The following is a 55,061-nucleotide window of genomic DNA, read 5'->3' as shown; positions in this document are numbered from 1 at the left end:
GGTCCTTCAGCATCAGCGTCGAGACAGGATGCACGAAGAACGGCAGGTACAGAAACGTCAGCACGACCGGAATCAAAGCCAGCACCGCGGCCACGACGATGCCGCGCCGGACCCAGCGCTTGAGACCACGGCGGTTTACGCCCCGCGATCTCGTCGCCATGTCCAGCTTTTCGGTTTCATGATCGACGATCGGTTCCGCCAAGCCGCCCAACCCGTGCCAGAGAGCTCGTTTTGAAACGCGCTCCTGTGAGTCATGTGACGGTGTTTTCGAGAACCGGAGCGGAGCGTACATTAGAGTACGCAAGCACCGGAAGCGCAGAAAACGCCCTCAGATGACCGCAGGAGTAGAGTTTCCGAACGGGCTCATACTGCTCCGGCATAATGGCGCTTGCCTTCTTGCGCAACGTCTGAGTGTCGGCTACCGGTCCCGGCCATGACGAATGACGACCAAATGGCGTTCGAAATGGCGCTGATCAGGCGGGCAGCCGCCGTCGAGGTGCTGCTGCGGCGACTGCTCGACGACCGCGCGCTTTCGGGCGAGATCGCCCGGCCGGACCGGCTGATGGCGGCGATGCGCCATGGCGTGCTGAACGGCGGCAAGCGCCTGCGGCCCTTCCTGGTCATGGAAAGTGCCGCCCTTTTTTCCGCCGACGGCGAGGCGGCACTGCGTGTCGCCGCCGCACTTGAATGCGTGCATTGCTATTCGCTGATCCACGACGATCTGCCCGCCATGGACGACGACGACCTGCGTCGCGGCCAGCCGACCGTGCACAAGGCCTTCGACGAGGCAACCGCGATCCTGGCCGGCGACGCCCTGCTGACGCTGGCCTTCGACATCATTGCCGGCGAGTCGACTGCGCTGCCGGCGGAGCGGCGGGCAGCCCTGGTGCTGGCGCTTGCCCGCGCCGCCGGAGCAGGCGGCATGGTCGGCGGCCAGAAGCTCGATCTCGAAGCCGAACAGACGCCGCCGGACGAGGCCGGCATCATCCGGCTGCAGGCGATGAAGACCGGCGCGCTGATCCGTTTCGCCTGCGAGGCAGGCGCCCTCATCGCCGGCGCCCCGGCCGATGACCGCGAGCGGCTGGCCGAATTCGGCTCGGCGATCGGTCTTGCCTTCCAGCTTGCCGACGACCTGCTCGATTTGACCGCCGACGCCAGCCAGATGGGCAAGGCGACCGGCAAGGACGCCGCCGCCGGCAAGGCGACGCTGGTGGCCTTGCATGGTGCGAATTGGGCACGTGGCCAGCTTCACGGCCTCGTCCAACAGGCGCATGCGCTGCTTGAGCCCTATGGTGACGATGCCCAGTTGCTGAAAGAAGCGGCGACATTCGTGGCGGCGCGTAACAGCTAAGGTTGGTGCCAGCCGGAACATCGAGCTGATTGCACGCACGTCCCGCCGGCCGGTTCTGAAATAGAACTTGAGCGGAAGCCTGCCGAGGCAGAGGATTGACATCCGCACGGCAAGCACGCGGTGCGGATAAGAGTTGGAGGATGCCATGTCGACCACCGACAAGCTGTTCAGCGGTTCCATTCCCGAGATCTACGACCGGGCGATGGTGCCGCTGATCTTCGAGCCATATGCGCGGGATCTGGCGGAGCGGGTGTCGAAGCTCGGGCCGCAATCGGTGCTCGAAGTGGCGGCGGGCACCGGTGTGGTGACACGTGCGCTCGCAGCAAAGCTGCCGGCGCAAGCGCGCATCGTGGTCACCGACCTCAACCAGCCCATGCTCGACCACGCACGCACGCGGATGGTGGACGATCCTCGCATCACCTGGCAGCAGGCCGATGCTCAGGCGCTGCCCTTCGAGGACGCACAGTTCGACGCCGTGGCCTGCCAGTTTGGCGCGATGTTCTTCCCCGATCGGGTGGGCGCCTACGGGCAAGTTCGGCGCGTGATGCGGCTGGGCGGACACTTCCTGTTCAACGTCTGGGGTGCCATCGAAGAGAACGAGTTTGCCGATGAGGTGACGCGGGCGCTCGGCCATTTTTTCCCGGCCGATCCGCCTCGCTTCATGGCAAGGACACCGCATGGCTATCACGATGCGGACGTCATCCGCGCCGACCTGCATGCCGCCGGCTTCCGTAACATTACCATAGAGCCGCTGGATGCCGTCAGCGCCGCTTCCTCGCCATATGAGGCGGCCACGGCCTATTGCCAGGGCACGCCCCTGCGGGCCGAGATCGAGGCGCGCGGTGGCTCGCTGGAGGAGGTGACGCGATACGTGGCGAATGCCCTTGGGAAACGGTTCGGGGAAGGCCCGGTGAGTGGCCGCATCCGCGCCCTCGTCGTGGACGCGGCCTAGGCGCGCTGTCCATCCGGCGGCTCGCACGGCTCGCCTGCCCGAACGAACGAAATTTTAATGTAAATGAAGCGTAATCCCGGCCATTAAAATGGTGCGTATGTGTTGGGGTTGCGCATGCCTGAATATTCGTCCTTCATCCGGTCGGTCCGGATCCGCTATATTTCAGGGTTGCTGATCTTCGCGCTGGCTTCCGCCGGCATCGTGATTGCGCTTGATCGCGTCAATTCCTTTCGCCGCGACATCGATGCGCTGAGCAGCAATCTCGTCATCTTCACCCGAGACCTGCGCAACGCGACCAGCTTTGCCGAGACGACCGGCACCGCCTGGCGGGCGGAGACACGCGAGGCCCTGACCACATCGGCGCGCGGCCATTCGGAGCGCCTGACCGGCGAGATCGAGACGCTGACCGCCCAGCTTGCGGCGATCAAGCCGCGGCTGTCGATCAAGACCGTCGACGAACTCCAATCCGCTTCAGTTAACGGCGATCTGTTCTGGTCGCCGCGCGACATGGTGCGCAATTTCAACCTGATGTCGGTGGCGCAGAAGGTCGACGAGTGGAGCTATCGCGAAATCCGCAACCAGAATGACCTGTTCGCCCAACCCATGCTGGTTCACGTCCGCACCGCCATGGATGATGAGCGCCATCTGGCCGATGCCTCCAGCGACAGGCTGTTGTTGTGGGCCAGCGGCATTCTGTTCGCGGCCCTTGCCATCGTCGCCTTCTGGATCTTCCGCCCGATGGAAGTGGCGATCCGCCGCGCCTTTGCCGAATCCGCCGAATCCCTGTTCAAGGCCGAGGCCGCCGACCGCGCCAAATCGGAATTCCTGGCCAATATGAGCCACGAGATCCGCACGCCGATGAACGGTGTGCTCGGTATGGCCGAACTGCTGGCCAAGACCGATCTGACCCCACGCCAAAAGACCTTCACCGACGTTATCGTGAAGTCCGGCAACGCGCTGCTCACCATCATCAATGACATCCTCGATTTCTCCAAGATCAATGCTGGCCAGCTCACCCTCGACCCTGCTCCCTTCCGCCTTTCCGAGGCGGTCGAGGACGTGGCGACGCTGGTCTCTGCTCGCGTCGCCGAAAAGAACCTCGAACTGATCGTGCGCGTCGATCCGCGCCTGCCGGCCCATGTCGTCGGCGACGCCGGCCGGTTCCGGCAGATCATCACCAACCTGCTCGGCAACGCAGTGAAGTTCACCGAGAAGGGTCACGTGCTGATCGATGTCGGCGGCGAGATCGTCAACGACGTGGTCCAGCTCAAGATCCGCGTCGAGGACACCGGCATCGGCATACCGGCCGAGAAACTGCAGAACGTGTTCGAAAAATTCGCGCAGGTCGACGGCTCGTCCACCCGCCGTCACGAGGGCACGGGGCTGGGCTTGGCCATCGCAGCACGCCTCGTCGACCTGATGGCAGGCAAGATCGGCGTCGAGAGCGAGATCGGCCGCGGCTCGGTGTTCTGGTTCGCGGTGCCGCTGCCCGCGCATCAGGCCGCGGCGCGCGACGAGATCGTGCCGGTCGACGTCACCGGCGCGCGCGTGCTGGTCATCGATGACAATCCGGTCAACCGCGAAATCCTGCTCGAGCAGCTCAGAAGCTGGAGCTTCGACTGTGCCGCCGCCGAAAGCGGCGCCGTCGGCCTGGCCTTCCTCGACCGCGCCTTTCAGTTGGGCGCCGCCGTCGACTGCATCATCCTCGACTACCAGATGCCCGGCATGAACGGCGCCGACGTTGCCAGGGCCATTGCTTCCGACAGCCGGCTGTCCTCCATCCCGGTGGTGTTGCTGACCTCGGTCGACCAGGTCGATTTCGGCAAGATGATCATCGACTTCGGCATTGCCGCGCATTTGACGAAGCCGGCGCGCTCCGCGGTCCTGCTCGGCACCGTTATCTCGGTCGTGCAGAAGGCCCGTTCGCAGGTCGGCAAGGCGCAGTTTGTCCGCGAACCGATCGTCCAGGCTCCCCCGGCAGCGCCGCCCGCCTTTACCGTCATCCGCGGCCCGGCGCTGCCAGTCGCGGCAGCACCGGAATCGACAACCACGCCGAACGGACCGATCGACATCCTGATTGCCGAGGACAACGACGTGAACCAGCTGGTCTTCGGCCAGATCCTCAATGGCTTGGGCTTGAGCTACCGCATCGCCGGCAACGGCCGCACGGCGGTCGAGATGTACCGGGCGCTGCGCCCCAAGCTGATCCTGATGGACGTCTCGATGCCGGAGATGAATGGCTACGAAGCGACCCGCGCGATCCGGGCCATGGAGACCTCGACGGGCACCCACATTCCGATCATCGGCGTCACCGCGCATGCGCTGAAGGGCGATCGCGACAAGTGCATCGAAGCCGGCATGGACGACTATCTGCCGAAGCCCGTTTCGCCCGACCGACTGGGCACCAAGATCGGCACCTGGCTCAGCGAGACCGTGGTGGCCAAGACGGCGTAAAAGCCGGCCCTATTGGTCAGGCCGGATCAGCGCAACCGGCCGATCGGGATGATTTCCGGCGAGGTCACACCATAAGGTGTGCCCTGCCAGTCACCCAGCCACTGCTCGACCAACAGGCCAGTCTCGTCCAGCATCCCCGCAAGATCTTCCTTCTTGGGGAACGCGATCTTGGATTCGGCGCCCAGAACAGGTCTACCGCCCGGAATGTCATAGAAGGTCGAGTAGGTGACGATGCCGGTAGCGGCATCGTGTTCGGCATCATACCAGGCTTTGACCGTGCCGAGGCCGGGATGCGTAACTGCCCGTTCGGAGCGCTGCGGTGTCCATTCCAGCCATTCCTCCTCGGCGGGATTTCGTGTGTCGAAAATGAAGAGCCCGCCGGGAGCGAGATGCTCGGCGATGGTGCCCAGCACCGCCATCTGATCCTCGCCTGTCAGGAAAACCTGGAACGCATGCCCGGTGAGCAGGACCAGGTCGAAACGCCGCCCGAGCCGAACAGTTCGCGCGTCGGCCTCGACCCAGTCGACCCTGTCGCCGCCGGCCCTGCGCCGCGCCACGTCGAGCATCGCCGATGCCGGATCAACGCCAGTGACATTATGCCCCTCGGCAAGTTCGGCAGCCAGTTGGCCAGTGCCACAGCCGAGATCGAGGACCGAGCCGCGATTTACGGCAAGACCGATACAGTAATCAAAATCGGCACGGCCGCTTTGATTCTCGATATCATAGAACTGGACGAAGTCGGGATCGCTGTAGATAGGGTCGGTCATAGTCGCTGCCCATACTCCAAATTTCCAGCTGCAGCCCATCAATGCATCAGGCGGCTGCGTCGAGGCGATAGCGGCGCATCCAGTCGAGGCTCGTGTCGTCGGAGAGCTTTGCAACGCCGGGCCTCACGTCATCGGCATTCGGCGCTTGAACGCCCAAGACTTCGCAGATGCCTAGCAATGTCGCCGCCGGATTGCTCGAAAGGCGCTCGTAGCCAACCCGAAGCGGAGTTATGCCTTGCTCAGCGAACCAGATGTTCCATGCCGCATCATAGGTCTCGAGTACCTCGACCTCACGCCTGATCCGCTCGAAATCATATTGGGGCTCTTTCGGCGGTGCGACCCTTTCGATCTCGGTGCCGTCGGGAGCGATATGCCAAAGACCGGTCTGCTCTGCCTTGATCAGGGAGACAGCCTGCGCAAGCTTGTCTTCCCGCGAGAGGTGTATGTAGAGAACATTGCCGAATGCTCTTTCGAACCGTGCTCTGTCGGATGGCAGTTTTGGGAAAATCCGGTCGAGGATCGCCGAAAGCTCATCCAGATTTTCGCGCATCAAGCGGAGGCCGAAGAGGCCGGTCCCACCCTTGCCGGCGGCGATCGCGGCATCGAGATACGCGGCATCGAATTCGAGCTCGCTCATCGCGGCGCGATCGGGCAACTTCCACTCTTCGGCCCACTCCACCACGTCCTGGCGCCGATAGAATGAGTGCGGATCACCGGCCGTCTTCGTGGACGCCAGAAGCTTGCACAGCAAAGTGCTCCCCGTCCTCGGCGTACCGCAGATAATGTATCCATCGAACATGTTGTGCCCACGCGGCTTGTCAAAGGCAGGGGCTGTCGCTCCTGGTAACATGGCCGCCGCCATAGCTGAAATCCTTGCTGGATGCGACGCCACGGCTGTCGCTTTTTAAATGCCTCTCTCAGACAAAATACCCTGCAGGCAGGGGTCAAATTACCGGTTGCGCACCACCACGCATGCCCCACCGATGCTTTGCAATTTCTGGCAGATGACGTTTGCATCGGCGCGGTGGTCGACACCGATCCTGACCGCATAGATACCCCGCCGGCCGATCGGCGTGCGCACCCGGCTGACCACTGGATCGTGCCCATTGAGCAGGGCCGGGAACCGGCTCCTTACCCTGAGCCACTGGTTGATCGCGGCACTGCGGCGGAAATTGCCGGCCACCTGGATGCCCCACGGCTTTACGTTGATCGAGGCCATCGCCACGGTCCGCGACATGATCACCGGCAGTTTTCGGCAAGCGACGGCAAAATCCGCCTTAGCGTCGAGCGGTTCGACCCTTCCGGCATAGGCTCGGTCGGTGAACTTGTCGGCTGGTTCGCCCATGATGTCGAAGACATAGCTTTCGGTTTCCATCGGCAGGAAACCGCCGGAACTGAGCCAGCGCGACACCCGGCTCTCGCCGGCATTGTAGGCGGCGGCCGCCAGGCCGAGATTGCCGTAGCCGGTTTTCATTTCGGCGAGATATTTCGCCGAAGCCGGGATCGCCTGATTGATGTCGAAGGAATTGGCAAGCCCGCGCATCTTGGCGGTTCCCGGCATGAACTGGGCAATGCCTTCGGCGCCGACGGGACTGACGGCGTTGGGATCGAAACGGCTCTCCTTCCAGATCAGCCGGGCGAAGAAATCCCTGGGCAAACCATTCTGGTCGGCATGCGCCTGGATCAGGTTGCAGACCTTGTCGATAAGCCGTTGCTTGGCGGATTGCGGCGGATCGGCCTGAGCCAGTGTCGACCAGACTAGCCCACACAGCAGGACCAGCGTCGCCCACAGGAAACGCTGCATTTGACCTACTCTGCCGCGGCCTTGCCGCCGCGACCGAACCGCTGTTCGATATAGTCGGCGACCATTTTCTCGAAATCCGCCGCGATCGACGGTCCGCGCAGCGTCGCCGCCTTCTTGCCGTCGACGAAGACAGGCGCCGTCGGCGTCTCGCCGGTGCCGGGCAGCGAAATGCCGATATCGGCATGCTTGGACTCGCCCGGGCCGTTGACGATGCAACCCATCACCGCGACCTTGAGGTTCTCGACGCCGGGATATTTGTCGCGCCACACCGGCATGTTCTTCCTGAGATCTGCCTGGATGTTCTGAGCGAGCTCCTGGAACACGGTCGAGGTCGTGCGGCCGCAGCCGGGACACGCGGCGACGATCGGCACGAACTGCCTGAACCCCATCGTCTGCAGCAATTCCTGCGAAACCTGCACCTCGCGCGTGCGGTCGCCATTCGGCTCCGGCGTCAGCGAGATGCGGATGGTGTCGCCGATGCCTTGCTGCAGCAGGATGCCCATGGCGGCCGACGAAGCGACGATGCCTTTCGAGCCCATGCCGGCTTCGGTCAGGCCGAGATGCAGCGCATGGTTGGAGCGGGTGGCGAGCTCGGCATAGACGGCAATCAGGTCCTGCACGCCGCTGACCTTGGCCGACAGGATGATTTTCTCGCGGCCAAGGCCGATCTCTTCCGCCATCTCGGCCGAGAGAATGGCCGACTGCACGATCGCCTCGCGCATCACCTCTTGCGCCGTCAGCGGAAAACCCTTGTCCTGGTTGTCGTCCATCAGCCGGGTCAAAAGCTCCTGGTCGAGCGAGCCCCAGTTGACACCGATGCGCACCGGCTTGTCATGCCTGATCGCCATCTCGACGATGTCGGCGAACTGCCGGTCCTTCTTGTCCTTGAAGCCGACATTGCCGGGGTTGATCCGATATTTGGCCAGCGCCTCGGCGCAGGCCGGGTGATCGGCCAAGAGCTTGTGGCCGATATAGTGGAAGTCGCCGACCAGCGGCACGTTGATGCCAAGCCGCTGAAGCCGCTCATGAATGCGCGGTACGGCGGCGGCACTCTCGTCGCGATCGACGGTGATGCGCACGATCTCGGAGCCGGCCCGGTGCAGTGCTGCGACCTGCGCGACGGTCTGGTCGATATCGGCCGTGTCGGTGTTGGTCATCGATTGGACGACAACGGGCGCGCCGCCGCCGACGACCACGCCGCCCACATCGACGCCGACCGAGGTGCGGCGGGGGAAAGGAGAGGAAAAATATCCGGTCATGCCGGCAGCCTTTTGTCTCTGGAGCATCTTGTGTCCTGCATGGGCGCACAACGACGCCCCGGGCCGATGCGCTGAGGTCCGGGCATGAGGTGGAGGAGCAAAGATGGCTTGTCAATGGCGACAGGTCGCCACTGGCCGGAATCGGCACGCCGCCAACGACCAAAAACAATCGAGGATCTGGCGAAACGGGCGACGGCCGAAGCGGATATTAAGCCGGTGCAAGTCCAGCTTCGGCTGACAGACCGGTGCTGGGAAATCAAACCCCTCCACGCCGGCGGCGGGGAGCCGCCGGGAAAAGAGGCCGCGGATACCGGGCGGCTATGTCAGGAGGGCATCAATGCGTGGTCGGTTTTCCTCTTAGTTTTTCAATCTCGTCCTTGAGTGCCAGCTTGCGTCGCTTAAGATTCACGATTTCGAGGTCGTCGACCGATGGATGATTCATCGCGTCATCGATTTCACGTTCGATGTCGCCGTGTTTCCGCTGCAACTCATCAAGATGGGATGCAAGAGACATGATTGGTTCTCCCTTTCATGGTTTTCCTCGATTGCAACCGTCACGGCGCGTCCACCGCAGGTTCGCTTCTGTGACGGCACGGTGACAGTGTGTCACCTTCCGCGGGCGATGTCGAATGATCCGTGGTAGCATTCCACGACACTGTGAAATGTGATATGGGCTGCACGCCGGTGACAAAACACCCGGCCCCGCCCAATCAGGCCCAGCTTTGGGCGCCGCAGACGTGCAGACGGTAGAGAATGTCCGATCAGGAACAGGCCGATATTCGCCTCGAATTTTCCCGCCTGAAGCAGGAACACGCCGATTTCGATGCAGCCATCAACGCGATGATCGCCATGGCCTGCGATCCGCTGCAGATCCAGCGCATGAAGAAGAAGAAGCTGTTCCTCAAGGACCGGCTGATGGCGCTGGAAGACAAGATCATTCCCGACATCATTGCTTGAACGATGTGAAGTGCTGACGCTGATCGAGCGCCAGGCAGCGGCGATCTGCATCTCCCTGCGCGGTCGTGTGACGGTGCCTTTGGCCGGTCAATCGTTGGGCTCTTTTTCGCCGGTGCACTAGCCGCGACGGCGCGTCCTGCCGGGCGATCTCGCACATGGAGCACCTCGAACTCGACGGCTTCGTCGCACGCTCTCGGTCAGTGATCCCACCGTTCTGACGGATTGTCCGGCGACGCCGCTGGGAAACCTGCGCCTTCGCGCGGCTCAGCCCCGGCCGTCGACACAGATCACCGCCCGCCCCTCAAAACAATAACTTTACAAATATTTGTATTTATGTGAAGTCATGACGATTGAAGGATCGACCATGACAGCCACTCGTTTCGCCACGCGCCTAAATTCCTTTGCCTCGCGGCCGCAGGCCGAATGGCCTGATCTTACCGGCAAGCCGTCGCTGCTGCAGATGGCGGCGCGCGCCGCCAAGGTCGGCGGGCTTACCGATCTCGACCTCAACTTTCCCGACCATGTCACTGAAAAGCCTGCGGAAATCGCCCTCAAACTGAGCGATCTCGGGCTTTCTATCAATGGCTTTGCCATGCGCTACTACTCCAACCCCGCCTTCAAGCTCGGCGCCTTCACCAATCCGGATCCGGCGGTGCGCCGCGAGGCCATCGACCTGACCAAAGCCGGCATCGATGCCGTGCGTGAGGCCGGCGCCAGCCTGATGACGCTGTGGCTCGGCCAGGATGGCTTCGACTACGCCTTCCAGGCCGACTATGTGACGCTTTGGCAACACGAAATCGAGGGGATTCGTGAAGTAGCCGCGCATGATCCCGACTGTCAGATCAGCCTTGAGTACAAACCGAACGAACCACGCTCCTACAGCCTGATGCCGGATGCGGCGACGACCTTGCTGGCGATCCGCGATGTCGGCCTGCCCAATCTGGGCGTCACCCTCGATTTCGCCCATGTGCTCTATGCTGACGAACAGCCGGCCTTTGCCGCGGCCCTGGTGGCGCGCCACAGCAAGCTGCTCGGCGTGCATCTGAACGACGGCTACGCCAAGCGCGACGACGGCCTGATGGTCGGCGCGGTGCACACGCTGCAGACCATCGAGCTGCTCAGGCAGATTCGCCGCGACGGTTACGCCGGCGCCATCTATTTCGACACGTTCCCCGACATGACCGGGCTCGATCCGGTGCGCGAGTGCGAAGTCAACATCGCCACCGTCAAGCGCATGCTGCGCGTCGTCGACCGGCTGGAGCAGGACAATCGCCTGTCCGCCGCCATGGACAGCCAGGATGCGGTGACGTCGCAGGCCATCATCCAGGAAATCATGCTCGGGCCGGATAGCTGAGGCATCCGCACCATTATCGTTTTCAACAAGGGAGGAATACAATGAAACTTCTGCTTGCCACTGCTACCGCCGCACTGATGGCGCTGTCGATCGGCTCTGCCTTTTCGGCCGACCTCGCGCCGCTCAATTCCGACACGGAAAAGGACCGCATCGACTGGTCGCAGGTCGAGGCCAAATTCGGCGCGTTCCCCAAGCTGCCCGAAGGCACCAAGGCAGGCGCCGTCTCCAAGACGCTGACCAATGAATACTGGCGCTCGCTGGGCGAGGGCTACACGGCATTCGGCGCCAAGGTCGGCGTTCCCGTCGTCTATCAGGCAGCGCAAAGCGAGGGCGACCAGCTCGGCCAGCTCACCATTGCCGAAGGCCTGGTGACCCAGGGCTACAACGTGCTGCTCGTCTCGCCGCAAACGGATGCCAATCTGCAGCCGATCATGGAGCAAGCCAAGGCCGCCAACGTGCCGGTGGTCAACGTCAATGACGCCGTCATCCCGCAGGCCGAACATTATGTCGGCAATGTCCAGCGCGACAATGGCGTGCGCGTCGCCAAATGGTTCATCAAGAACCGTCCGGATGGCGGCAAGGTCGCCATCGTCGAAGGCCAGGCTGGCGTCTATGCCGCCGTGCAGCGCACCGACGGCTTCAAGTCGACCATCACCGAGGCAGGCAAGTTCGAGGTCGTCGCCAGCGTTCCCGGCAACTGGGACCGCCAGACCTCCTATGATGCGGCCACCAACATCCTGCAGCAGCACCCCGACCTGATCGGCTTTTATGCCAACAATGACGGCATGGCGCTCGGCATCGTCGAGGCAGTCAAGGCCGCCGGCCTGCAGGACAAGGTTGCGGTCTTCGGCACCGACGGCATTTCCGACGCCTATGCCTCCATACGGGCCGGCGAACTGACCGGCACGGTCGACAGTTTCCCGGTGCTGACCGGCGAAGTGGCGTTGGAAACTGCTCTGCGTCTCGTCGCGGGACAGAAGCTGCCCCGCGTCGTCGCCACGCCCCAGGCACTGATCACCAAGGACAATGCCGACCGCTATTCCGGCGCCGGCGCGCGCAAGGCACTGCTCGAGGACGCGGCTGCGGGCCAGTAAGGCCAATCGGCGAGTGCCGGCCAGAGCAATTCGCTCCCGCCGGCACCGTTGCCCGGAGATAGAACCCAATGTCACCCCGGCTGCAATTCCAGGGCATTTCCAAGCTGTTTCCGGCCGTGCGGGCGCTTGACGGCGTGTCGTTCTCGGTAGGTGCCGGTGAAATCCACGGCCTGCTCGGGGAAAATGGCGCCGGCAAGTCGACGCTGCTGCGCATCCTGTCTGGCGTCCACACGCCGACAGCGGGAAGCGTCCTCATCGACGGCAAGCCGGTTACACTCGCCAACCCGGTCGCCGCACGCGCTGCGGGCGTCGCCATGATCCATCAGGAATTGCAGCAGGTACCACGCCTTAGCGTCGCCCAGAACATGTTCCTAGGCCATCCGCTGACGCGCGGCGCCATCTTCGTCGCTCGGCGCGAACAGGAGCGCCGTGCTGCGGAGGCTCTTGCGGCCATCGATCCCTCCATCGATCCGGCTGCACCCCTCGGTACCCTGAAGGTGGCGCAGCGGCAGATTGTCGAGATCGCCCGCGCGCTGCTCGATCGCGCCCGCATCGTTGCCATGGACGAGCCGACATCGAGCCTGACGCCGAGCGAATTCGAACGGCTGGCGCAAGTCATCACCGGCCTCGCCCGCGACGGCGTCGCCGTCGTCTATGTCTCGCACAAGCTGGACGAGGTGTTCGGCATCTGCCGGCGCGCCACCATCATGCGCGATGGCGTCGTCGTCGATTCCGTCGATCTGAACGACCTGTCGGAGAAAGCGGTCGTGGCGATGATGGTCGGCCGCGAACTGGCGCAGGAGCAGCATAATTCCCATGCCACGAACAAGGTCATGCTGAGCGCGCGTGGCCTCTCCTCGGCGACGAAGGTGCGCAACGTGTCGTTCGATCTGCATCGCGGCGAGGTGCTGGGCATTGCCGGCCTGGTCGGTTCCGGCCGCACTGAACTGCTGCGGCTCTTGGCCGGCGCCGATCGCGCCACGGCCGGGACGATTGCAATCGACGGCAAGGCGGCACGGTTCTTCAGCCCGCGTGACGCGATTGCCGCCGGCGTCGGACTGGTGCCGGAGGAGCGCAAACGCGAAGGCATCGTGCCGCTGCGCCCGATCACCAGCAATATGGCGCTGGCCTCGATGGCCGTGTTCGCGCCGCGCGGCCTCATCGATCACGCCAGGTTGAAACAGGTGGCGGCCGAGAAGATGAGCCGCGTCAATCTGCGCCCATTCCTGCTCGACCGGCCGATCCGCCTGTTCAGCGGCGGCAACCAGCAGAAGGCGATCATCGGCCGCTGGCTGGCGGCGGGAACACGCATCCTCTTGTTCGACGAGCCGACGCGCGGCATCGATGTCGGCGCCAAGGCGGAGATCTATCATCTGATCGAGGAACTCGCCGCCGAGGGCCATGCGGTGGTCGTCGTCTCCTCCGAACTGCCCGAGGTGATCCGGCTTGCCGACCGCGTGTTGGTCATGCGCGACGGCACCATCGCCGCCGAACTCGATAGGGCAAATCTCTCAGAACAGGCGATCGCGGCGCACGCCATCCCGCAAACGCAAACGCCGGCCGCACAGCCGGCAAGGCAGTAGGTGACGGATATGTCGGATGCCACTCTGGTGCGGTCCCAGGCCGAATTCCTGCGCGGTGTTTCCATGCGCGACGCCGGCACGCTGATCGGGCTTGTCGTGATCCTGGCCGTGTTCGGCGCGCTGGTGCCCGGCTTTTTCGCCGAGCGCAACCTGATCAACATCCTGCAGCAGTCGAGCATCAATGCCTGTCTGGCGCTGGGCATGACGCTGGTCATCATCTCCGGCGGCATCGACCTGTCGGTCGGGCCGACGGCAGCACTCTCGGCCGTCATCTCGGCCTCTATGATGGTCGCCGGCGTGCCGTTTCCGCTGGCCATCGCCGCCGGCTTCGCCATTGGTCTTGCCTGCGGCCTCGTCAACGGCGTGCTCGTCGCCCATGTTGGGCTGCAGCCCTTCATCGTCACGTTGGGAACGCTCAGCACCTATCGGGCACTGGCGCTGATCTACACCGGCGGCAATCCGGTCCTCGGCCTGCCCCCAGGCTTTCGCGCCGTCTTCAACGGTTCGCTGTTCGGACTGCCTCTGGCGGTCGTCATCGTCGCCTGCGTGGCTGTCGTCGCCTGGGTCGTTTTGAAGAAGACGCCCTTCGGCGAATATCTGCTCGCCGTCGGCGGCAACGAGGAGGCGGCCTACATCGCCGGCGTGCCGATTGCCCGCACCAAGATCGCCGCCTACATGATCTCAGGCCTGCTGGCGGCGCTTGCCGCGCAGATCCTGATCGGCCGGTTGGGCGCCGCCGAACCCATCCTCGGCAATCTCTGGGAGCTCGACGCCATCGCGGCTGCCGCCATCGGCGGCGCCTCGCTGATGGGCGGCAAGGGCAGCGTCGTCGGCACCATCCTGGGCGCCGTCATCCTCGGCGCCATGCGCAACGGTTTGACGCTGATGAACGTCCAGTCCTTCTATCAGCTTCTGGCAACTGGTCTTATAATCCTCGCCGCGATGCTTATCGATCGCGTGACGAGGGGGCGTGGATGACCTTGAGCGGGCTGGACCTGAAAGCGGTAGGACCGCGCATCCGCATGATGATGCCGCATCTCACTCCGCTGGAGGCGAAGGTGGTGGAAACCGTCTTCGGCCGGCGCGGCTTCGACGAGAGCATTCCGCTGAAGCAGATCGCCGAGGAATCCGGCGTGTCCGAGGCGATGGTGGTCAAGATCGCCAAGAAGCTCGGCTTTTCCGGCTATCGCGACTTCCGCACCGCCGTCTATGAGTACAGTCGCCTGCCGACCGCCGAGATGCACCAGGAACTGTCATCCGACGACAGTTCGGCCGAGATCGTGCAAAAAGTGTTCCGCACCTCCATCCAGGCGCTGGAGGAGACGCTGGCGATCCTCGACATCGAGGATTTCGACCGCGCCGCCGAGCTGCTCTTCCGTGCCAAGAACCGGGATTTCTATGGCGTCGGCGGCTCGGCGCAGATCGCGCGCGACGTTTCGCACAAATTCCTGCGCATCGGCATCCGCGCATCCGTCTACGACGATTCGCACATGATGCTGATGTCGGCCTCGCTGCTCGGCGGCGACGACATCGCCGTCGGCTTCTCGCATTCGGGCAACACGTCGGCCGTTATCGACGCCATCCAGTTGGCCCGCAAGAACGGTGCCCGCACGCTGGCCATCACCAATTACGACAACTCGCCCCTGGCCGCCGTCGCCGATATCGTTCTGTGCTCGACCGCGCAGGGCTCGCCGCTGATGGGCGAGAACGCAGCGGCCCGCATTGCCCAGCTCAACATTCTCGACGCGTTGTTCGTCGCGGTGGCGCAGCGCGACTATCAGGCGGCGGAGCGCAATCTCGGCCGCACCATGTCGGCGGTGACATCGAAACGAAAAGACCGGGGCTCATGACGACAACGCCGCTGGTGACCGTGTTCGGCAGCCTGCATTACGACATTATGGTCGACGCCCCCGACCGCCCGCGCAAGGGCGAGACGGTGACCGGCCATGCCTGGCACCCCAAATGCGGTGGCAAGGGCGGCAACCAGGCCGTCTCGGCGGCGCGGGCCGGTGTGTATGCGGCGATGATCGGCGCCGTCGGCGACGATGATTTCGGGCGGGCGTTGCTGGCCAATCTCGATCGCGCCAAGGTCGACCGCCGCTTCGTGCGGGTGGCCGCTGGCGCCGGCTCCGGCATGAGCGTGGCGATCTTCGACCAAGGCGGCGACTATGGCGCGGTGATCGTCTCGGGCAGCAATCTGACACTGGGCCATGCCGACAGTGCCTCTGCTTCCGATGTGGTGGGACAGACGGCGGTGCTCCTGCTGCAGAACGAAGTGCCGGAAGCCGCCAACATTGCCGCCGCACGCGCAGTCAAGGCACGGGGCGGTCGCGTCGTGCTCAACGCGGCCCCCGCGCGCAAACTCTCCGAGGCGTTGATCGCCCTGGTCGACATATTGGTGGTCAACGCGATCGAGGCGGAATTCCTGGCTGGCACAGCAGTGGTCGAGACACTCGACGGGGCCGCGCAAGCCGCACGGCTATTGGCCGATCTCTATCCGATGGCAATCGTCACGGCGGGCGGCGAGGGCGTCGCCTGTTGCGGTCGGAGCGGCGAGGCCTTTGCGCTGTCCGCCATCCCGGTCAAGGTCGCCAGCACGCATGGCGCCGGCGATGAATTCGTTGGCGCGCTGGCCGCGGGACTTGCCCGTGGGCAGACCATGCGGGCGGCCATCACCGCCGCCAACGCGGCTTCGGCCTTGCTGGTCTCGACGCCAGAGGCCGAGCGCGACGGCATCTGACCGGCTGGTTTCCGTCTTGCCAGACCGCAGCAGCGGCCGCCTATCCTTGCGGCCTCGCGCGAATTCCGCTAAGGCGCGCCTTTGTCGCCGGGGAACACGAACTTGGACGATCAACGCGCCGACGTCGCCATCATCATGGGCAGCCAGTCCGACTGGGCGACGATGCGCCATGCCGCCGAAACGCTGGAAGCACTTGGCATCCCGCACAAGCGGCTCATCATCTCCGCGCACCGCACACCGGACCGGCTCTATGATTTCGCCAAGGGCGCCAAGGCGGCCGGTTACCAGGTGATCATCGCCGGCGCCGGCGGTGCAGCACACCTGCCCGGCATGACGGCGGCGATGACGCCATTGCCGGTGTTCGGCGTGCCGGTGGAATCGAAAGCGCTTTCCGGGCAGGATTCGCTGCTGTCCATCGTCCAGATGCCAGCCGGCATTCCCGTTGGAACGCTGGCCATCGGCAAGGCCGGCGCCACCAACGCAGCCCTTTTGGCCGCCGCCGTGCTGGCCCTGAACGATGACAGCCTTGCCGTCCGTCTGGATGCCTGGCGCGCCGCGCAGACTGCCAAGGTCGCGGCTGAACCGACGGATACGCCGTGAGCCTGCCCGCCGGATCGACCATCGGCATCATTGGCGGCGGCCAGCTCGGCCGCATGCTGGCTGTTGCTGCCGCCCGTCTCGGCTACCGCACCGTGGTGCTGGAGCCGCAAGCGGATTGCCCGGCCGCACAGGTCGCCAACCGGCAGATAACAGCCGCCTATGACGACCCGGCCGCCCTTGCCGACCTGGCAGCGTCGAGTTCCGTCATCACCTACGAGTTCGAGAACGTCCCGGTCGCGGCGGCCAGCGCGCTGGCGGCCAAGGTTCCGGTCTATCCGCCGGCGCGTGCGCTGGAAGTGGCGCAGGACCGGGTGGACGAAAAAACATTCCTCAACGGCATCGGCATTGCCACCGCCGATTTCCACGCCGTCGACAATGATGACGAGCTGGCGGCGGCGCTGAAAGCATCCGACGGCAGCGGCATCCTGAAGACCCGGCGCATGGGATATGACGGCAAGGGCCAGCGCGTCTTCCGCAACATGGAAGCCGGCGGTTTTGCCGGCACATGCGAGGCGATGGGCAATGTGCCGCTGATTCTGGAGTCCTTCGTGCCGTTCGAGTGCGAGATATCGGTGATCGCGGCGCGTGGGCTGGACGGTGCGGTTGTCGCCTACGATCCAGCCGAGAATATCCATCGCAACGGCATTCTCCACACATCGACCTTGCCGGCCGCCATTATGCCGGAGACGGCGCAAGCAGCCCGAACGGCCGCATCGAAGATCCTTGCGGCGCTCGACTATGTCGGTGTCATCGGCGTCGAGTTCTTCGTGCTGGCCGATGGCTCGCTGCTGGCCAACGAGATCGCGCCGCGCGTGCACAATTCCGGCCATTGGACGGAAGCCGCCTGTGTCGTTTCGCAGTTCGAGCAGCATATCCGCGCCATCGCCGGCCTGCCGCTCGGCGGCCCGGACCGCCATTCCGACTGCGTGATGGAAAACCTGATCGGCGACGATGTGCTGCGCGTCCCGGAGCTTCTCGCCGAGCCCGATCTGATGCTGCATCTCTACGGCAAGGCCGAAGCGCGGCCCGGCCGCAAGATGGGTCATTTCACTCGGATCAGACGTCGCGCCTCATAAGGTTGCCTACTGCGCGTCGTCGCTCTCGTCCTGCCCTGGATTGGCGCAACTCCCATCGCCTTCCTTGCAATTGGCCGCGGCAGCGAGCTGCTTGACGCGGTCATTGGTCAATCTGGTCAGGCATTGCGAAACTTCCATCGAATGGATCGATCCGCCTTCGCTGGCGGCGGTGGAATGCGCGCACTCGGCATCGCGAAAAGTGATCCAGGCGCGTTGCGCCACCTGCAGCAATCTCTTGCCGTTGGCATCGTCCGAGCTGATGAGGTTCTGATAGGCCGTGTTGAGCCTGGCGTCGGCCGCCTGGTAGTCCTCGCCGGCACAGATGTTCATCATTTGCTGGCTGTCGTCGCTGCGGTCGCATTCCTGCGCGCGCGCAACCGAAGCTGCCGCCAGCAGGACAAGGCAGGCGGCCAGGAACATCCGGCGCATAGTCGTCTCCAAATCATTTCACGGCGACCGCATCATCCCAGCCGGTCCAGGGCCGCGCAATGCCGCAAGGCAGACATGGCGGATAATTGATGACAGGGATGATTCACAGCCGCTATGGAGCACGCTTGCGGTTGACAGGGACAAGGCTCCTCGTTTATGAGCCACCCACAGTTCAAAGGCGCGTCTTCTGGCGCGCCTTAAAATTTCGACCCAACCGGGTCCACACCGACAGGCAAGACCATGAAGATCAAGAATTCGCTCAAGGCGCTGAAGGCGCGTCACCGCGACAACCAGCTGGTTCGCCGCAAGGGCCGCATCTACATCATCAACAAGACCGCCCCGCGCTACAAGGCACGTCAGGGCTGAGTTTTCGGGCAGGAGGCTGTCGCCTCCGCCCATTTGATGCTTGTCGCCGTCTGCCGGCCTTTTCACGCCAAATTCAGTTTGACGTTCTCTCGCCCGGGACTAGAGTCCGGCGATGCGGATTCCTTTTGCATTTTTGACATCTCTGCTTGTTTCCGGCGTCATTTATGGCCCGGCATGGGCGGATGGTGCTGTCGCGCCGCCGTCCACTCAGGATGCGCCGCCCGCCGCAACGACGAAACAAGCCCGCCTCGATCAGCTGTTCAGCGACTTGAAACGCAAACGCAACGAAAAGGCGGCTGAGCGCATCGCCGGCAACATCTGGAGCGAGTGGTCGCAATCCGGCAGCGCCTCGATCGACCTGATGATGCAATGGTCGCAAAAAGCCGTCGAGGGCCAGAAGTTCGACGTCGCGCTCGATTTCCTCGACCAGGTGGTGACTTTGCAGCCTACTTATGCCGAGGGCTGGAACCGGCGCGCCACCGTCCATTTCATGATGAAGAACTACGGCAAGTCGATGTCCGACATCGAGCATACGCTGCAGCTCGAGCCGCGCCATTTCGGTGCGCTGTCCGGCCTGGCGCAGATCATGGCGTTGACCGGCCACAAGCAATCGGCGCTCGAGGCCTGGCAAAAGGTGCTGGCCATCTATCCGATGATGCGCAGCGCCCAGGACCAGGTCGGCACGATTTCGGAGGAACTTGCCGGTGAAGGCATTTGATTGCTCTAGGGGAGTAAGGGAATAGGGCAGTAAGACAGTAGGGGCAGATCGCACCTGCGGAACACATACCCTACTCCCCTACTCCCCTACTCCCCTACTCCCCTACTCCCCTACAACTTACCCCCTCCACTTCCGTATCTTCCCCATGAACCTGATCTACGCCGCCCTTGCCTTCCTGATGGCGCTTGTCTTCGGCTTTGTCGGCGTCACCCGCGTCGGCTCATGGCTGATCGAGCGCCGCGATCCGCCGCTCGGCGAGTTCGCCGACATCGATCGCGCCCGCATCCACTATGTCCATGTTCCGGCACCCGCCAACGCCGAGCTGCCGCCGATCGTCTTCATCCACGGCGCCAGCGCCAATCTCAGGGACCAGATGATGCCGCTGCGTCCCTTGCTCGAAGGCCGCGCCGAAATGCTGTTCTTCGACCGGCCAGGCCATGGCTGGTCGGGTCGCGGCACCAACAACGAGAACCCGTCGGCGCAGGCCAACACCATTGCCGCACTGATGGACCATCTCGGCATCAGGAAGGCTGTCATCGTCGGCCATTCCTTCGGCGGCGTGGTGACATCGGCCTTTGGCCGCGAGCATCCAGACAAGACACTTGGACTGGTCTTCCTCGCACCGGCGACCCATCCATGGCCGGGCGGCGCAACCGCCTGGTACTACGATCTGACCACCATTCCCGTGCTCGGCTGGCTCTTTTCCGAAACGCTGACCTATCCGGCCGGTACACTGCAGATGGCCGACGCCACCACCTGCGTTTTCTCGCCCAACAAGGTGCCGGACAATTATCTCGGAATGGCCTCTATCCCGCTGGTGCTGCGACCAAAAGCCTTTCGCGCCAACGCCACCGATGTCGCCGGGCTCTATCGCTATGCCCTCGACGCCGCACCGCGCCACAACGAGATCAAGGCGCCAACCGTGGTCATTTCAGGCGATCGCGACAAGGTGGTCTATGCACATATCCATTCGGTCGGTCTGGCGCGCGACATTGCCGGTGCCGAACTCGTCTGGGTGCACAATCTCGGTCACAAGCCAGACTGGATCGCGCCCGACCTGACCGTCGGCGCCATCGAGAAGGTCGCCGGCAAGAATATAGACCTGCAGGCGATGGCCAGGACCGTGGAGGCGCGCATCGCCGGCGACGCCTACGGCGCCGGCAGATGCGCCGATATCAAGGTACCGCAGGCCGAACTCGCGCCGACCTAAAGCCGGTCGCCCGAACCGTTCAGAAGCGACACGCTTTAGGAATCTAGCGGCTGACTTGTGTGTCCGACCCGATATAGGCGATGCGCAGCATGTTGGTCGAACCCGGCGTCCGCAGCGGTACGCCCGCGGTGATGATGACGCGGTCGCCTGGCTTGCCGAAGCCTTCGTCGAAGGCGATGCGGCAGGCGCGGTTGACCATGTCGTCGAGGTCGACGGCGTCGGGCGAGACAACGCAATGCGTGCCCCACAAAAGCGACAGCCGCCGCGCCGTGTTGAGGATCGGCGACAGCGCGATAACAGGCACTTGCGGCCGCTCGCGGGCGGCGCGCAGGCCCGTGGTGCCTGATGCGGTGTAGGTGATGATCGCCGACAGCTTCAGCGTTTCGGCGATCTCGCGCGCGGCCAGCGAAATGGCGTCGGCGCCGGTCGCTTCCGGCTCGGAGCGCTGGGCGTTGATGATGCCGGCATAGGTCGGATCGGTCTCGACCTTGGTGGCGATACGGTTCATCATTGCCACGGCCTCGACGGGATAGGCACCCGCCGCCGATTCCGCCGACAGCATGATGGCATCGGCGCCTTCGAAGACGGCGATCGAAACATCGGACACCTCGGCGCGGGTCGGCACCGGTGCCGTGATCATCGATTCCAGCATCTGCGTTGCAACCACCACCGGCTTGCCGGCGCGGCGTGCGGCGCGCGTGATCTGCTTCTGGATACCGGGCACCGCCTCGAGCGGCATCTCGACGCCGAGATCGCCGCGGGCGACCATCAGCGCGTCGGACAGTTCGATGATTTCGGCCAGCCGGGCGACAGCCTGCGGCTTCTCGATCTTGGCCATGATCAGCGCCCGGCCGCGTGCGATCTTGCGCGCTTCGGCCAGATCTTCCGGCCGCTGCACGAAGGACAGCGCCACCCAGTCGACGCCTGTGGCCAGCACGGCATCGAGGTCCTTGCGGTCCTTCTCGGTCAACGCGCCGACCGGAAGGTCGGTGTCAGGCAGGCTGACGCCTTTCTTGTCGGAAATCGTGGTGCCGGCGACGACGGTGCAGACGATCGACTTGCCGTCGCTCTTCACCGCCTTCAGCTCGAGCTTGCCATCGTCGATCAGCAGGCGATGGCCGGCTTCGACCGAGCTCAGGATTTCCGGATGCGGCAGATAGACCCTGGTCGAGGTGCCGGGCTCGGGATTGTCGTCGAGCGTGAAGGTCTGGCCTTGCGTCAGCACTTCCTTGCCGTTGGCGAACTTGCCGACGCGCAGCTTTGGCCCTTGCAGATCGGCGAGGATGCCGATCGGCCTGCCAACGGCTTCCTCGACAGCGCGGATGCGTCCGACCAGCGTGCGCATCAGTTCATGGTCGGTATGGCTCATATTGATGCGGAACACATCGGCGCCCGCTTCGAACAGTTTCTTCAGCATCTCCTCCGAGGAGGAGGCAGGACCGATGGTGGCTAGGATCTTGACCTTGCGGCTACGTCTCATTGACTGTTTGTTCCCGGGGTGGCTGGAGCGCCTCCCGTTGTGGACTCATCGGTCAGCTGGACCATCCAGCTTGCCTGTTCGCCCGTGTCATATTCCTGGAATCCGGCGCGCTGAAAGCCCCGGGCGACGCAGTCGGTTACGCCTGCGATCTTGAACTCTTTTTCAGCCACGCACATGTTGATCGGGCCGTCCCAGCGTCCACCGCGTTCGGCGTCTTCTGCATAAAGATAGTAAAACCGTGATGACAGCGGCCCTTCGATCAGCGTCTTGCAGCTCGATCCCTCGATGTGCCACCAGCCTTCGGTGATCCAGCCGGCCTTGGCGCGATAGCCGATGCCGACACCAACCAGGTTCTGCGTGGCGTTGCAGACGCGGAAATCGGCACGCGCCGGCGAAGCCACGACCATGGCCGGCAGGCCGATGGCAAGAGTGAGGAGCGGCATGGCAAAGGCAGAGCGCATGCGCTGCCCGCCGGCGGAACTCATCCGAAAACCCCTCAAAAACCACATCAGCATCTCTCTGCGCCCCTTTTCGGAAAAGTCCGGGCGCATGTCAACGCACCGTTTTGTCCAGTTCCAATCGATTTAGAAAGGCTCCGGCGCACAATTCGCCGACTTGTGCCAGATTTCCCGGGAAACCTTGGCCAAACAACGGCATTGCGCAAGCGTCGTCTTCGTGGAATGACGATAGCATCCTCCCCGGAAGCCAGCGAACAGACCATTTCCCGTCAATGACCCGATCCACAGTTTTCGCGCCTTTCGACATCATCGAGGGCGACCGCAAGCGAGGCATCGTGCTGTTGGGCGATCATGCCCGTCGCGACCTGCCCGACGACTATGGCAGCCTCGGCCTGCCCTCAGCGGAGTTCGACCGCCACATCGCCTATGACATCGGCGTCGAGGGCGTGACGCGCGAACTGGCTGCCCTGCTGGGCGTGCCAGCGGTGCTCGCCAATTTTTCGCGGCTGCTGATCGATCCCAATCGCGGCGAAGACGACCCGACGCTCATTCGCCAGCTTTATGATGGCACGGTCGTACCTGGGAACTACCCCATCGCTGCCGAGGAGCGCGAGAGGCGGCTCGACGGGTTCTACCGGCCCTATCACGACGCCGTCAGCGCCATGATCGCCTCGGTCGCACAGGCTTCCGCCCAGGCGCCCTTCATCTTCTCGGTGCATTCCTTCACCCCGGCCATGCAAGGAATCCAGCGTCCTTGGCACGTCGGCATCCTGTGGGACCTCGACGACCGCGTGGCGCGGCCGTTGATAGACATGCTGGCGCAGGACAGAAACCTCGTCGTCGGCGACAACGAACCCTATGACGGCGCGCTGCGCGGCGACACCATGTACAAGCACGCCATCGTCAACGGCTTCGCCCATGCGCTGATTGAGATCCGACAGGATTTGATATCGGACCAGAAGGGCGCGCTCGCCTGGGCCGAACGGCTGGCGCCGATCGTTGACGCCATCGACCGCCGTCCCGATATACATGTGGTGAAGATGTTCGGCTCGCGCACCGGGCCGCTATGACGGAGGTTTCGATGACCGAACTCAGCGACGAGCAGCAACGCGATTTCGAGGCGGCCGCCTTCCGCCGGCTGGTCGAGCATCTGCGCGAACGCAACGACGTGCAGAACATCGACCTGATGAACCTCGCCGGCTTCTGCCGCAACTGCCTGTCGAACTGGTATCGCGAGGCAGCCAATGCCGAGGGCGTCGATCTCACCAAGGATCAGTCGCGCGAGATCGTCTACGGCATGCCTTATGCGCAATGGCAGGCGCTCAACCAGACCGAGGCCTCCGACGCCAAGAAGGCCGAATTCGAGGCAAGGCGCCCCAAGGACCATTAAGGCCGGCGATCACTCAAGGCTGTGTTTGGCTCAAAAAATGCTTCCCGAAAGAGCCTTGACTGAAAATTGAATCGATCTAATTTGCCGCGCGAAGCCATTTCTTGCGGGATTCGCCTCATGAACGCGTCAACTGCCAAGCTGACTGCCATTCGCGGCCGATGGGCGCTCGCGGCCATTTTCCTCGCCAACGGCTTCCTGACGGGCAGCTGGGCGCCGCAGATTCCGGTGTTCCTGACCCGGCTGGAGATTTCGAAGTTCACGCTCGGTCTGCTGATTCTCTTGTTTGGGGTCGGCGCCGTCGTCGCGATGACCTGGTGTGGCCATTTGATCTCCAGACATGGTTCGCGCACCGTACTGCGTTGGTTCGCCCTGTGCGGCAGCCTCGGTCTCATGGTCGTGGCGCTGGCGCCCGACGTACCCTTGGCGGCCGTTGCCATGATCATCTTCGGCGGCTCGATCGGTGGCATGGACGTTGCGATGAATGCCAACGCCGTGGTGGTCGAACGGCGGCTCTCCCGCGCCGTCATGTCGTCTTCGCACGGCTTCTGGAGTCTCGGCGGTTTTGCCGGTGGCGGCCTCGGCGGCTTTGCCATCCAGCATTACGGCCACCTCGTCCACGCGGCGGCAGTAACGGCGTTTGCCTTCGCGGTGATCGCGGTGGCCGTTCGCTATCTCCTCGCCGAAGACAGACCGCAGGCGGCCGAGCACCACAAATTCGCACTGCCGGCAAACCCGCTGGTTTATCTGATCGGGCTGATGGCGTTACTGGCGATGATCTCCGAGGGCGCGGTGCTCGACTGGGCAGCCCTGTATCTGCGCCAGGAGCTCGGCGCCGATCTCGCCGTCGCCGGCCTCGCCTACGCCGGATTTTCAGGCGTCATGGCGGTTACGCGGTTCTTCGGCGACGGCATACGCAATCGCTTCGGCGCGGTGACGACGCTACGCGCGTCGGCCCTCGTAGCCGCGGTCGGCATGCTGGTGGCTGGCCTGGCGCCCTCGCCCTGGCTCGCCATTGCAGCCTTTGCCTTTTGCGGCTTCGGCATCGCCAATATGGTGCCGATCATCTTTTCGGCCGGCGGCAACCAGGAAGGCATGTCTTCCGGCACCGGCATGAGCGTGGTCACAACGATCGGATACTGCGGCATACTGGTGGCGCCGTCGGCGATCGGCTTCGTTGCCGAGCATTCCAGCTTCGGCCCGATCTTCATCACCATGTCGGGACTGCTGATCATCGTGTTGCTGATGGCCGGGCTCGCTCACCGCGCCGAATTCGCGCCAGCACCCGCCGAATAGCGTTTCAGCTCCTCGTGAAGGAAATCCACCACACGGCGGATGCGCACGCTGGTACGCACGTCGCGATGCATCGCCAGCCACACCGGCAGAACTGGCAGCGGCAGGTCAGGCAGCACCTTCTCAATCAAAGGATCCCTGTCGGCCAGCGGCTCCTGGCCAAGACCAATGCCGTTTCCCGCCCGCACCGCTTCCCACAAAACGATCTGGTTGTCGGTCCTGAAGCGGAAGCTGCTCCGGGTGACGGGGATGCCGTGCCGGGTAAAACCCCTGATGATCTCGTCGCCGCGGTCGAAGCCGACCAGATCGTGGTCGACAAGATCGGCAGGCTTCAGCGGACGGCCGCGCCTGTCGAGATAGGATTTGGCCGCGCAGGCGCAGAGCTCGATGTCGCAGACCTTGCGTGCCATCAGCTCGTTCTGCGCCGGCTTGACCATGCGGATGGCGATGTCGGCATCTCGACGCAGCAGGTTCTCAACCTGATTGGAGGCGACGATCTCGACCTCGATGCCGGGCTCCTCGATCCCCAGCCGCATCGTCATCTCAGGCAGGACATAGGCCGCCACGACCTCGCTGGCGGCGATACGCACCGTGCCTTCGATAGCCTCGACCGAACCCAGTGCCAGGAGTGAGAAGGCGCTTGCCTGCTCGCTGACCGCCTTGCCGCGTTCCAACAGCGTGCTGCCGGCCTCCGTCAGTTCGTAGCCGTGCCGTCCTCGACGGAACAGCGTGACGCCCAGCGCCTGTTCCAACTCGCCGATGTGACGGCCAAGCGTCGGCTGGCTGGCCGAAAGCTTCCGCGCGGCAGCCGACAGGCTGCCGGATTCCGCCACGGTGACAAAGCTCTTGATCAGGTTCCAGTCGATTTCTGCCATTCATTTATGAATATCAGAACGCCATCTGTAGTCAATTTCCATTCGCATTCGGAGCGACCATATTCCAGCTGCAGACACCAACACGGACTGCAAACACCAACCAGGAGAACTCAGATGACCAAGATCGCTCTCACCACCGCCGCCATCCTCATTTCCGTCAGCGCCGCTTTTGCCGGCAGCGACAAGTTTGGTTCGAACGACGCCAGCCAGCCGGCCGCCACCAGCACCGACGACACGACCACCGCTTCGATTCACAACCCCGATGCGGCCATCCGGAAGCCGGTCACACAGGGCAGCAACCGCGATCTCTTCGGCAGCCGCTGATCCCGATCGCGCTTGTCGCTGGTACCGATCGCCCGACCGACCACCTAAATCCCAACCAGGAGTGCTTCCAATGACCAAGATCGCAATTCTCGGTGCCGGTGGCCGGCTCGGCCGCGTGGTCGCCAAGGCCTTCATCGACGCGGGCTACGAGGTCCGCGCCGTCACCCGCAACGGCAAGGTACCGGCCGAACTCAAAGGCGCCACGGCCGTTGCCGGTGACGCTCTCCACCGCGAGGCCCTCATCCGCGCCACGCAAGGTGTCGATATCGTCTTCAACGGCCTCAACCCGATCTACACCGACTGGGGCAAGTGCCTGCCGATGGCGCAGAATGTCATGGCCGCCTGCCATGCGAACGGCTCACTGCACCTCTTCCCCGGTACCGTTTACAATTACGGCTCGCCGATGCCGGCGGTGATATCGGAAGACACACCCTTCCACCCGACCACGCAAAAGGGCCGCATCCGCTGCGCCATGGAGGAATTGTTTCATCGCGAGGCCGACGCAGGCCGCGTCCGCACCATTCTTCTGCGGGCCGGCGATTTCTTCGGCGGCACCGGCAGCGGATCATGGTTCGACCTGATCGTCGCCGCCAAGATCAACAAGGGTATCTACACCGCGCCTGGCCCGGTCGAGCTCGTGCATGAATGGGCCTATCTGCCTGACTTCGCTGTGGGCTTCGTCGCGCTGGCGCGCAATCTGGACAAGCTCGGCTTCTATGAAGCGCTGAACTTTCCGGGCCACGCGGTCACCGATCTGCAGATCAAGGCCGCTGCCGAGAAGGCTATTGGTCGTCCGCTCAAGATGACTTCGATGCCCTGGTGGGTGCTGCGCGCTGGCAGCCCGTTCGTGGCGATGTGGCGCGAGATCGTCTCCATGTCCTACCTGCGCTTCGAGCCGCATCAGCTGGCTTCGATACGCCTGGAAGGCATCGTCGGCGAGATCCCGCACACGCCGTTGGATCAGGCGGTTGCTGAAGCTCTTGGCGATATCGGCATTGCCACCGTGGATGGCGTTGCGAAAGCTGCCTGACTCCCGCGATCACGGGCGCCGCCCCTCTGCACACTGAACAATCCACGAGAGGGCGCCTCAGAGCCGTCCCATCAACAGCAACACCATGAGCACCACCAGCACGACGCCGACAATACCCGACGGCCCATAACCCCAGGAGCGCGAATGCGGCCAGGCCGGCACCGCGCCGATGAGGACAAGGATCAGGACGATGATGACGATGGTGGTGATCGGCATGAGAAGCCCTCGCTTCGACGTTTCGCTCAGAGACAATGCAGAGGCCGCCCGGTTGTTCCGGGCGGCCTCTGCGGTCAAATCGGCGATGGGGTCTATTCGGCGGCTTTCGGAAAGGCGATTTCCGGTTCGTCGCCTGCTTCCTGGCCAGGCCTGTCGGTCGGCGAAACCGTTCCCTTGCCGCGCCGGAACAGCCGGCGGAAAAACGCATAGAAGCGGCTGTTCTTGCTGCGCGTGAAAATCATCAGCATCGACGGCGTCACCACCAGCGTCAGCAAGGTGGCGAAGGACAGGCCGAAGACGATCGCCGAGGACAGCGAAATCCACCATTGCGTCGACGGCGCGTTGATCGTCGTCTCGTGATGGAAGATTTCCAGCCCAAGGCCGAAGGCGATCGGCAACACGCCGAGGATCGCCGACACCGCCGTCAGCACCACCGGCCGGGCGCGCTCGCGGCAGGTCTGCAGCACCGCGTCCATCTTGTCCCAGCCTTCTTCGCGCAGCCGGTCATAGGTGTCGATCAGCACGATGTTGTTGTTCACCACCACGCCGGCCAGAGCGATGACGCCAATGCCCGACATGACGATGCCGAAGGTCTCGCCTGTGATCAGCAGCCCCAGGAACACGCCAACCGTCGCCATGACCACGCAGGACAGCACCATCAGCACGCTGGTGAATTTGTTGAACTGCATCAGCAGCACCAGGAAGATCAGGAAGATCGCCGCCCCGAAGGCCTTGCCAAGGAAGGCGCTGGCCTCGGCGCTGTCTTCGTTCGAGCCGGCCAGCTTCCAACGTATGCCGCTGCCGAGATCCATCCCGGAGACGGCCTTGGTGACCTCCGCCTGCACGGCCGCGACTTGGGCGCTTGCGGCAACGTTTGCCTGGACGACCACCGTGCGCGCGCCGTCGATACGGTTGAGGATACCAACCGTCGGCTCCGGCTTGCGCACGACGAAATTCGAGATCGGCACCGAGCCTTGCGAGGTCTGCACCCTGAGCTCGTCGAGCGTCGACAGCGTGCGCCGGTCTTCCGGCAGACGCAGCCTGATGTCGACGGCGTCGTCGGCGCCGGCAGGCCGGTATTCCGAAAGCTTCAGCCCGTTGGTCACCAGTTGCACCACTGTGCCGACAGCGGTTGGGCTGATGCCATATTGCGCTGCCTTGGCACGGTCGACCTCGAGCGCCCAGTCGACGCCGGGCGGCGGGAGGCCGTCGGAAATGTCGATGACGCCAGGCACCTTGCCGATGCGTGCCGCAACCGCGCGCGCTTTGTCGTCGAGCCCCTTGGGGTCGACGGCCGAAAGCCTGATCTGGATCGGCTTGCCGGTCGGCGGACCGGCCTCCGGCACGCGCACCTCGACATCGACGCCGGGAATGCCGGCCATGACGCCCCGCAAATCGTTCAGGATCTGGTTCGCCGACTTGCGCTCGCGCCAATCTATGAATTCGTACTGGATGACGCCGACGACGTCTTCAGGGACATCCTGGCCGCCGCCTTGTGTCTTGCCGACGCGGGTGTAGACCGACTTGATGCCGGGCCAGCCGAGCATCCTGTTTTCGGCAATCTTGGTCGCCGTATCCATTTCGGCCAGCGAAAGGTTGCCGCGCGCGTGCACGTAGAGCAGGCCGTAGTCGGGCTCGACACTGGGGAAGAATTCGACACCGGCGCCATATTTCGAATAGGCAAAGCCGACGCCGAACAGCAGAGCGACCGTCAGCAAAACCACCGTAATCGGAAACCGCACCGCCTGCTTGACGATCGCCATGTACCAGCCGTCGCGATTATCATCCTCATGATGCTCCGGCGCCTTGGCGAAGATCGCCCCCAGCGTCGGCGCGAACACCAGCGCATAGAGCATCGAGGCCGATAGCGTGACGATCAGGGTGATCGGCATGTACTTCATGAAGTCGCCGATGATGCCCGGCCAGAACAGCAGTGGCGAGAAGGCGGCTATGCGCGTCATCGTCGCGGCAATGACCGGACCGGCCATGCGCTTGGCGGCCAATGCGAAGGCTTCCGCCTTCGGCATGCCTTCGCTCATCCGCCGTTCGGCGAACTCGGTGACGATGATGGCATCGTCGACCAGCATGCCGACAGCCAGGATCAGGCTGAACAGCACGATCATGTTGATCGTGTAGCCCATCATCGCCAGCAGCAGGATGCCGATCAGGAAAGACGACGGAATGGCCAGGCCGATCAGCAGCGAGGCACGACCCGACAGCGCGTAGAGGATGACGATGAACACCAGGATGACGGCGATCATGACGTGGTTCTGCAGATCGCCGAGCAACTGGTTGACGAAGACCGACTTGTCCTGCGTGTAGGTGACGTTCATGCCTTGCGGCATCGTCTTGACGTAGGCGTCGGACACCTCCCTCACCTTGGCGAGCGTGTCGATCAGATTGGCGCCGATGCGCTTCTTGACTTCGATGGCGATGGCCGGCTTGCCATTGAGGCGCGTGATCGTCGTGGCATCGGCGAAGGTCGAGCGGATCGTCGCGATGTCCTTGGCCTGCACCACGGCATTGGGGCCGGCGACCACGGGCAAGGCCGCCACGTCCTCGGGCGTCTCGATCAGTGACGGCACCTTGACGGCGTATTTGCCTTCCGAGCCTTCGATATTGCCGGCGGCGACCAGGCTGTTGGAGGCACCGACAGCGCCGATCAGCTGATCGAGTTGCAACCCGTAGGACGACAGTTTCATCGGATCGATGACGACTTCGACAAGATCGTCGCGCGAACCCTGCAACGAGCCCTCCAGGACGCCTGGCACTTCCTCGATACGGTCGCGCAGTTCGCGCGCGGCGGCGGTCAGCACGCGTTCGGGCAATTCGCCCGACAGGGTGACGACGAGGACGGGGAATTCGGAGATGTTGACTTCGGTAACGACCGGCTCTTCGGCCGCCTGCGGCAGGTCGGCCTTGCCGTCCTGGACCTTGGAGCGCGTGTCCTGCAAGGCCGTCGCCAGATTTGTCTGCGGCTGGAACTCGACCAGCACATAGCCGCCGCCCTGGAAGGCGGCCGAGCGCATTTCCTTGAGGCCTTTCAGGCTCTTCAGCTTGCTTTCCATCGGCCGCAGCAGAAGGCGCTCCGAATCCTCAGGCGAAATGCCCTGATAGATCAGGCTGATATACATCATCGGAATCGGAACGTCGGGCTCGGCTTCCTTCGGCGTCGACTGATAGGCGACCCAGCCGGCGAGCAGCAGGAAGACCAGCACCGAGATGGTCAGGCGGGCATTGTTGATTGCGAGTCTGACGATATCCATGGCTAACGCCTGTTCTTGAATTTCACGAGCTGCGTCGCAGCCAAGTGTCCCTGCCCGGGGTCTGTCCGCCGTACCCCATGCTACTGCGTGCCGGCGGTCGCTTCGCCCAGCAGTTTCTGGATGGTTGCCTGGTCGGCTTCGACCGGCTTGACCTCATCGCCTTCCTTCACCAGTTCCTGGCCGGCAACGATGATGCGCGCATCGGCAGGGATGCCGCCAAGCACCAGGCCGGTCGGCGTGTCGTCGACGAGGTCGATGGGGAAGAACGCAACCTTGTTGTCCTTGCCGACGGCACGGATGCCGAGGTCGCCCTTGTCGCCGAGCGTCACCACCGAGCGCGGCAGCAGCACCGCATCGGTCGGCAGCGCGCTGAGTGCGATTTCCGCCGTCATGCCGGCCGGCACGGAGCCGTCGGCATTGGGGACGGCAACCTCGACGCGGAAGGTGCGGGTCGCCGAAGAGGCGTCGCGGCTGATGTAGCGCACGGTGCCTTCGACGGTCTGGCCGCTGACCAGCCGTATGGTGGCCTTATCCCCGAGTTTTAGGTAGCCGAGATCGCGCTCGCTGACTTCGCCGCGGGCAATCACCGGATCGAGCTTGAGGATGGTTGCCACCTCGCCGCCCTGCATGATGGAACTGCCAAGTTCCACCGGCACCCGGTCGATGACGCCGTCGAAAGGCGCCTTCACCTCGTTGCGGTCGAGTTCGGCCTGTGCCGTTTCCAGTTGCGACTGCGCCGAGGTCAGGTTCGAGCGCGCAGTGTCGAGCTGCAGCTTCGGCAGATTGCCGGTCTTCATCAGCCGCAAGGCTGCGTCCAACTCGGCCTGGCGCTGCACCACCAACTGCTTGGCGTTGTCGACCATCGAGATCTTTTCTTCCGCCGCAAGCATCAGCACCAGATCCCCCGTCTTGACGTGATCGCCTTGCTTGACAGGCAGCTTGTCGATGACACCGGCGACGCGCGTCGCCAGCACCGCCCGCTTGTCGGCTTCGGTCAGCCCGGAAATGCGGATGGCGCGTGCATAGGTCTTGCGTGGCGGCGTCACCACCGCAACGGTGCGCAGCGGTGCCTTCGGCTCGGCTTCAGCCGTCTTCGGCTTGGCCCCGTCCGGCGCCTTGGCCTGTTCGGCTTCGGCTGCCTTGGCTTTGTTGGCGGCTACGCTGCCGACCGACGAAAACTCGCCTGTCGCCATCCACGCCGCGAAACCAATGAGCACAACAATGGCTGCAAGCTTGTGAAACCTGATTCTCGGCATCGTCGTTGTTTTCCACTGCGGGTTCGGCCAGCGTCCTCATAACGCGGGCGCGTCGCCGATATGGGTGCGCGCCAAGCCGTGTTCAATTTGCCGTGATCGGCGAAGCGCGCTTCTACATCAAAGTTGCACCGCAATATAGTCTGAAAGTTGCAAGATCATTGCCCCGGCGGACAAGATGCGCCCGCCGCGGCCCAGTCTTCGATCGCTTGATAGGTCGCTTCGGCAGAGCCCGGAGCCGGTTCACGATCCGGCCCCGGCGCCCAGCCCCAGGCGACCAATCTGTCGTCGCGAACATGCAGCGCGATGTCCTTCAAGCTGCGGTTGCCATTGCGCAGGGGATCCTTGATCTGGGCGCAGATTTCGGCCGAGGATTTGCCGTACCAGGCCATCTCGGCCGGCGCCAGATGCCAGTTCTCGGCCCCGGGCGGCCCGTGCAATGCCTTGGAATTGCTGGAGAAATGGCAAGTCGTGCAGCGCAGGCCCGGATTGCCGAAGCCCGACCCGTCAGCACCGCGCTGGACATTGAAGGCGTGAACGCGCGTACCGCGATAGTGCGCACCCGACCATCGCGGCCGGTCGTCCGCGACATGACAGTCGGCGCAGCGCGGATGCGAGAACACCGCATAGACCTTGTCCCATTCGGACAGGCCTTTCGCCGCGTCGACGGTCGCCGGCGCCGGCGTCTGGCTCTCTTGCGCAATTGCAAACGGCGCTGCGAGCACGAGCATGGCAGCAGGCGTCAGCATGATGAGGAGCTTCTTCATGCGAAGGCCACCGTTTTCGACAGCGGCAGCGTGCGGATGCGCTTTCCGGTGAGCGCGAAGATGGCGTTGGCGAGTGCTGGAGCCGCCGGCGGTGTGCCGATCTCGCCGACGCCGCCCATCTTGTGAAAATTTTCCAGGATGGCGACTTCGAAGACCGGGCACTGGAAGATCCGCATGGCATCGAAATCGTGGAAGTTCGACTGTTCGACCATGCCGTCGGCGAAGGTGATTTCCTGACCCATCGCCGCCGAAAGGCCGTAGATGGCGGCGGAAATCAACTGCGCCTCGATGATGCCGGGATCGAGCGCGGTGCCGACATCGGCGGCGATCCACACCTTCTCGATGCGGATGCCGGCCGGCGTGTCCGCCACCTGAACGATCTCGCCGACCCAACTGCCGAAGGACAGCGTGAAGGCCATGCCCTTGGCCTTGCCGGCGGGCAGCGCCTCGCCCCATTTCGCCATCGCGGCGACTTTCTCGACCACCTTCACCGCCGAGGGATAGGCGGCCATCAGTCTCTTGCGCATCTCGACCGGATCGATTTTTCCGGCGACCGCGATCTCGTCCATGAAGCCCTCATGGAAGAAGCCGTTGACCGAACTGCCGACCGAACGCCAGGAGCCGACAGGGATGGAGACCGGCGCCGCGATACCCCTGACCCGGTAATTCGGGATCGTGTAGGGCTGGTCATAGGCGCCGTCGAAAATGGTCTTGTCGGGACCGAGCGGCGATATCGAGGGAAACAGCCGGCGCAACGTGCCGGCGATCACCGATGGCGAGGCCATCTTCATGTCGACCGCGATCGGCATGCCACCGTCACCGAGCCGCGCCTGGAACTTGCCGATAGCAGCCGGCCGGTAGGCGTCGTGGCGCATGTCTTCTTCACGCGTCCAGGTCACCTTGATCGGGCGTCCGCCCGTCTCCTTCGCCATCAGCGCGGCACACAGCGCGTAGTCCATCTCGACGCGCCGGCCGAAACCGCCGCCCATGAAGGTGGTGTGCACATTGACCTTATCCTGCTCGATGCCGACCGCGTTGGCGCAAAGCTGCCGCACTAGGGTCGGCGCCTGGTTGCCGCACCAGATGTCGAGCGCACCGTCCCTGAACTGTGCCGTGGCGTTCATCGGCTCCATCGTCGCATGCGCCAGATAGGGCACGGCATAGTCTGCCTCGATGATGCTTTCGCGCGGCGCGTCGGCAAAGGCGGTATCGACGTCGCCATTGTCGCGCATCGCCGACCCCTTGGTGGCAAGCGCCTGCTTCAGCACATCTGAAATGGCGGCGCTGCTGAGCGGATATTCAGGATCGGACCACTGGGCGTCGATCGCCTCGGCCGCCTTGAATGCTGCCCATGTATTATTCGCGATGATACCGAAGCCATGGCCGTAATTCGTCTCGAGCGGCACGATCTTGATCACCCCAGGCATTTTCTCGGCTTTGGAGAGGTCCGTCTTGACCGGCTTCGACCAGAAGCGCGGGCTCATCTTGACCGTGCCGTAGACCATCTCCGGCAGCCGGACATCGATGCCGAAGATCGGCGCCCCGGTGAGCTTTGCCAGCATGTCGATGCGCTTCTGCGGCTTTCCCAGCAGCTTCCAGTCGGCCCGGTCCTTGAGCCTGACTTCGGCCGGCGGCGCCATCGCGGCGGCAGCCGCGGCGACCGCGCCGTAGGTCAGCGATTTGCCGGACGCCTTGTGCAGGATCGAACCGTCGGCCGTTTCCAGATCGGCCGCCGCGACACCCAGTTTTTGCGCTGCCGCTGCGACCAGCATCTGCCGGGCAGCGGCACCCGCTTGCCGCATCTTGTCAAAACCGTCGCGTGTCGAAGCCGAACCGCCGGTGCCCTGCAGGGCAAGGAATTTGCCGACCACACCGAGACCGGAACGCACCGCCTGCGCGGTCATGCTTTCATCGAAGAAGGCGAACGGACCGCCCTCCTCGAGGATCGCGGCGTTGTAGTAGGCATGGGATGCCGGTCCATGCTCGACCATGACCCGGTCGAGCCCGACGTCGAGTTCCTCTGCGACCATGGCCGCAAGCGTCGTCGAAATGCCTTGCCCCATCTCGGCGCGCGGCGCGACGATGGTGATGGTGTTGTCGGCGCCGATTTTCACATAAGGGTTGAACGTCGCCTCGCCCTTGCCAAGCTCGGCCTCGAGCGGGTTCGGGAACGGCTTGCGATAGTAGTAATAGCCGACGGCAACGCCGCCAGCGACAGCGGCAGCGCCGATCAGAAACGTGCGGCGGGCGATCTTTCCGACACTGGCCATGGTCAGAGCCCCGCCGTCTTGAGCGCCGCGGCCTTTTTGATGGCCGAGCGGATTTTGGGATAGGTGCCGCAGCGGCAGAGATTGCCGCCCATGGCGTTGTCGATGTCGGCATCGCTTGGGTCGGCGACTTCATCGAGCAGCGCCACCGCGCTCATGATCTGGCCGGCCTGGCAGTAGCCGCATTGCGCGACCTGTTCCTCCAGCCATGCCTGCTGCACCGGATGCAGTCCGCCTGCCGTGCCGATGCCTTCAATAGTCGTGACAGCGCCGCTGACCTGCCCAACTGGGAGTGAGCAGGAACGCACCGGCTGACCGTCGACATGCACGGTGCAGGCGCCGCACGCGGCGATGCCGCAGCCGAATTTTGGCCCTGTCTTGCCAATGAGATCGCGCAGTGCCCACAGCAGCGGCATGTCCGGATCGGCGTCGATATCGAATGACTGACCGTCGACGGTGAGGCGCATGGGATACCCTTTGTTGTCGTCCACTGCCAAGGGCGAAGCGGCCTCCCGGCCGTTTCGCTCCGATACAGATTGACAAATTTCGTCATTTTGTCAATTAGGATTTTGCAGGATAGAATTGCTCGATGAACCAGATCGAAGACATCGCCACCGCCGATCCCAAACGCGCCCGTATTCTGGATGGCGCGATGAAGGTGTTTTTGGCCTATGGCTTCTCGCGCACCACCATGGACGACATCGCCCGTGCCGCCGACATGTCGCGCCCGGCGCTCTATCTCCTGTTCAAGAACAAGACCGACATTTTCCGCGCCATCGCCATGATGATCCTGTCGCGCTCGGTCGAGGCGGCAAGGTTTGCCCTATCCGGCGACGGCCCTTTCACCGAGCGCATGATGCGAGCCATCGATGAGGCCTTTATCTCGATGATGAGCGCGGTCGTTGCCTCGCCGCACGGCGCCGAATTGCTGGACATGAAATCGAGCCTTGGCGATCTGGTGGGCTGCTGGCGCGGCGGGCTTGGCCAACACATCGGCGCCGCGATAGAGGGCGAGGCAGCCAGGAACGGCGTCGATCTGGCGGCCAGGGGCCTGTCGGCGCAACTGCTTGCCGACATGCTGCTCGACGGGCTGGAAGGCATGAAGGCGCGGATCAGAGATCCGGAAGGGCAGCGGCAGGCAGCCGCTGCCCTGATCAGGGTGATCGACCTGACCTTGAAAGCATGATTGCGGACCAATCGATGCACATCGATTGGTCGCTCAGGCGCGCCGGCGCTCCGCCTCCGGGTTCTTGCGCGCCGCAAGAAATTCCTTGACCCGCCGGCCGGGTGCCGGACCGCGCACCGGCTTGTAGCCGTCATCCAGTTCGCCGGAGAGATCGAGCGTCGGTCGCTTGCCGACGGCGTCGTAATTCTCTTCCAGCCAGTCGCTGGCGGCGGTGCGGCCGAGATCTCTGAGATAGGTCAGGAACGCCCATTCGGCATTGGCCTTCGAGGACGCCGACAGGTCCTTGAACGCCTCGTCGGCATCGATGCGGTGCATGCGGATGTCGCGGTACTCGCCATGCGGCAGACGGCCGGCGGCGATCAGCTCCTTGACGAAGGCAATCGAGCGGAATTCGCGCAGCAGCCCGGCGTTGAAGGTGATCTCGTCGATGCGGTTCTGGATCTCGTTGGCGCTTCTTGGTGTTCCCTCGCGCACCACCGGATTGATCTGCACCAGAAGCACGTCCTCGGTCGCAGCCGTCTTGAAGAACGGATAAAGCGCCGGATTGCCGCCATAGCCGCCATCCCAATAGGGCACGCCCTTGATCTCGACGGCGCGGAACAATTGCGGCAGGCAGGCCGAGGCCATCACCGTATCGAGGTCGATCTCGCCGTCGGAAAACACGCGCAACTGTCCGGTCTCGACATTGGTCGCCGAGATGAACAGTTCCATCGACTTGCAGGCGCGGACGTTCTCGAAATCGATCTCCTGCTGCACCACGTCGCGCAGCGGATTGAGGCCGAGTGGGTTGGCGACATAGGGCGAGAACACCCGCGACATGGTGTCGAAGAAGAGATAGCCGGGCGTGTTCTCGATCGACCAGTTGCCCCAGGCGACGTCCCACGGCATGCGCTGCACCGGGCTGAACCGCCCCTTGGCCGCCACCGCGCGCCAGAAATCGTCAAGTTTTTGCCGCGCGCCTTCGACACCGCCGCGCACATATCCATCGGCCAGCGCCACCGCGTTCATGGCGCCGGCGCTGGTGCCGGACACTGCTGATATCTCCAGCCGTCCGTCCTCCAGCAGCCGGTCGAGCACACCCCAGGAAAAGGCCCCGTGTGAGCCGCCGCCCTGAAGCGCTACGTTGATCTTCTTCGTCTCCTCCGCCTTGCCGTTCTTGGTCATGGCGTCGTCCTTGATCTATCCCTTTGGGTGGATGAGAGAGTTTTGCGCCTCACGCGGCGGTCCAGCCGCCGTCGACCGACAGTTGCGTGCCGTTGACCTGCGCCGCCGCGTCCGAGCACAGGAACACCGCCGCTGCCGCGATCTGCTCCACCGTGACGAATTCCTTGGTCGGCTGCTTGTCCAGCATGACCTCACGGATGACGGTCTCGCGGTCCATCTGATGGGCTTTCATCTGGTCGGGGATCTGCGCCTCGACCAGCGGCGTCAGCACATAGCCGGGACAGATGGCGTTGCAGGTGATTTTTTCGCGCGCCAGTTCGAGCGCAACGGTTTTGGTCAATCCCATGATGCCGTGCTTGGCCGAGACATAGGCCGATTTGAACGGTGACGCGACCAGGCCATGCGCCGAGGCGATGTTGACGATCCGGCCGCCGCCGGCCTTTTTCATCAGCGGGATGGCGGCCGCGATGGTGTGGAACGCCGACGACAGGTTGATGGCAATGATGGCGTCCCATTTCTCGATCGGAAACTCTTCCACCGGCGCGACATGCTGGATGCCTGCATTGTTGACGAGAATATCGACCGAACCGAATGTCTCGGCCGCCTTGGCGATCAGCGCCCGGCATTCGGCCGGCTTCGACATGTCGGCCTTGATATAGGCCGTCTTCGCCTTGTGCTGTCTGGCGATCGCGTCCGCGACGGCGTGGTCGGCAGCCGTGTCGGAGAAGGAGTTGACGACGACATTATGGCCTTCGGCCGCCAGCGCCTGGGCGATGGCCAGGCCAATGCCCGATGTGGAGCCGGTGATGACTGCGGTTTTTCTGGCGGCCAAGGTCGAAATCCTCTGGTTGCGGCAAGAGCGATCTTATGTTGCAGTGCAGCATATATGCTCAATGCGACGCAATAACAGCGGCCAGAATTTTTCGACGAGATGAAATTTTCGTCATGAGCGGCCACACGGCCGCTCACCAGGAGGATCCTGATCGGATCGGTGTCGCTCGCCAGGCGCCGAAAGAACCTCAGGCGACCAGGTCCGGCACCGGCCCGATATAGCGCGACTGCGGTCGGATCAGCCGTCCAGTCGTCTGCTGTTCACGCGCATGCGCGATCCAGCCGGCCACGCGCCCGGCGGCAAAGACATTGCTGAAAGCTTGCGGCGGAAAGCCCGCCGCTTGCAGCACCAGCGCGGTGTAGAACTCGACATTGGTCTGCAGCGAACGCTGCGGCTTTGCGATCCTAAGCACCTCCAGCGCCGTTTGCTCGACGGTCTCCGCAAAGGCCAGCCGGCGACCGGTTTCGCCCTCGCCGCCGAGTTGCCGCACCACGGCCTTCAGCACATCGGCGCGCGGATCGCGCACACGGTAGATGCGATGGCCGAACCCCATGATGCGCCTGCCCTGCGCGATCTCGTTGCGCAGCCAGCCGGCGGCATCGCCATGCGCCTGGATCGCATCCAGCATCTCGATGACGGGGCCAGGCGCGCCACCATGCAGCGGCCCTTTGAGCGCGCCAAGCCCGGCCAGCAGGGACGATGTCAGGCCGGCCTGCGTGGAGGCGACCACGCGCGTCGCAAAGGTCGATGCGTTGAGGCCATGGTCGCAGACGGTCACCAGATAGGTGTCGAGCGCTTTTGTGAGCGCCGGCGAGGCGACGCGGCCGCTCAGCATCCTCAGCATGTCGGCGGCATGATCGGTGCGGCTGTCCGGCGCGATCGGCTGCTCGCCGCGCCGCAGGCGCAGCAGCGCCGGCGTCAGCGCGGCGGGCGCCGCGATCAGCAGCAAGGCGTCGGTCAAGGTCTCGCCATCCGGCAGCTGCGCGATGCCGGCGCGCATGGCGCTGTAGACATCGAGCGGCGCCAGCAAAGGCAGCGAGGGCAAGAGCCGTTCGAACACGTCCGCACGCGCCTGTCCCAGCGCCCGCGTCAGTTGCGCATCATCGGGAAGGTCGTTGAAGAAGCCGTCGAGCAGCAGCCTAACCACCTGGGCATAGTTCCAACGGCCGGCCAGTTCCGGCAGCGAATGACCTCGGATCGTCAGACGGCCGCCAAGACCATCCACATCGGAAAGCACGGTTTCCGCCGCCACCACATCATCGAGCCCATTCGCCATAGCCTGTCTCCTTGAAGCATTTCCGGATCGGAGATAGAGATGGGCAACGTTTCCATCAATCTTGATCAATAGAATCAATATCAGGACTCGATATGTCCGAGTGGTTGTCCCGGGAAGAGGCGCTGGAGAGGCTCAAGGTGCGGGCGCAGACGCTGTACGCCTATGTCAGCCGTGGGCGCATCGGCATGCGGCCCGACCGCGCCGATCCGCGCCGCAGCCAGTACCGCGCTGACGATATTGCCGCACTGGCGACCCGCCGGGCGCGCGGCCGCAGCCCGTCAGTCATCGCCGAAAGCGCCATCGCCTGGGGCGAGCCCTCGATCGTAACGGCGATTTCGACCGTCTCGCACGGTCGGCTCATCTATCGCGGGCAGGACGCCGCAGTGCTCTCCGGGCACGCCACACTGGAAGAAGCCGCCGCCGTTCTGTGGGCTCTGCCGAAACCGGTGGCTTTCGAAGCAGCGTCGCCGGACGCACCCCATCAAGCTGGCCGAGCCTCGGCCTTTGCGCAACTTGCCGTGCTTGCCGGCCAGGGGCGCCCGTCGCTCGGGCGCAGCGCCGCCTCGCTGCATGCCGATGCCGCGCACGCGGTCGGCGTGCTGGCCGCCGCGCTGGGCGCACCGGCGGGATCAAATCCCGTCCATCAGCGGCTTGCGCAGGACTGGTCGGTGGATGCCGGCCGCGCCGATGCGATCCGCCGTGCGCTTGTCCTGCTTGCCGATCATGAACTGAATGCGTCGACCTTCGCCGCGCGTGTCGCAGCCTCGACCGGCGCGCCGCTGGCCGCTTGCCTGCTGGCAGGGCTCGCGACGCTGTCAGGCCCGCGCCATGGCGGCGCCGGCGAGGCGGTGATGCAACTGGCCGAGGATGCGGCGCGGCATGGCGCCGATGCGACGATCCGGCGCTGGCTCAGCCATGACCGGCCGCTGCCGGGGTTCGGTCATCAGCTCTATCCTGACGGCGACCCCCGCGGGGCGGCGCTGCTGTCGGTGATCGAGGTTGACGGCACACTATCGTCGCTGCGCGACGCTGCCTTTGCGGCGACCGGCGCGCTTCCCAACATCGACTTTGGGCTGGCCGCGCTGACGCGCAGCCTAGGCTTGCCGCGCGATGCACCGTTCCGCCTGTTCGCGCTCGCACGCAGCGTCGGCTGGGCCGCGCACACGGTCGAACAGATAACAAGCGGAAGTGTCATCCGGCCGCGCGGCCGCTATGAGGGCGTGCTGGTGTAAGGTCGCAAGAACGCCAGGCGCTCAGGACATCGTGTCGAGCTTGCGCTGCATGGCCGCGATCTGGTCCTTAAGTTCCTGAAGATCGTCGGGCTTGTCAGGCGTTTCCTTCCTGGCCGGCTCGGGCGACGTCGCAGCGGCTGGCGTGGAGCCCGCAGGCGGGAACGGCGTGAACAGCCGCATCGCATTCTGGAACATTTCCATGTTGCGGCGTGTCTGTTCCTCCAGCGCCTTGATCGGCGTGGTGATCTTCATCATGTCGAGCGGCGACTTGCCGAGCGCCCCCTTCATCTGCTCGCGAAAACGCTCCTGCTCCTTGGAAAAGGCAAGCATCGACTGTTCGAGGAAGCTCGGGACGATCATCTGCATCTGGTCACCGTAATAAGCGATGAGCTGGCGCAGGAACGGGATCGGCAGCATGTTCTGCCCGTCCTTGTTCTCCAGTTCGAAGATGATCTGGGTCAACACCGGATGCGTGATGTCGTCGCCGGTCTTGGCGTCCTGGACGGTGAACTCCTCGCCCTTCTTGACCATCTCGGCGAGGTCCTCGAGCGTCACATAGGTGCTGGTGCCGGTGTTGTAGAGGCGGCGATTGGCGTATTTCTTGATGATGATCGGATCGTCTTTAGCGGCCATCTACATCCTCCCGGGGACACCGGCGCGCCTCTGAGTAAGCCGCCGATAACGATTGTGCCTTTTTTGAGGATATGCGCAAAAGCCTCACAATTCCAAGCAGTTTGTGCAGTGCGGGATCACTAAATGCTGCATGGCAGGCAAAATATGCTGCGCAGCAATGGACGAATGGCCGCCATGGCAAGGCATGGCCTGCTTGCGGCGCATGGGCGCCATGCCCATTTCCGGTTTGACTTGGGGTTGGGAAAGGGCAAGAAAAGTCCCCAACGACAGAGCAACACCGTTGAAGTCTGGAGAAGAAAATGTCCGCTTCCATCGTCATTGCCAGTGCGGCGCGCACGCCGGTCGGCTCCTTCAACGGCGCTTTCGCCGCCACCCCGGCGCATGAGCTCGGCGCCGTCGTCATCACGGAATTGCTGTCGCGTGCCGGCGTCGAACCAGGCGAGGTCGACGAGGTCATCCTCGGCCAGGTGCTGACCGCCGCGCAAGGCCAGAACCCGGCCCGCCAGGCGTCGATCAATGCCGGCCTGCCCAAGGAAACCACCGCCTGGGGCCTCAATCAGGTTTGCGGCTCGGGCCTGCGCGCCATCGCGCTCGGCATGCAGCAGATCGCCATCGGCGATGCCAAGGTGATCGTCGCCGGAGGCCAGGAATCGATGTCGCTTTCGACGCATGCCCAGCACCTGCGCGCCGGCGTCAAGATGGGCGACTTCAAGCTGATCGACACCATGATCAAGGACGGGCTGTGGGACGCCTTCAACGGTTACCACATGGGCAACACAGCCGAAAACGTCGCGCGTCAGTTCCAGATCACCCGCGAAGACCAGGACCAGTTCGCGCTCGCCTCGCAAAACAAGGCCGAGGCCGCGCAGAAGGCCGGCAAGTTCAAGGACGAGATCGTCGCCGTCACCATCAAGGGCAAGAAGGGCGACACCATCGTCGACCAGGACGAATACATCCGCCACGGCGCCACGATCGACGCCATGACCAAGCTGAAACCGGCTTTCGACAAGGACGGCACGGTAACCGCCGCCAATGCCTCCGGCATCAATGACGGCGCCGCCGGCGCGCTGCTGATGAGCGAAGCGGAAGCGGTGAGGCGCGGCATCACCCCGCTGGCGCGCATCGTGTCCTGGGCAACCGCCGGCGTCGATCCGCAGATCATGGGCACCGGACCCATTCCCGCCTCGCGCAAGGCCTTGGAAAAGGCCGGCTGGTCGGTCGGCGATCTCGACCTGGTCGAGGCCAACGAAGCCTTTGCGGCGCAGGCCTGCGCCGTCAACAAGGACATGGGCTGGGATCCCTCGATCGTCAACGTCAATGGCGGCGCCATCGCCATCGGCCATCCGATCGGTGCGTCCGGCGCTCGCGTCTTCAACACGCTGGTCTTCGAAATGCGCCGGCGCGGCGCCAAGAAGGGTCTCGCTACCCTGTGCATCGGCGGCGGCATGGGCGTCGCCATGTGTGTCGAAGCACTCTGAAGAAAGTCACTAAACGGGCGGTGCATGCATGTCGCCCAAAAGTGCGCAGCGGTTTTGGGAACACCGACATGCATAAAACCAAACATCTGAAGCGCATCGCCTGAATCTACTTCAGCGCGACGCGCTTTAGCCGCCCGTTCTGTATCCAGTGCCTGCCAAGCCCGACAACAGGGCGATATCAAAAAAGGGGAAATGCATGACCAAGGTAGCAATCGTCACAGGCGGATCGCGCGGCATCGGCGCGGCGATCTCGATCGCATTGAAGACCGTCGGCTATTCGGTTGCGGCGAACTATGCCGGCAATGACGCCGCAGCGGCGAAATTCAAGGCTGAGACCGGCATTCCGGTCTACAAATGGTCGGTCGCCGACTATGATGCCTGCGCCGCCGGCATCAAGCAGGTCGAGGCCGATCTCGGCCCGGTCTCGGTGCTGGTCAACAATGCCGGCATCACCCGCGACGCCATGTTCCACAAGATCACGCGCGAGCAGTGGAAAGAGGTCATCGACACCAACCTGTCCGGCGTCTTCAACATGACGCATCCGCTGTGGAGCGGGATGCGCGACCGCAAGTTCGGCCGCATCATCACCATCTCCTCGATCAACGGCCAGAAGGGCCAGGCCGGCCAGGTCAACTATTCCGCCGCCAAGGCCGGCGATATCGGTTTCAGCAAGGCTCTCGCCCAAGAGGGGGCGCGCGCCGGCATCACGGTCAACGTCATCTGTCCCGGCTATATCGCCACCGAGATGGTCAAGGCGATCGACGAGAAGGTGCTCAACGAGCGCATCATTCCCCAGATTCCTGTCGGCCGCCTCGGTGAGCCCGAGGAAATCGCGCGCTGCGTCGTCTTCCTCGCATCCGAAGATGCCGGCTTCATCACCGGCTCGACCATCACGGCCAATGGCGGCCAGTATTTCGCCTGACGACGGCGATGTAGGCGCAGAGATCGACGGGCCGGCGCGCCGGCCCGTTTTCGTTGGCGCCATGGTCCTTCGAAGTGACAGCACGGCTGCTGACCCAATCCGGCACGCAGAGGTTAACAGCGGCCCGGCCGGCCTGTGCGAAACCTGCTTCCAAGCCTGTGGATTCTCGGTGGATAAGCTGTTCACAACACAAGATATTGGGGTGAACAAAACGGGAAAATTCCGCTATCGCTGATTCGTCGCCGATTCGTTCCGGCTTTGAGCTGAACGTTAACGACGACAGCCTGAATCCCCTGCCAATTGCTTAACGCGGATTAAGAAAGATCAACAATTTCATAGCCTTGGTCGAGGCATGCCAAGCCACTGTGATCGTTTATCGACAAAGGTTAATGGCAATGCCCTCTTAGCACGAAACGGGCCAGTTCAGCGATTCAGCATGTGGTGCGTGTCGCGGCCGTGAAATCCACATATAGCCGTGAACAAAAGCTGAATCTGCAGGAGTCACTGATTCGTCGCCGATTCGTTCCAGACTCGTTCTATCCGTTAATCCGCATCTGATTGAGAGCTTGACAGAACCACCTTCTGGCTGCCGACGGAACATTCCGCTTTCGCTTCGCGCCCGAAATCCCTATGTGTCGCCTGTCATACGCGCCATTTGAGGCACGCTCCCGACAACCAGAGGCCAGAAGCCTTATCTCCAGGTCCCGGAAGCCTTATTCTAGGTTGATGAACATCCAGCCCAAACACACTGAGCCGCTGATCCTGTCGGGCCGCGACGTGACCGCCGTTCTCGGGCCGACCAACACCGGCAAGACCCATCTCGCCATCGAGCGCATGGTGGCGCATGAGAGTGGAATCATCGGCCTGCCGCTCAGGCTTCTGGCGCGCGAGGTCTACGCCCGCGTCTGCGAGAAGGTCGGCGCCCACAAGGTTGCGCTGATTACCGGCGAGGAAAAGATCCAGCCACCGGGCGCCAAATATTCGGTCTGCACCGTCGAGGCCATGCCGCGCGAGACCGACGCCGCCTTCGTCGCCATCGACGAGGTGCAGCTCGCCGGCGACCTCGAGCGCGGCCACATCTTCACCGATCGCATCCTGCACCTGCGCGGCCGCCAGGAAACGCTGCTGCTGGGCGCCGCCACCATGCAAAGTATCCTGCAGCGCCTGCTGAGGGGTGTCTCGGTGGTGACGCGGCCGAGGCTGTCGCATCTTGCCTATGCCGGCTCCAAGAAGCTGACCCGCCTGCCGCGGCGCACGGCGATCGTCGCCTTTTCCGCCGACGAGGTCTACGCCATCGCCGAGTTGATCCGCCGCCAGCAGGGCGGTGCCGCCGTCGTGCTCGGCGCGCTCTCGCCGCGCACCCGCAACGCCCAGGTGGCGCTGTTCCAGTCCGGCGATGTCGACTACCTCATCGCCACCGATGCCATCGGCATGGGTCTCAACCTCGATCTCGACCACGTCGCCTTCGCCCAGAATCGCAAGTTCGACGGCTTCCAGTACCGCAATCTGACGGCGGCCGAGCTTGGCCAGATCGCCGGCCGCGCCGGCCGGCATCTGCGCGACGGCACGTTCGGTGTCACCGGCCAGGTCGACCCGCTGGACGAGGATCTGATCAAGAAGATCGAAGGCCACGACTTCGACCCGGTGAAGGTGCTGCAATGGCGCACCGCACATTTCGACTTTGCCAGCCTCGACGCGCTGAAGCGCTCGATCGAAACCAACGCCCCGGTCGAGGGACTGACACGGGCATTGCCTGCCGTCGATGCACAGGCGCTCGAGCATCTGTCGCGCGACGAGGACATCCGCGCACTCACCACCAATGCCAAGCGCGTGGCGCTGCTGTGGGAAGCCTGCGCGCTGCCCGACTACCGCAGGATCGCGCCGGCCCAGCATGCCGACCTCATTGCCTCGATCTACACGGACCTCGCACGCCACGGCCATGTCGACGAGAATTACATGGCCGAGCAGGTGCGCCGCGCCGACACAACAGAGGGCGACATTGATACGCTCTCGCATCGCATTGCCCAGATCCGCACCTGGACATTCGTGTCGAACCGGCCCGGCTGGCTGGCCGATCAGGCACACTGGCAGGAAAAGACGCGCGAAATCGAAGACAGATTGTCGGATGCGCTGCATGAGCGGTTGACGAAACGCTTCGTAGACCGCAGGACTTCCGTCCTCATGCGGCGCCTTAGAGAAAATACCATGCCTGAAGCCGAAATTAGTTCTACCGGAACCGTCCTTGTCGAAGGCCACCATGTCGGCGAGCTGCAAGGGTTCCGCTTCACCGCCGACCAGACCGCCGGCGGCGAAGACGCCAAGGCGGTGCGCACCGCTGCCCAGAAGGCGCTGGCCGCCGAGTTCGAGGCGCGCGCCGAACGCTTCGGCGCCTCGGCCAATGGCGATATCGCGCTCGGGTCAGATGGCACGCTGCGCTGGATCGGTGCGCCGATCGGCACGCTTGTATCAGGCGAAGACGCGCTGAAGCCGCGGCTGGTGCTGCTGGCCGACGAACAACTGACCGGCCCGGCGCGCGACAAGGTCGCCGCACGTGCCGAGCGTTTCGTCAATTTCCAGATCGAGTCGCTGCTGAAGCCGCTGGTCGACTTGAAAAACGCCGACCAGATTTCCGGCATCGGCCGTGGCATCGCCTTCCAGCTGGTCGAGAATTTCGGCCTCATCAACCGCCGCGACATCGCCGAGGAGATGAAGTCGCTCGACCAGGAAGGTCGCGCAGCCCTTCGCCGGCTTGGCGTGCGCTTCGGCGCCTACCATGTCTTCGTGCCGGCGCTGATCAAGCCGGCGCCTGCCGGGCTGGTGACGCTGCTGTGGGCGCTGAAGAACGACGGCAAGGACAAGCCAGGTTTTGGCGACGTGGTCCATGCGCTCGCCTCGGGTCGCACCTCGGTGGTCATCGACCCGGCCTTCGACAAGACCTTCTACAAGCTTGCCGGCTACCGCAATCTCGGCCGTCGCGCCGTGCGCATCGACATCCTGGAACGGCTGGCGGATCTGATCCGCCCGGCGACCAACTGGAAGCCCGGTCTCGGCCAGCGCCCGGACGGCGCCTATGACGGCCAGTCCTTCATGGTGACGCCGCCGATGATGTCGATCCTCGGCGCCACCGCGGACGACATGGAAGAGATCCTCAAAGGTCTCGGCTACCGTGCCGAGCCGAAGCCGGCCGTCGAGGTAAAGGCGCGGCTCGAAGCACAGGACAATGCCGCGCGCGAAGCAGCGATGGCGAAGCTTGCGGCGGAAGAGGCTGCACGAGCCGAGCAGACCAAGGCGGCGGACGCCGCAGCAGAGGCAGCAGTCGAAGGGTCGGAGCCGGCATCGGACGCAGTGGCCGTTTCGGAAACGGCGACCGAAATCACCTCCGACGCCGCGGCGGAACCTGCTGCGCCTGCCGTGGAAGAACAGGCGGACGCTCCGGTCGAAACCGTGCAAGACGAAGCGCCTGTTGCCGAGGCTGCTGCTGAACCGGAACCGGTTGAACCGCAGGCAGAGGCTGAAGCTGCCGAGACTGAAGCCGCAGCGGCAGAAGAAGTTGCACCGGCCGAGCTGGTGTCAAATGCCGCGCCGGCAACGGACGCCGCGCCGGACGAACCCGTGACGGTGACTGAAGCAGCCACCGGGGAACCCGCTCCGGAAGCCGAAGCGCCAAAACCCATCCTGTTGTGGCGTCAGGGTCGTTTCGAACAGCGCCCGCGCAACCGCGACGAGAACCGCAGGAACAATCGCCCACGCAACGGACAAGCGCGCGGCCGAAGCGATGCGCCTGCGGACGCCGGCGCACCGAACGCCGCTGCACCCGGAGAGCGTCCGGCCCATGAAGGACGGCGCGATGGAGCCGGCAAGCCGCGCTTCGACCGCTCGAAGTTCAAACCCAAGCCGCAGGCCGAAGGCGAACAGCGACGTGACAGGCCGCAGGGCGAGCGTCCCGACCGCCGCGAAGGCCGTCCCGACTGGAAGGGTGGCAGGCCGGATGGCAAGGGTGGTCCGCAAGGCGGCAAGCCCGCCTTCCAGCCAAAGCCGCGCGAGGAGCGCCCGGTGCGTTTCGATCCGGATTCGCCCTTCGCCAAGCTCGCCGCTCTGCGCGACCAATTGAAGAAGTAGAACCCGGCTCGCTTCGATGGTTGCCGAAGGCCGCCAGCGCATCGACAAATGGCTGTTCTTCTCCCGCGTCGTGAAATCGCGCTCGCTGGCGGCGAAGTTGGTCGTCGCCGGCCGGGTCCGCATCAATCGCGACAAAGCAGCGCAGGCTTCCGATCAGGTCAAGCCAGGCGACGTCCTGACCATCACGCTCGAGCGGCGCATCTTCATCTGGAAGGTCCTCGGCGCGGGCGCGCGACGCGGCCCGGCCGAGGAAGCCCGTACGCTCTACGAGGATATGTCGCCACCGCCCGCACCGAAGGGCGAAGCCCCTCCCGATGCAATTCCGGGGCTGCGCGAGGCCGGCAGCGGCCGCCCGACCAAGAAGGAACGTCGCCAGACCGACCGATTGCTCGGCGAAGATTGATGCCTGGCGTCCAAAAACAGGCGGCGCTTGCCAGGATAACCACGTGTTTGAAGCAAAACTGAACCCGGCAAACAGGAAGCCCTGCATGAGGTCGCCGGCCTCTGGGGCGCCGGCTGCCTGGAATTCCATTTCGAAACGCTGATGCCGACAGGAATGGCTGCCCTTGCAAGCAGCGGCCAAAGGCGTTACCTGACGGAAAAAGCCCAACAAAATGGGACGTCCCGGAGCCGACCGATGACCTATGTCGTGACCGACAATTGCATCAAATGCAAATACATGGACTGCATCGAGGTCTGTCCGGTCGATTGTTTCTACGAAGGCGAGAACATGCTCGTCATCCATCCCGACGAGTGCATCGACTGCGGTGTTTGCGAGCCGGAATGCCCGGCCGACGCGATCAAGCCCGACACCGAGCCCGGCCTCGACAAATGGCTGCAGGTCAACACTGAATACGCCGAGAAATGGCCCAACATCACCGCCAAGAAGGAACCGCCGGCAGACGCGAAATCCTTCGACGGCGAGGCCGGCAAGTTCGAGAAATACTTCTCCGCCGAGCCCGGCGAAGGCGATTGACAATACGGCCGCAAAGGCCGGTATTACGCAGGGTAAGAGGCACGTCACATTAACCGGCTTGACAGCCGGCGCCGGGTTGTGGCCTTCGCGTATGCAGCAAAACCTTGATTCTTCCGACTTTTTGTGTTACATCAGCGAAACATGCCGGTGACACAACGTCGATTTATGGCGCAGACGCCCCAAATCACTGAAAGGTGAAAATCCCATTCGGACCAGAGCGATCTGGGCCAGGCGGTCGCGATGTTGCGGTTTGCCGGTCCGGCTTTTCCGATGGGTTCATCTGTTGTGCGGCTAACGGTCGGTTTCTCCGATCGCGCGAGTTCGGGCCGGCAGGACGCCGGTACCACAACAAGGAGTTCAGTGCGCAATGGCAACGATCACCCCGCAGAAGAAGTCCACCGCTGCGCGTCACGGTTTCAAGACCGGCGAGTACATCGTCTACCCGGCGCATGGCGTCGGCCAGATCGTCTCGATCGACGAGCAGGAAGTTGCTGGACACAAGCTGGAACTGTTCGTCATCGACTTCTCGAAGGACAAGATGCGCCTGAAGGTGCCGGTCGCCAAGGCGACCTCCATCGGCATGCGCAAGCTGTCGGAAGAGGATTATGTCGAACGCGCGCTGAAGGTCGTGCAGGGCCGCGCCCGCGTCAAGCGCACCATGTGGTCGCGCCGCGCCCAGGAATATGATGCGAAGATCAATTCGGGCGACCTGATCTCGATCTCGGAAGTCGTGCGTGACCTCTACCGCGCCGACAACCAGCCGGAGCAGTCCTATTCCGAGCGTCAGCTCTACGAGGCGGCGCTCGACCGCATGGCCCGCGAGATCGCGGCCGTCAACCGCATGTCGGAAACCGAAGCCGTGCGCCTGATCGAGGTCAACCTCAACAAGGGCCCTAAGCGTGGCGCCAAGGCCGACAATGAAGAGGCCGAGCAGGAAGAAGCTGCCTGATCTTTCTCACCTTTCGAGAAATCCTGCCAGAAACGATTGGAGGCTCCGGTTTGACCGGGGCCTCTTTTGCTTTCGGGCGGCAGCTTCGATGTTGGTAGGCCCTGCGCACCAGCGTGCTGCATCGCGGCTTGCCGGCGCGCCGAGCCGTCGAGCGCGCGTTTTCGTTTTAACGTGTGTCGCCACTTATCGCCTTGCCGCCAAAGCAGACCGCGGCAATGGTCTCGCGCAATTCCTCGTCGGCGATCGGCTTGTGCAGGATGCGGCTGCCGCTGGCGCTGATCTCCTTGAGGCGCGCCGGCGACGTATCGCCAGTAATGATGATGGTCGGGACAAGCCGGCCGATATGGGCGTGAAGCGCACGGATCGCGTCGGTGCCGGTGGTGTCATTCTCGAGACGGTAGTCTGCGATGATCAGGTCGACCGGCGCATCGCCGGCAGCCAGCGCCGCCGTATGGGCCTCCTGCGCCTCTGCGGCGGAGCGGCCGGGATAGACACGATGTCCCTCCAGGCTGAGCAAGCGCACCATGGCATCGAGAACGTCGCCCTCGTCCTCGACCACCATGATGCCGGCGGCACTGCTGGCCGGCGATGTCGTGTCGACCTCCAAGCGAGCTTGCACCGCGCCGGCCTTCGCGACGGTGATGGAAAACAGGGAACCGCGCCCGGACGTCGAAGCCAATTTCAGGGGGTGCCCCAACAGCTCGGCGGTGCGGCGAACGATGGCGAGCCCGAGTCCCAAGCCTTGCGTGCGGTCCCGCGCCGGGTTCTGCAACTGCACGAACTCCTCGAAGACCATCCCCTGCTGATCGGCGGGGATGCCGGGGCCGCTGTCGAGGACCTGTATCTCCACACATGCGCCGCGCCGGCGACAGCCCAGCAGGACACCACCTTGCTTGGTGTAGCGAAGGGCATTCGAGACCAGGTTGTTGAGGATGCGCTTCAACATCATCGGGTCGCTGTCGACGTAGAGACTGCTGTCTACCACGCGCCACGTAAGTCCGCGTTGTTTTGCCTCGGCGGCGAATTCATTGCGAAGATCACCAAAGAGGTCGCGCAGCGGCACCGCCTCGCTCGCGACCGTGACGATGCCCGCATCGAGCCGCGAGATATCGAGCAAAGCGTTGAGCAGCCCACTAAAGTTGCTGACAACCGATTTCGCCCGGCTGGCCAGATCGCGCGCCTCGCCGGAGGGTACGTCGCCGCGCTGCCCCAATATGGCAAGCGTCGAGACCAGCAGGCTCAGGGCATGGATCGGTTGGCGCAGATCGTGACTCGCCGCCGCCAGAAAACGCGTCTTGGCACGGTCGGCGGTCTGCGCCCTGTCGCGTTCCTCTTGCAGGTGCTCGACCAGCGTTTCGTTCTCCAGTCGCAGGCTGACGGTTTCGCGCAGCATGCGGTAGGTGATACGGCAGTAGTAGAAATTGATCGCCACCAGCGATGCGAGCAGGAACAGGAAGGCGCCGGAAATATCGCTTTGGGTGGTCAAGCAGCGCAAGGCGACCGGAACCACCGTGGCCAGGATGGAACCGACCAGCGCCGGCGGAAAGGCCGACAGCGACGGCACCGTACCGCAGACGAGACCAGTCAGGACGATGACCGTGAAGGACAGCACGATCGGCGCCTCGGGCATAAAGCCGACCCAGCCAAGCACCCCCCACAGAAGGCCCGACATACAGGAAAACGCCGTGGCCAGCCATGCCCAGCGCAAGATCGAGCCGCGATCCCTTGAGCGGCTGAAAAAACGGCGCGACGCCAGCACCCGGAAACGTCAGCAGATACAGCGCCGCCAGCCAGCCGATCAGCCAATTGGCGGAAACGGCCGTTCTCAGAACATAGACCGCCGCCATCGAGATCACGATGTTGGAGATGACCACGCCGTAGGAATTGCGATACAGGAGTTCGACCAGGGCCTGGCGTATCTTGTCTTCCTGCATCGAATCCCTCCAATTGTCCCAAGTAATTCTCCGGCCGGTCTTCCCCGGTACCGTTGATCTACCGGCAACCTGTTTCGCATAAGTTGGCGATCGGTCCATATACGCCGCTGCAGCCCTGGATGGTGCCCCGATGAACCGCTCGCTCACCGCCATACTCGCCGACGACCATGCCATCGTGCGCGAGGGGCTGAAGCTGCTTATCTCGGCTATGGACAATGTCTCGGTCGTCGCCGAGGCTGCGGATGGCGAGGCGCTGCTTGGCCAGCTGCGAAGCACGCGCGCCGACCTTTTGATCCTCGACCTCGGCATGCCGGGTGTGGCCGGGATGCAGTTTATCGCCACCATCAGGACCTTGGCGCCACGCCTGCGGATCGTGGTGCTGACGGCCAATGTCGAGCCGAAGACAGTACGCGCCGCGCTCAGCGCCGGCGCCAACGCCTACCTGACCAAGGATGGCGATCCCGAGGAACTCGGCGCTGCCATCGAAGCGGTCAAGAACGGAGGCACCTATCTGGCGAAAACCGTTCGCTTCGCGGTCAGCGATATAGGCAGGGACAGCGAGCCGATAGCCGCGCAGGAAATCCTGTCCCCGGTACCGCTGACGCGACGCGAACGGCAGATCCTTCAACTGGTGGCGCAAGGCATGATCACGCGCGACATCGCCGAACGACTGGGCATCAGCCTGCCGACCGCTCGCAAACATCGCGAAAATCTGATGGGCAAGCTCAGTCTCCACAACACCGCCGAACTGACCGCCTACGCGGTTCGTCTGGGATTGCCCACCGGCTGATATCGCAGCCGCTACAATGGGCAACCCGGCAACGTCCCCTTAACCATCGGCAGATTAGCCAAACCCGATCATCACCCAAATACGGCATCCGTCGTATGTTTTCGGCCTGCCCCCCGGCCTACTCCTCCCACGGCTTGATCATGGGAGGAGCTGTCATGCCATCGCTGGATCTCTGGATTCCGTTCGCCCTCGCAACGCTCGCCTTCGCCTGCATGCCAGGACCGGCGATTCTCTACATGACAGCGCAGACGCTGGCCCATGGCCGTCAGGCCGGATTGATGGCGGCACTGGGTGTCCATCTTGGTTGTTACGTGCACATCCTGGCCGCGGCGGTCGGGCTCGCCGCACTGATGGAACACGCGCCGGTCGCTTTCTTGGTGATCCGATGGGCGGGCGCCGCATATCTCATTTCGCTGGGCCTTGCCATGTTCCTGGGCTGGAACCGGATGGGTGAGGATGGTGCCAGGCCGGCCCCGAATACATTTCGCGACAGCATGGTCGTCGAGATCCTCAATCCCAAGACGGCACTGTTCTTCCTGACCTTCCTGCCGCAGTTCGTGGATCCGTCAGCCGGCATGGCCGTCGGGTTGCAGTTCCTCATCCTCGGCATCATCGTCAATCTCATCTTCTCGATGGCCGACCTTGCGGCGGTCGGCATCGCCTCGCTCGCCGTTGGCCGGTTCACTGGCGCCGGATGGGTGATCCCCAAGACATGCGGTTCGATCCTCATCGGACTTGGCGTGGCGCTCGTCAGCCATCATATCTGAACCTGCAAATGAAGAGCCGCGATTTCGGGGGAGATCTGACGGTGAAATTTCAGCGGCTGCTGGCGGCAAGGCCCGATATGCCGAAGGATGGCTGACGGCCTGCTCGCGCATCCGGCAAGATATACCGGAACCGGCGCGCCTTCGGGGCCATCGCCCGAATTCTACAGACCCTAGGCCGCGCCTACCCGCCGCCGCCTTCCTTCTCAGCCTCCTGCTTCAGCGTCGCAATGAACCGCTTCGTCCGTTGCTGCTCCGGATTGTTGAACAGCACCGCGGCCGGTCCCTTCTCGACGACGACGCCGGCATCGAGGAACACCACTTCCTTGGCGATCTTGGAGGCGAGGCGCAGATCATGCGTCGCCATCACCATGGTCGTGCCTTCACTGGCGAGCTTGCCAAGCACGTCGACCACCTCTTGCGCCAGTTCCGGGTCGAGTGCCGAGGTCGGCTCGTCGCAGAGCAGCACTTTCGGCGACGGCGCCAAGGCGCGGGCGATCGCCACGCGCTGCTGCTGGCCGCCCGACAGCGTCGCCGGCCAGGCGTCGGCCTTGTGCGCCATCCCCACCTTCTCCAGCAGAGCCAGCGCCCGCTCGCGTGCCCTCTCAGGCGCCCATTTCAGCACCGTCACCAGCCCTTCCATGACGTTCTCGATCGCGGTGCGATGCGGAAACAGCTGGAAGTTCTGGAACACCATGCCGGTCTGCAGCCGCAGGCGCTGGATATCCCTGGCCGGAACCCTGCCACCAGAATGGAATTCGAGCGTCTCGTCGCCGATGCGCACCGTGCCCGAGGTCGGGATCTCCAGGAGGTTGATGCAGCGCAGCAGGGTGCTCTTTCCCCCGCCCGACGGGCCGACCAGCGCAGTGACGCTGCCTTCGGCAATGGTGACCGTCACGCCCTTCAACACGAGATTGTCGCCAAAGCGCTTTTCGATGTTGCTGAGGCCGATCATGAGCGTGCCTCCAGGAAGCCGCCATAGCGGTTGAGCCGGGTCTCCAGCCGCGTCTGCAAGGCCGACAGCACCGAACTCAGCGCCAGATAGAGGATCGCCGCCTCGACATAGAGGATCAGCGGCTCATAGGTGGTGGCGACGATGCGCTGCGCCGCCTGGAACATCTCCGGCACGGTGATGGCGGCGGCCAGCGAAGTATCCTTGACCAATGAGATGAAGGTGTTGGAAAGCGGCGGCACCGCGACCCGGCCGGCTTGCGGCAGGATGGTGCGCCGCATCGCCTGGCTCCAGGTCATGCCGATCGAATAGGCGGCTTCCCACTGGCCCTTCGGCACCGACCCTATGGCCGCGCGGATGATTTCCGACGTGTAGGCGCCGATGTTGAGCGTGAAGCCGATCAACGCCGCCGTGAAGGCGTCGAGCAGGATACCGACCGACGGCAGGCCGTAGAAGATAAGGAACAGCTGCACCAGAAGCGGCGTGCCGCGGAAGATCCAGACATAGAAGCGCACCAGCGCGAC

At 63.8% G+C, this 55,061-nt stretch carries 55 protein-coding genes (2 of these 55 cut by a window edge); 31 read left to right on the top strand and 24 right to left on the bottom strand.

Translation table 11 applies throughout. From position 1 onward, the window contains the following. Nucleotides 1-211, bottom strand: partial view of a transglycosylase domain-containing protein gene (locus P3C39_RS22435; protein ID WP_013529225.1) — the 5' portion only. The gene continues 551 nt to the left of window position 1, outside the view; 211 of the gene's 762 nt are visible here — the first part of the coding sequence; its start codon is at nt 209-211; its stop codon lies off the left edge, out of view. Between the two features lie 222 nt (nt 212-433). Between P3C39_RS22435 and P3C39_RS22430 the strand changes: the two genes are divergently transcribed. The 3 genes from P3C39_RS22430 to P3C39_RS22420 all read left to right on the top strand — a co-directional run bounded on the left by P3C39_RS22430 (nt 434) and on the right by P3C39_RS22420 (nt 4,757). Next, nucleotides 434-1,351 (top strand): polyprenyl synthetase family protein, encoded by a 918-nt coding sequence (locus P3C39_RS22430; protein WP_024502973.1) that lies wholly within the window; start codon nt 434-436, stop codon nt 1,349-1,351. A gap of 145 nt (nt 1,352-1,496) precedes the next feature. Continuing rightward, nucleotides 1,497-2,303 (top strand): methyltransferase domain-containing protein, encoded by an 807-nt coding sequence (locus P3C39_RS22425; RefSeq protein ID WP_024502972.1) that lies wholly within the window; start codon nt 1,497-1,499, stop codon nt 2,301-2,303. 114 nt (nt 2,304-2,417) lie between these two features. Beyond that, nucleotides 2,418-4,757 carry a response regulator gene (locus tag P3C39_RS22420; protein WP_275954361.1) on the top strand — a complete coding sequence of 780 codons (2,340 nt, stop codon included), beginning with the start codon at nt 2,418-2,420 and terminating at the stop codon, nt 4,755-4,757. Between the two features lie 26 nt (nt 4,758-4,783). On the opposite strand, the gene P3C39_RS22415 is transcribed toward P3C39_RS22420, so the two are convergent. The 5 genes from P3C39_RS22415 to P3C39_RS22395 all read right to left on the bottom strand — a co-directional run bounded on the left by P3C39_RS22415 (nt 4,784) and on the right by P3C39_RS22395 (nt 9,101). Next, entirely contained in the window at nt 4,784-5,524 is a 741-nt protein-coding gene (locus tag P3C39_RS22415) for a class I SAM-dependent methyltransferase (protein WP_063173214.1), read from the bottom strand. 46 nt (nt 5,525-5,570) lie between these two features. Continuing rightward, nucleotides 5,571-6,386 carry a Stf0 family sulfotransferase gene (locus P3C39_RS22410; protein ID WP_127368893.1) on the bottom strand — a complete coding sequence of 272 codons (816 nt, stop codon included), beginning with the start codon at nt 6,384-6,386 and terminating at the stop codon, nt 5,571-5,573. 87 nt (nt 6,387-6,473) lie between these two features. After that, on the bottom strand, nt 6,474-7,328 hold the full coding sequence (locus P3C39_RS22405) for a lytic transglycosylase domain-containing protein (protein WP_013529219.1): 855 nt from the start codon (nt 7,326-7,328) through the stop codon (nt 6,474-6,476). 5 nt (nt 7,329-7,333) lie between these two features. Then, nucleotides 7,334-8,587, bottom strand: a complete 1,254-nt coding sequence (ispG, locus tag P3C39_RS22400) for a flavodoxin-dependent (E)-4-hydroxy-3-methylbut-2-enyl-diphosphate synthase (RefSeq protein ID WP_024502967.1) — start codon at nt 8,585-8,587, stop codon at nt 7,334-7,336. Between the two features lie 334 nt (nt 8,588-8,921). After that, complete coding sequence (locus tag P3C39_RS22395) at nt 8,922-9,101, bottom strand: YdcH family protein (RefSeq protein WP_013529217.1); 180 nt, start codon at nt 9,099-9,101, stop codon at nt 8,922-8,924. Between the two features lie 239 nt (nt 9,102-9,340). On the opposite strand from P3C39_RS22395, the gene P3C39_RS22390 reads away from it, so the two are divergent. The 9 genes from P3C39_RS22390 to P3C39_RS22350 all read left to right on the top strand — a co-directional run bounded on the left by P3C39_RS22390 (nt 9,341) and on the right by P3C39_RS22350 (nt 17,991). Next, nucleotides 9,341-9,544, top strand: coding sequence for a DUF465 domain-containing protein (locus tag P3C39_RS22390; RefSeq protein ID WP_013529216.1), 204 nt, complete (start codon nt 9,341-9,343; stop codon nt 9,542-9,544). A gap of 364 nt (nt 9,545-9,908) precedes the next feature. Continuing rightward, nucleotides 9,909-10,898 carry a TIM barrel protein gene (locus P3C39_RS22385; protein ID WP_127369939.1) on the top strand — a complete coding sequence of 330 codons (990 nt, stop codon included), beginning with the start codon at nt 9,909-9,911 and terminating at the stop codon, nt 10,896-10,898. Nucleotides 10,899-10,939: 41 nt separating this feature from the next. Then, nucleotides 10,940-11,992 carry a substrate-binding domain-containing protein gene (locus tag P3C39_RS22380; protein WP_024502965.1) on the top strand — a complete coding sequence of 351 codons (1,053 nt, stop codon included), beginning with the start codon at nt 10,940-10,942 and terminating at the stop codon, nt 11,990-11,992. A 68-nt stretch (nt 11,993-12,060) separates the two neighbouring features. Beyond that, entirely contained in the window at nt 12,061-13,575 is a 1,515-nt protein-coding gene (locus tag P3C39_RS22375) for a sugar ABC transporter ATP-binding protein (RefSeq protein WP_275954362.1), read from the top strand. Nucleotides 13,576-13,584: 9 nt separating this feature from the next. Further along, nucleotides 13,585-14,553 (top strand): ABC transporter permease, encoded by a 969-nt coding sequence (locus P3C39_RS22370; protein WP_032899090.1) that lies wholly within the window; start codon nt 13,585-13,587, stop codon nt 14,551-14,553. Beyond that, complete coding sequence (locus tag P3C39_RS22365; protein WP_013529211.1) at nt 14,550-15,425, top strand: MurR/RpiR family transcriptional regulator; 876 nt, start codon at nt 14,550-14,552, stop codon at nt 15,423-15,425. Before P3C39_RS22370 ends, P3C39_RS22365 begins: the two co-directional genes overlap by 4 nt. Further along, nucleotides 15,422-16,315, top strand: coding sequence for a ribokinase (locus tag P3C39_RS22360; RefSeq protein WP_275954363.1), 894 nt, complete (start codon nt 15,422-15,424; stop codon nt 16,313-16,315). Before P3C39_RS22365 ends, P3C39_RS22360 begins: the two co-directional genes overlap by 4 nt. Before the next feature lie 102 nt (nt 16,316-16,417). Beyond that, entirely contained in the window at nt 16,418-16,915 is a 498-nt protein-coding gene (purE, locus tag P3C39_RS22355; protein WP_024502962.1) for a 5-(carboxyamino)imidazole ribonucleotide mutase, read from the top strand. After that, complete coding sequence (locus P3C39_RS22350; protein WP_024502961.1) at nt 16,912-17,991, top strand: 5-(carboxyamino)imidazole ribonucleotide synthase; 1,080 nt, start codon at nt 16,912-16,914, stop codon at nt 17,989-17,991. Before purE ends, P3C39_RS22350 begins: the two co-directional genes overlap by 4 nt. Before the next feature lie 6 nt (nt 17,992-17,997). Here the strand turns inward: P3C39_RS22350 and P3C39_RS22345 are convergent, their stop codons facing one another. Continuing rightward, entirely contained in the window at nt 17,998-18,420 is a 423-nt protein-coding gene (locus tag P3C39_RS22345; RefSeq protein ID WP_275954364.1) for a lysozyme inhibitor LprI family protein, read from the bottom strand. 240 nt (nt 18,421-18,660) lie between these two features. Here P3C39_RS22345 and ykgO point away from each other — a divergent pair, with 240 nt between their 5' ends. The 3 genes from ykgO (at nt 18,661) to P3C39_RS22330 (ending at nt 20,714) form a co-directional block, all read left to right on the top strand. Then, complete coding sequence (ykgO, locus tag P3C39_RS22340; RefSeq protein WP_006203764.1) at nt 18,661-18,786, top strand: type B 50S ribosomal protein L36; 126 nt, start codon at nt 18,661-18,663, stop codon at nt 18,784-18,786. A gap of 112 nt (nt 18,787-18,898) precedes the next feature. Continuing rightward, complete coding sequence (locus tag P3C39_RS22335; RefSeq protein WP_275954365.1) at nt 18,899-19,504, top strand: hypothetical protein; 606 nt, start codon at nt 18,899-18,901, stop codon at nt 19,502-19,504. Nucleotides 19,505-19,649: 145 nt separating this feature from the next. Continuing rightward, nucleotides 19,650-20,714: an alpha/beta hydrolase gene (locus P3C39_RS22330; RefSeq protein WP_275954366.1), complete on the top strand. Its 1,065-nt coding sequence runs from the start codon at nt 19,650-19,652 to the stop codon at nt 20,712-20,714. 43 nt (nt 20,715-20,757) lie between these two features. Here P3C39_RS22330 and pyk read toward each other — a convergent pair whose 3' ends face one another. Further along, entirely contained in the window at nt 20,758-22,194 is a 1,437-nt protein-coding gene (gene pyk / locus P3C39_RS22325; protein ID WP_013529204.1) for a pyruvate kinase, read from the bottom strand. Continuing rightward, nucleotides 22,191-22,679: a DUF1036 domain-containing protein gene (locus P3C39_RS22320; protein WP_063169175.1), complete on the bottom strand. Its 489-nt coding sequence runs from the start codon at nt 22,677-22,679 to the stop codon at nt 22,191-22,193. The genes pyk and P3C39_RS22320 overlap by 4 nt, the downstream gene beginning before the upstream one ends. Before the next feature lie 245 nt (nt 22,680-22,924). Here P3C39_RS22320 and P3C39_RS22315 point away from each other — a divergent pair, with 245 nt between their 5' ends. The 3 genes from P3C39_RS22315 (at nt 22,925) to P3C39_RS22305 (ending at nt 25,335) form a co-directional block, all read left to right on the top strand. Beyond that, the gene (locus tag P3C39_RS22315) at nt 22,925-23,722 is read left to right on the top strand and encodes an N-formylglutamate amidohydrolase (protein ID WP_024502956.1); all 798 of its coding nucleotides are present in this window, start codon (nt 22,925-22,927) and stop codon (nt 23,720-23,722) included. A gap of 11 nt (nt 23,723-23,733) precedes the next feature. Continuing rightward, nucleotides 23,734-24,042 carry a DUF1244 domain-containing protein gene (locus tag P3C39_RS22310; RefSeq protein ID WP_013529201.1) on the top strand — a complete coding sequence of 103 codons (309 nt, stop codon included), beginning with the start codon at nt 23,734-23,736 and terminating at the stop codon, nt 24,040-24,042. 117 nt (nt 24,043-24,159) lie between these two features. Then, a complete protein-coding gene (locus P3C39_RS22305; protein ID WP_063170353.1) occupies nt 24,160-25,335 on the top strand; it encodes an MFS transporter in 1,176 nt (391 codons plus the stop codon). Here P3C39_RS22305 and P3C39_RS22300 read toward each other — a convergent pair. Then, nucleotides 25,299-26,207: a LysR family transcriptional regulator gene (locus P3C39_RS22300; RefSeq protein WP_275954367.1), complete on the bottom strand. Its 909-nt coding sequence runs from the start codon at nt 26,205-26,207 to the stop codon at nt 25,299-25,301. The two genes, P3C39_RS22305 and P3C39_RS22300, sit on opposite strands and share 37 nt — an antisense overlap. Before the next feature lie 114 nt (nt 26,208-26,321). Here P3C39_RS22300 and P3C39_RS22295 point away from each other — a divergent pair, with 114 nt between their 5' ends. Continuing rightward, nucleotides 26,322-26,531: a DUF680 domain-containing protein gene (locus P3C39_RS22295; protein ID WP_063169177.1), complete on the top strand. Its 210-nt coding sequence runs from the start codon at nt 26,322-26,324 to the stop codon at nt 26,529-26,531. 70 nt (nt 26,532-26,601) lie between these two features. Further along, entirely contained in the window at nt 26,602-27,561 is a 960-nt protein-coding gene (locus tag P3C39_RS22290) for an SDR family oxidoreductase (protein ID WP_275954368.1), read from the top strand. Nucleotides 27,562-27,618: 57 nt separating this feature from the next. Here P3C39_RS22290 and P3C39_RS22285 read toward each other — a convergent pair whose 3' ends face one another. From P3C39_RS22285 to P3C39_RS22260, 6 genes are all read right to left on the bottom strand, one after another. After that, the gene (locus tag P3C39_RS22285; protein ID WP_013529196.1) at nt 27,619-27,777 is read right to left on the bottom strand and encodes a DUF3309 family protein; all 159 of its coding nucleotides are present in this window, start codon (nt 27,775-27,777) and stop codon (nt 27,619-27,621) included. A gap of 92 nt (nt 27,778-27,869) precedes the next feature. Beyond that, nucleotides 27,870-31,043, bottom strand: a complete 3,174-nt coding sequence (locus P3C39_RS22280; RefSeq protein ID WP_275954369.1) for an efflux RND transporter permease subunit — start codon at nt 31,041-31,043, stop codon at nt 27,870-27,872. Between the two features lie 80 nt (nt 31,044-31,123). Continuing rightward, nucleotides 31,124-32,299: an efflux RND transporter periplasmic adaptor subunit gene (locus P3C39_RS22275; RefSeq protein ID WP_275954370.1), complete on the bottom strand. Its 1,176-nt coding sequence runs from the start codon at nt 32,297-32,299 to the stop codon at nt 31,124-31,126. A gap of 155 nt (nt 32,300-32,454) precedes the next feature. Continuing rightward, nucleotides 32,455-33,063, bottom strand: a complete 609-nt coding sequence (locus P3C39_RS22270; RefSeq protein WP_275954371.1) for a hypothetical protein — start codon at nt 33,061-33,063, stop codon at nt 32,455-32,457. After that, a complete protein-coding gene (locus P3C39_RS22265) occupies nt 33,060-35,333 on the bottom strand; it encodes a xanthine dehydrogenase family protein molybdopterin-binding subunit (RefSeq protein ID WP_275954372.1) in 2,274 nt (757 codons plus the stop codon). The genes P3C39_RS22270 and P3C39_RS22265 overlap by 4 nt, the downstream gene beginning before the upstream one ends. 2 nt (nt 35,334-35,335) lie before the next feature. Next, a complete protein-coding gene (locus tag P3C39_RS22260; protein ID WP_013529191.1) occupies nt 35,336-35,797 on the bottom strand; it encodes a (2Fe-2S)-binding protein in 462 nt (153 codons plus the stop codon). 122 nt (nt 35,798-35,919) lie between these two features. On the opposite strand from P3C39_RS22260, the gene P3C39_RS22255 reads away from it, so the two are divergent. Beyond that, nucleotides 35,920-36,516: a TetR/AcrR family transcriptional regulator gene (locus tag P3C39_RS22255; RefSeq protein ID WP_063173230.1), complete on the top strand. Its 597-nt coding sequence runs from the start codon at nt 35,920-35,922 to the stop codon at nt 36,514-36,516. Nucleotides 36,517-36,549: 33 nt separating this feature from the next. Here the strand turns inward: P3C39_RS22255 and P3C39_RS22250 are convergent, their stop codons facing one another. The 3 genes from P3C39_RS22250 to P3C39_RS22240 form a co-directional block, all read right to left on the bottom strand. Further along, nucleotides 36,550-37,680, bottom strand: coding sequence for a patatin-like phospholipase family protein (locus P3C39_RS22250; RefSeq protein ID WP_275954373.1), 1,131 nt, complete (start codon nt 37,678-37,680; stop codon nt 36,550-36,552). 49 nt (nt 37,681-37,729) lie between these two features. Next, a complete protein-coding gene (locus tag P3C39_RS22245; RefSeq protein WP_063173231.1) occupies nt 37,730-38,521 on the bottom strand; it encodes a 3-hydroxybutyrate dehydrogenase in 792 nt (263 codons plus the stop codon). Between the two features lie 178 nt (nt 38,522-38,699). Beyond that, nucleotides 38,700-39,788 carry a citrate synthase/methylcitrate synthase gene (locus tag P3C39_RS22240; RefSeq protein WP_275954374.1) on the bottom strand — a complete coding sequence of 363 codons (1,089 nt, stop codon included), beginning with the start codon at nt 39,786-39,788 and terminating at the stop codon, nt 38,700-38,702. Nucleotides 39,789-39,880: 92 nt separating this feature from the next. On the opposite strand from P3C39_RS22240, the gene P3C39_RS22235 reads away from it, so the two are divergent. Further along, nucleotides 39,881-41,020 carry a citrate synthase gene (locus P3C39_RS22235; protein ID WP_027162501.1) on the top strand — a complete coding sequence of 380 codons (1,140 nt, stop codon included), beginning with the start codon at nt 39,881-39,883 and terminating at the stop codon, nt 41,018-41,020. Nucleotides 41,021-41,041: 21 nt separating this feature from the next. Here P3C39_RS22235 and phaR read toward each other — a convergent pair whose 3' ends face one another. Together phaR and P3C39_RS22225 are read right to left on the bottom strand one after the other, a co-directional pair. Beyond that, nucleotides 41,042-41,653 carry a polyhydroxyalkanoate synthesis repressor PhaR gene (phaR, locus tag P3C39_RS22230; RefSeq protein WP_013529185.1) on the bottom strand — a complete coding sequence of 204 codons (612 nt, stop codon included), beginning with the start codon at nt 41,651-41,653 and terminating at the stop codon, nt 41,042-41,044. An 84-nt stretch (nt 41,654-41,737) separates the two neighbouring features. After that, nucleotides 41,738-41,866 carry a hypothetical protein gene (locus tag P3C39_RS22225; protein WP_255337222.1) on the bottom strand — a complete coding sequence of 43 codons (129 nt, stop codon included), beginning with the start codon at nt 41,864-41,866 and terminating at the stop codon, nt 41,738-41,740. An 86-nt stretch (nt 41,867-41,952) separates the two neighbouring features. Here P3C39_RS22225 and P3C39_RS22220 point away from each other — a divergent pair, with 86 nt between their 5' ends. From P3C39_RS22220 to P3C39_RS22195, 6 genes are all read left to right on the top strand, one after another. Continuing rightward, entirely contained in the window at nt 41,953-43,131 is a 1,179-nt protein-coding gene (locus P3C39_RS22220; RefSeq protein ID WP_024502944.1) for an acetyl-CoA C-acetyltransferase, read from the top strand. A gap of 196 nt (nt 43,132-43,327) precedes the next feature. Next, nucleotides 43,328-44,053 carry an acetoacetyl-CoA reductase gene (gene phbB, locus P3C39_RS22215; RefSeq protein ID WP_013529183.1) on the top strand — a complete coding sequence of 242 codons (726 nt, stop codon included), beginning with the start codon at nt 43,328-43,330 and terminating at the stop codon, nt 44,051-44,053. Between the two features lie 726 nt (nt 44,054-44,779). Then, on the top strand, nt 44,780-48,172 hold the full coding sequence (locus P3C39_RS22210) for a helicase-related protein (RefSeq protein ID WP_275954375.1): 3,393 nt from the start codon (nt 44,780-44,782) through the stop codon (nt 48,170-48,172). A gap of 16 nt (nt 48,173-48,188) precedes the next feature. Next, complete coding sequence (locus tag P3C39_RS22205; protein ID WP_013529181.1) at nt 48,189-48,575, top strand: RNA-binding S4 domain-containing protein; 387 nt, start codon at nt 48,189-48,191, stop codon at nt 48,573-48,575. Nucleotides 48,576-48,809: 234 nt separating this feature from the next. Then, nucleotides 48,810-49,148 (top strand): ferredoxin FdxA, encoded by a 339-nt coding sequence (gene fdxA / locus P3C39_RS22200; RefSeq protein ID WP_013529180.1) that lies wholly within the window; start codon nt 48,810-48,812, stop codon nt 49,146-49,148. A 367-nt stretch (nt 49,149-49,515) separates the two neighbouring features. Further along, nucleotides 49,516-50,097 (top strand): CarD family transcriptional regulator, encoded by a 582-nt coding sequence (locus tag P3C39_RS22195; protein WP_013529179.1) that lies wholly within the window; start codon nt 49,516-49,518, stop codon nt 50,095-50,097. A gap of 166 nt (nt 50,098-50,263) precedes the next feature. On the opposite strand, the gene P3C39_RS22190 is transcribed toward P3C39_RS22195, so the two are convergent. Next, the gene (locus tag P3C39_RS22190) at nt 50,264-51,769 is read right to left on the bottom strand and encodes an ATP-binding protein (protein WP_275954376.1); all 1,506 of its coding nucleotides are present in this window, start codon (nt 51,767-51,769) and stop codon (nt 50,264-50,266) included. Nucleotides 51,770-51,782: 13 nt separating this feature from the next. Here P3C39_RS22190 and P3C39_RS22185 point away from each other — a divergent pair, with 13 nt between their 5' ends. The 3 genes from P3C39_RS22185 to P3C39_RS22175 all read left to right on the top strand — a co-directional run bounded on the left by P3C39_RS22185 (nt 51,783) and on the right by P3C39_RS22175 (nt 53,588). Further along, the gene (locus tag P3C39_RS22185; protein WP_275954377.1) at nt 51,783-52,088 is read left to right on the top strand and encodes a hypothetical protein; all 306 of its coding nucleotides are present in this window, start codon (nt 51,783-51,785) and stop codon (nt 52,086-52,088) included. Between the two features lie 73 nt (nt 52,089-52,161). Further along, nucleotides 52,162-52,821, top strand: a complete 660-nt coding sequence (locus P3C39_RS22180) for a response regulator transcription factor (RefSeq protein ID WP_275954378.1) — start codon at nt 52,162-52,164, stop codon at nt 52,819-52,821. Between the two features lie 155 nt (nt 52,822-52,976). Next, complete coding sequence (locus P3C39_RS22175; RefSeq protein ID WP_024502939.1) at nt 52,977-53,588, top strand: LysE family translocator; 612 nt, start codon at nt 52,977-52,979, stop codon at nt 53,586-53,588. A gap of 181 nt (nt 53,589-53,769) precedes the next feature. On the opposite strand, the gene P3C39_RS22170 is transcribed toward P3C39_RS22175, so the two are convergent. Together P3C39_RS22170 and P3C39_RS22165 are read right to left on the bottom strand one after the other, a co-directional pair. Continuing rightward, the gene (locus tag P3C39_RS22170; RefSeq protein WP_275954379.1) at nt 53,770-54,540 is read right to left on the bottom strand and encodes an amino acid ABC transporter ATP-binding protein; all 771 of its coding nucleotides are present in this window, start codon (nt 54,538-54,540) and stop codon (nt 53,770-53,772) included. After that, nucleotides 54,537-55,061: the 3' portion of an amino acid ABC transporter permease gene (locus P3C39_RS22165; RefSeq protein ID WP_013529174.1), read on the bottom strand. The gene runs 156 nt beyond the window's last position; 525 of the gene's 681 nt are visible here — the last part of the coding sequence; its start codon lies beyond the right edge, outside the window — the gene reads right to left on this strand; the stop codon is at nt 54,537-54,539. Before P3C39_RS22165 ends, P3C39_RS22170 begins: the two co-directional genes overlap by 4 nt.

Origin of the sequence: Mesorhizobium sp. XAP4 (genome assembly GCF_029269325.1) — a bacterium.
Taxonomy (GTDB): domain Bacteria; phylum Pseudomonadota; class Alphaproteobacteria; order Rhizobiales; family Rhizobiaceae; genus Mesorhizobium; species Mesorhizobium ciceri.
This window is presented reverse-complemented; position numbering and strand designations above follow the sequence as displayed.

What these genes read in the sequence shown, in the direction of transcription:
- P3C39_RS22270 (WP_275954371.1), bottom strand. Translation starts at nt 33,063, where the DNA reads ATGAAGAAGCTCCTCATCATGCTGACGCCTGCTGCCATGCTCGTGCTC.
- phaR (WP_013529185.1), bottom strand. Translation starts at nt 41,653, where the DNA reads ATGGCCGCTAAAGACGATCCGATCATCATCAAGAAATACGCCAATCGC.
- P3C39_RS22390 (WP_013529216.1), top strand. Translation starts at nt 9,341, where the DNA reads ATGTCCGATCAGGAACAGGCCGATATTCGCCTCGAATTTTCCCGCCTG.
- ykgO (WP_006203764.1), top strand. Translation starts at nt 18,661, where the DNA reads ATGAAGATCAAGAATTCGCTCAAGGCGCTGAAGGCGCGTCACCGCGAC.
- P3C39_RS22345 (WP_275954364.1), bottom strand. Translation starts at nt 18,420, where the DNA reads ATGCGCCGGATGTTCCTGGCCGCCTGCCTTGTCCTGCTGGCGGCAGCT.
- P3C39_RS22225 (WP_255337222.1), bottom strand. Translation starts at nt 41,866, where the DNA reads ATGGCGCCCATGCGCCGCAAGCAGGCCATGCCTTGCCATGGCGGCCAT.
- P3C39_RS22180 (WP_275954378.1), top strand. Translation starts at nt 52,162, where the DNA reads ATGAACCGCTCGCTCACCGCCATACTCGCCGACGACCATGCCATCGTG.
- P3C39_RS22425 (WP_024502972.1), top strand. Translation starts at nt 1,497, where the DNA reads ATGTCGACCACCGACAAGCTGTTCAGCGGTTCCATTCCCGAGATCTAC.
- P3C39_RS22320 (WP_063169175.1), bottom strand. Translation starts at nt 22,679, where the DNA reads ATGAGTTCCGCCGGCGGGCAGCGCATGCGCTCTGCCTTTGCCATGCCG.
- phbB (WP_013529183.1), top strand. Translation starts at nt 43,328, where the DNA reads ATGACCAAGGTAGCAATCGTCACAGGCGGATCGCGCGGCATCGGCGCG.
- P3C39_RS22210 (WP_275954375.1), top strand. Translation starts at nt 44,780, where the DNA reads ATGAACATCCAGCCCAAACACACTGAGCCGCTGATCCTGTCGGGCCGC.
- P3C39_RS22205 (WP_013529181.1), top strand. Translation starts at nt 48,189, where the DNA reads ATGGTTGCCGAAGGCCGCCAGCGCATCGACAAATGGCTGTTCTTCTCC.
- P3C39_RS22405 (WP_013529219.1), bottom strand. Translation starts at nt 7,328, where the DNA reads ATGCAGCGTTTCCTGTGGGCGACGCTGGTCCTGCTGTGTGGGCTAGTC.
- P3C39_RS22370 (WP_032899090.1), top strand. Translation starts at nt 13,585, where the DNA reads ATGTCGGATGCCACTCTGGTGCGGTCCCAGGCCGAATTCCTGCGCGGT.
- P3C39_RS22430 (WP_024502973.1), top strand. Translation starts at nt 434, where the DNA reads ATGACGAATGACGACCAAATGGCGTTCGAAATGGCGCTGATCAGGCGG.
- P3C39_RS22335 (WP_275954365.1), top strand. Translation starts at nt 18,899, where the DNA reads ATGCGGATTCCTTTTGCATTTTTGACATCTCTGCTTGTTTCCGGCGTC.
- P3C39_RS22410 (WP_127368893.1), bottom strand. Translation starts at nt 6,386, where the DNA reads ATGGCGGCGGCCATGTTACCAGGAGCGACAGCCCCTGCCTTTGACAAG.
- P3C39_RS22315 (WP_024502956.1), top strand. Translation starts at nt 22,925, where the DNA reads ATGACCCGATCCACAGTTTTCGCGCCTTTCGACATCATCGAGGGCGAC.
- P3C39_RS22265 (WP_275954372.1), bottom strand. Translation starts at nt 35,333, where the DNA reads ATGGCCAGTGTCGGAAAGATCGCCCGCCGCACGTTTCTGATCGGCGCT.
- P3C39_RS22280 (WP_275954369.1), bottom strand. Translation starts at nt 31,043, where the DNA reads ATGGATATCGTCAGACTCGCAATCAACAATGCCCGCCTGACCATCTCG.
- P3C39_RS22310 (WP_013529201.1), top strand. Translation starts at nt 23,734, where the DNA reads ATGACCGAACTCAGCGACGAGCAGCAACGCGATTTCGAGGCGGCCGCC.
- P3C39_RS22360 (WP_275954363.1), top strand. Translation starts at nt 15,422, where the DNA reads ATGACGACAACGCCGCTGGTGACCGTGTTCGGCAGCCTGCATTACGAC.
- P3C39_RS22190 (WP_275954376.1), bottom strand. Translation starts at nt 51,769, where the DNA reads ATGTCGGGCCTTCTGTGGGGGGTGCTTGGCTGGGTCGGCTTTATGCCC.
- P3C39_RS22330 (WP_275954366.1), top strand. Translation starts at nt 19,650, where the DNA reads ATGAACCTGATCTACGCCGCCCTTGCCTTCCTGATGGCGCTTGTCTTC.
- P3C39_RS22285 (WP_013529196.1), bottom strand. Translation starts at nt 27,777, where the DNA reads ATGCCGATCACCACCATCGTCATCATCGTCCTGATCCTTGTCCTCATC.
- P3C39_RS22415 (WP_063173214.1), bottom strand. Translation starts at nt 5,524, where the DNA reads ATGACCGACCCTATCTACAGCGATCCCGACTTCGTCCAGTTCTATGAT.
- P3C39_RS22380 (WP_024502965.1), top strand. Translation starts at nt 10,940, where the DNA reads ATGAAACTTCTGCTTGCCACTGCTACCGCCGCACTGATGGCGCTGTCG.
- P3C39_RS22170 (WP_275954379.1), bottom strand. Translation starts at nt 54,540, where the DNA reads ATGATCGGCCTCAGCAACATCGAAAAGCGCTTTGGCGACAATCTCGTG.
- P3C39_RS22300 (WP_275954367.1), bottom strand. Translation starts at nt 26,207, where the DNA reads ATGGCAGAAATCGACTGGAACCTGATCAAGAGCTTTGTCACCGTGGCG.
- P3C39_RS22290 (WP_275954368.1), top strand. Translation starts at nt 26,602, where the DNA reads ATGACCAAGATCGCAATTCTCGGTGCCGGTGGCCGGCTCGGCCGCGTG.
- P3C39_RS22260 (WP_013529191.1), bottom strand. Translation starts at nt 35,797, where the DNA reads ATGCGCCTCACCGTCGACGGTCAGTCATTCGATATCGACGCCGATCCG.
- P3C39_RS22220 (WP_024502944.1), top strand. Translation starts at nt 41,953, where the DNA reads ATGTCCGCTTCCATCGTCATTGCCAGTGCGGCGCGCACGCCGGTCGGC.
- P3C39_RS22255 (WP_063173230.1), top strand. Translation starts at nt 35,920, where the DNA reads ATGAACCAGATCGAAGACATCGCCACCGCCGATCCCAAACGCGCCCGT.
- P3C39_RS22365 (WP_013529211.1), top strand. Translation starts at nt 14,550, where the DNA reads ATGACCTTGAGCGGGCTGGACCTGAAAGCGGTAGGACCGCGCATCCGC.
- P3C39_RS22250 (WP_275954373.1), bottom strand. Translation starts at nt 37,680, where the DNA reads ATGACCAAGAACGGCAAGGCGGAGGAGACGAAGAAGATCAACGTAGCG.
- P3C39_RS22385 (WP_127369939.1), top strand. Translation starts at nt 9,909, where the DNA reads ATGACAGCCACTCGTTTCGCCACGCGCCTAAATTCCTTTGCCTCGCGG.
- P3C39_RS22395 (WP_013529217.1), bottom strand. Translation starts at nt 9,101, where the DNA reads ATGTCTCTTGCATCCCATCTTGATGAGTTGCAGCGGAAACACGGCGAC.
- P3C39_RS22420 (WP_275954361.1), top strand. Translation starts at nt 2,418, where the DNA reads ATGCCTGAATATTCGTCCTTCATCCGGTCGGTCCGGATCCGCTATATT.
- P3C39_RS22305 (WP_063170353.1), top strand. Translation starts at nt 24,160, where the DNA reads ATGAACGCGTCAACTGCCAAGCTGACTGCCATTCGCGGCCGATGGGCG.
- pyk (WP_013529204.1), bottom strand. Translation starts at nt 22,194, where the DNA reads ATGAGACGTAGCCGCAAGGTCAAGATCCTAGCCACCATCGGTCCTGCC.
- P3C39_RS22275 (WP_275954370.1), bottom strand. Translation starts at nt 32,299, where the DNA reads ATGCCGAGAATCAGGTTTCACAAGCTTGCAGCCATTGTTGTGCTCATT.
- fdxA (WP_013529180.1), top strand. Translation starts at nt 48,810, where the DNA reads ATGACCTATGTCGTGACCGACAATTGCATCAAATGCAAATACATGGAC.
- P3C39_RS22375 (WP_275954362.1), top strand. Translation starts at nt 12,061, where the DNA reads ATGTCACCCCGGCTGCAATTCCAGGGCATTTCCAAGCTGTTTCCGGCC.
- P3C39_RS22175 (WP_024502939.1), top strand. Translation starts at nt 52,977, where the DNA reads ATGCCATCGCTGGATCTCTGGATTCCGTTCGCCCTCGCAACGCTCGCC.
- ispG (WP_024502967.1), bottom strand. Translation starts at nt 8,587, where the DNA reads ATGACCGGATATTTTTCCTCTCCTTTCCCCCGCCGCACCTCGGTCGGC.
- P3C39_RS22195 (WP_013529179.1), top strand. Translation starts at nt 49,516, where the DNA reads ATGGCAACGATCACCCCGCAGAAGAAGTCCACCGCTGCGCGTCACGGT.
- P3C39_RS22235 (WP_027162501.1), top strand. Translation starts at nt 39,881, where the DNA reads ATGTCCGAGTGGTTGTCCCGGGAAGAGGCGCTGGAGAGGCTCAAGGTG.
- P3C39_RS22240 (WP_275954374.1), bottom strand. Translation starts at nt 39,788, where the DNA reads ATGGCGAATGGGCTCGATGATGTGGTGGCGGCGGAAACCGTGCTTTCC.
- P3C39_RS22295 (WP_063169177.1), top strand. Translation starts at nt 26,322, where the DNA reads ATGACCAAGATCGCTCTCACCACCGCCGCCATCCTCATTTCCGTCAGC.